This is a genomic window from Microbacterium sp. SLBN-111 (genome assembly GCF_049739645.1).
Classification (GTDB): Bacteria; Actinomycetota; Actinomycetes; order Actinomycetales; family Microbacteriaceae; genus Microbacterium.
Genome location: NZ_JBMGQH010000001.1, coordinates 3413934 through 3468354, shown reverse-complemented (window position 1 = coordinate 3468354; position 54421 = coordinate 3413934). Strand labels below are relative to the sequence as shown.

General features: G+C 71.2%; 55 protein-coding genes, 1 tRNA gene and 2 pseudogenes (2 of these 58 only partly in view). 31 read left to right on the top strand and 27 right to left on the bottom strand.

What is annotated here, in order from left to right; all coding sequences use genetic code 11:
* On the bottom strand, window positions 1-1169 hold the 5' portion of the coding sequence (gene glgC, locus RKD05_RS16200; protein ID WP_424711394.1) for a glucose-1-phosphate adenylyltransferase. 76 nt of this gene lie to the left of the window's left edge; 1169 of the gene's 1245 nt are visible here — the first part of the coding sequence; it begins with the start codon at window positions 1167-1169; its stop codon lies beyond the left edge, outside the window.
* Between the two features lie 76 nt (window positions 1170-1245).
* On the opposite strand from glgC, the gene glgA reads away from it, so the two are divergent.
* The 3 genes from glgA (at window position 1246) to RKD05_RS16185 (ending at window position 3672) form a co-directional block, all read left to right on the top strand.
* A complete protein-coding gene (glgA, locus tag RKD05_RS16195) occupies window positions 1246-2436 on the top strand; it encodes a glycogen synthase (protein ID WP_022879612.1) in 1191 nt (396 codons plus the stop codon).
* A gap of 77 nt (window positions 2437-2513) precedes the next feature.
* Complete coding sequence (locus tag RKD05_RS16190) at window positions 2514-3296, top strand: ABC transporter ATP-binding protein (RefSeq protein WP_424711392.1); 783 nt, start codon at window positions 2514-2516, stop codon at window positions 3294-3296.
* Window positions 3297-3420: 124 nt separating this feature from the next.
* Window positions 3421-3672, top strand: a complete 252-nt coding sequence (locus tag RKD05_RS16185; RefSeq protein WP_063257913.1) for a type B 50S ribosomal protein L31 — start codon at window positions 3421-3423, stop codon at window positions 3670-3672.
* 51 nt (window positions 3673-3723) lie between these two features.
* Here RKD05_RS16185 and RKD05_RS16180 read toward each other — a convergent pair whose 3' ends face one another.
* The 4 genes from RKD05_RS16180 to RKD05_RS16165 form a co-directional block, all read right to left on the bottom strand.
* Window positions 3724-4542, bottom strand: a complete 819-nt coding sequence (locus RKD05_RS16180) for a carbon-nitrogen hydrolase family protein (RefSeq protein ID WP_424711390.1) — start codon at window positions 4540-4542, stop codon at window positions 3724-3726.
* Window positions 4543-4675: 133 nt separating this feature from the next.
* Complete coding sequence (locus RKD05_RS16175; RefSeq protein WP_424711388.1) at window positions 4676-6136, bottom strand: DUF222 domain-containing protein; 1461 nt, start codon at window positions 6134-6136, stop codon at window positions 4676-4678.
* A gap of 131 nt (window positions 6137-6267) precedes the next feature.
* Window positions 6268-6660 (bottom strand): VOC family protein, encoded by a 393-nt coding sequence (locus RKD05_RS16170; RefSeq protein ID WP_424711387.1) that lies wholly within the window; start codon window positions 6658-6660, stop codon window positions 6268-6270.
* 18 nt (window positions 6661-6678) lie between these two features.
* Window positions 6679-7413, bottom strand: a complete 735-nt coding sequence (locus tag RKD05_RS16165) for an exonuclease domain-containing protein (RefSeq protein ID WP_424711385.1) — start codon at window positions 7411-7413, stop codon at window positions 6679-6681.
* Between the two features lie 88 nt (window positions 7414-7501).
* Between RKD05_RS16165 and RKD05_RS16160 the strand changes: the two genes are divergently transcribed.
* Window positions 7502-8386, top strand: coding sequence for an alpha/beta fold hydrolase (locus RKD05_RS16160; RefSeq protein ID WP_424711384.1), 885 nt, complete (start codon window positions 7502-7504; stop codon window positions 8384-8386).
* Between the two features lie 56 nt (window positions 8387-8442).
* Here the strand turns inward: RKD05_RS16160 and RKD05_RS16155 are convergent, their stop codons facing one another.
* Complete coding sequence (locus tag RKD05_RS16155; RefSeq protein ID WP_424711382.1) at window positions 8443-9003, bottom strand: CGNR zinc finger domain-containing protein; 561 nt, start codon at window positions 9001-9003, stop codon at window positions 8443-8445.
* Between the two features lie 72 nt (window positions 9004-9075).
* Between RKD05_RS16155 and RKD05_RS16150 the strand changes: the two genes are divergently transcribed.
* A complete protein-coding gene (locus tag RKD05_RS16150; protein WP_424711380.1) occupies window positions 9076-10068 on the top strand; it encodes an EamA family transporter in 993 nt (330 codons plus the stop codon).
* 12 nt (window positions 10069-10080) lie between these two features.
* Here the strand turns inward: RKD05_RS16150 and RKD05_RS16145 are convergent, their stop codons facing one another.
* The 3 genes from RKD05_RS16145 to RKD05_RS16135 all read right to left on the bottom strand — a co-directional run bounded on the left by RKD05_RS16145 (window position 10081) and on the right by RKD05_RS16135 (window position 12205).
* Window positions 10081-10554, bottom strand: a complete 474-nt coding sequence (locus tag RKD05_RS16145; protein WP_424711378.1) for an Lrp/AsnC family transcriptional regulator — start codon at window positions 10552-10554, stop codon at window positions 10081-10083.
* Window positions 10555-10664: 110 nt separating this feature from the next.
* Window positions 10665-11252, bottom strand: coding sequence for a histidine phosphatase family protein (locus tag RKD05_RS16140; protein WP_424711377.1), 588 nt, complete (start codon window positions 11250-11252; stop codon window positions 10665-10667).
* 140 nt (window positions 11253-11392) lie between these two features.
* Window positions 11393-12205, bottom strand: a complete 813-nt coding sequence (locus tag RKD05_RS16135; RefSeq protein ID WP_424711376.1) for an alpha/beta fold hydrolase — start codon at window positions 12203-12205, stop codon at window positions 11393-11395.
* Between the two features lie 218 nt (window positions 12206-12423).
* Here RKD05_RS16135 and RKD05_RS16130 point away from each other — a divergent pair, with 218 nt between their 5' ends.
* Genes RKD05_RS16130 through RKD05_RS16120 form a run of 3 tightly spaced genes read left to right on the top strand, consistent with a single transcriptional unit; the run spans window position 12424 to window position 15127 of the window.
* The gene (locus tag RKD05_RS16130; protein WP_424711374.1) at window positions 12424-13524 is read left to right on the top strand and encodes a cupin domain-containing protein; all 1101 of its coding nucleotides are present in this window, start codon (window positions 12424-12426) and stop codon (window positions 13522-13524) included.
* The gene (locus tag RKD05_RS16125) at window positions 13521-14345 is read left to right on the top strand and encodes a fumarylacetoacetate hydrolase family protein (protein WP_424711373.1); all 825 of its coding nucleotides are present in this window, start codon (window positions 13521-13523) and stop codon (window positions 14343-14345) included. The genes RKD05_RS16130 and RKD05_RS16125 overlap by 4 nt, the downstream gene beginning before the upstream one ends.
* The gene (locus RKD05_RS16120; protein ID WP_424711371.1) at window positions 14342-15127 is read left to right on the top strand and encodes a maleylpyruvate isomerase family mycothiol-dependent enzyme; all 786 of its coding nucleotides are present in this window, start codon (window positions 14342-14344) and stop codon (window positions 15125-15127) included. Before RKD05_RS16125 ends, RKD05_RS16120 begins: the two co-directional genes overlap by 4 nt.
* Window positions 15128-15148: 21 nt before the next feature.
* On the opposite strand, the gene RKD05_RS16115 is transcribed toward RKD05_RS16120, so the two are convergent.
* The 3 genes from RKD05_RS16115 to RKD05_RS16105 are packed head-to-tail and all read right to left on the bottom strand — an operon-like array spanning window position 15149 to window position 18941.
* The gene (locus RKD05_RS16115; protein ID WP_424711369.1) at window positions 15149-15760 is read right to left on the bottom strand and encodes a flavin reductase family protein; all 612 of its coding nucleotides are present in this window, start codon (window positions 15758-15760) and stop codon (window positions 15149-15151) included.
* A 20-nt stretch (window positions 15761-15780) separates the two neighbouring features.
* Window positions 15781-17439 carry a (2,3-dihydroxybenzoyl)adenylate synthase gene (locus RKD05_RS16110; RefSeq protein ID WP_424711367.1) on the bottom strand — a complete coding sequence of 553 codons (1659 nt, stop codon included), beginning with the start codon at window positions 17437-17439 and terminating at the stop codon, window positions 15781-15783.
* The gene (locus tag RKD05_RS16105; protein WP_424711366.1) at window positions 17436-18941 is read right to left on the bottom strand and encodes an FAD-dependent monooxygenase; all 1506 of its coding nucleotides are present in this window, start codon (window positions 18939-18941) and stop codon (window positions 17436-17438) included. The genes RKD05_RS16110 and RKD05_RS16105 overlap by 4 nt, the downstream gene beginning before the upstream one ends.
* Before the next feature lie 108 nt (window positions 18942-19049).
* Between RKD05_RS16105 and RKD05_RS16100 the strand changes: the two genes are divergently transcribed.
* Window positions 19050-19889: a PaaX family transcriptional regulator C-terminal domain-containing protein gene (locus RKD05_RS16100; RefSeq protein WP_424711364.1), complete on the top strand. Its 840-nt coding sequence runs from the start codon at window positions 19050-19052 to the stop codon at window positions 19887-19889.
* Window positions 19890-19914: 25 nt separating this feature from the next.
* Here RKD05_RS16100 and RKD05_RS16095 read toward each other — a convergent pair whose 3' ends face one another.
* Window positions 19915-20763 carry a Sir2 family NAD-dependent protein deacetylase gene (locus RKD05_RS16095; protein ID WP_424711362.1) on the bottom strand — a complete coding sequence of 283 codons (849 nt, stop codon included), beginning with the start codon at window positions 20761-20763 and terminating at the stop codon, window positions 19915-19917.
* Window positions 20764-20850: 87 nt separating this feature from the next.
* Here RKD05_RS16095 and RKD05_RS16090 point away from each other — a divergent pair.
* A pseudogene (locus tag RKD05_RS16090) lies at window positions 20851-21656 on the top strand (TrmH family RNA methyltransferase).
* Window positions 21657-21658: 2 nt separating this feature from the next.
* Here RKD05_RS16090 and RKD05_RS16085 read toward each other — a convergent pair.
* Window positions 21659-22516: an SGNH/GDSL hydrolase family protein gene (locus tag RKD05_RS16085; RefSeq protein ID WP_424711360.1), complete on the bottom strand. Its 858-nt coding sequence runs from the start codon at window positions 22514-22516 to the stop codon at window positions 21659-21661.
* 244 nt (window positions 22517-22760) lie between these two features.
* On the opposite strand from RKD05_RS16085, the gene RKD05_RS16080 reads away from it, so the two are divergent.
* Both RKD05_RS16080 and RKD05_RS16075 read left to right on the top strand, forming a co-directional pair.
* Window positions 22761-24671: a DEAD/DEAH box helicase gene (locus RKD05_RS16080; protein ID WP_424711359.1), complete on the top strand. Its 1911-nt coding sequence runs from the start codon at window positions 22761-22763 to the stop codon at window positions 24669-24671.
* A 174-nt stretch (window positions 24672-24845) separates the two neighbouring features.
* Window positions 24846-25925: a VIT1/CCC1 transporter family protein gene (locus tag RKD05_RS16075; protein WP_424711358.1), complete on the top strand. Its 1080-nt coding sequence runs from the start codon at window positions 24846-24848 to the stop codon at window positions 25923-25925.
* A gap of 16 nt (window positions 25926-25941) precedes the next feature.
* Here RKD05_RS16075 and RKD05_RS16070 read toward each other — a convergent pair whose 3' ends face one another.
* Together RKD05_RS16070 and RKD05_RS16065 are read right to left on the bottom strand one after the other, a co-directional pair.
* A complete protein-coding gene (locus tag RKD05_RS16070) occupies window positions 25942-26985 on the bottom strand; it encodes an isopenicillin N synthase family dioxygenase (RefSeq protein ID WP_424711356.1) in 1044 nt (347 codons plus the stop codon).
* A gap of 291 nt (window positions 26986-27276) precedes the next feature.
* Window positions 27277-27361 (bottom strand) — tRNA-Leu (locus tag RKD05_RS16065).
* Window positions 27362-27533: 172 nt separating this feature from the next.
* Between RKD05_RS16065 and RKD05_RS16060 the strand changes: the two genes are divergently transcribed.
* Both RKD05_RS16060 and RKD05_RS16055 read left to right on the top strand, forming a co-directional pair.
* Entirely contained in the window at window positions 27534-28835 is a 1302-nt protein-coding gene (locus tag RKD05_RS16060; RefSeq protein WP_424711355.1) for a M20/M25/M40 family metallo-hydrolase, read from the top strand.
* An 8-nt stretch (window positions 28836-28843) separates the two neighbouring features.
* Window positions 28844-29692: an undecaprenyl-diphosphate phosphatase gene (locus RKD05_RS16055; RefSeq protein ID WP_424711353.1), complete on the top strand. Its 849-nt coding sequence runs from the start codon at window positions 28844-28846 to the stop codon at window positions 29690-29692.
* 54 nt (window positions 29693-29746) lie between these two features.
* On the opposite strand, the gene RKD05_RS16050 is transcribed toward RKD05_RS16055, so the two are convergent.
* A complete protein-coding gene (locus tag RKD05_RS16050) occupies window positions 29747-30613 on the bottom strand; it encodes a PAC2 family protein (protein WP_424711351.1) in 867 nt (288 codons plus the stop codon).
* A gap of 107 nt (window positions 30614-30720) precedes the next feature.
* Here RKD05_RS16050 and RKD05_RS16045 point away from each other — a divergent pair, with 107 nt between their 5' ends.
* The 9 genes and pseudogenes from RKD05_RS16045 to lnt all read left to right on the top strand — a co-directional run bounded on the left by RKD05_RS16045 (window position 30721) and on the right by lnt (window position 40632).
* Complete coding sequence (locus RKD05_RS16045; protein ID WP_424711349.1) at window positions 30721-31413, top strand: HAD family hydrolase; 693 nt, start codon at window positions 30721-30723, stop codon at window positions 31411-31413.
* Complete coding sequence (locus tag RKD05_RS16040; protein WP_424711348.1) at window positions 31410-32435, top strand: tRNA (adenine-N1)-methyltransferase; 1026 nt, start codon at window positions 31410-31412, stop codon at window positions 32433-32435. The genes RKD05_RS16045 and RKD05_RS16040 overlap by 4 nt, the downstream gene beginning before the upstream one ends.
* A gap of 9 nt (window positions 32436-32444) precedes the next feature.
* Complete coding sequence (locus tag RKD05_RS16035) at window positions 32445-33401, top strand: hypothetical protein (protein ID WP_424711346.1); 957 nt, start codon at window positions 32445-32447, stop codon at window positions 33399-33401.
* A 36-nt stretch (window positions 33402-33437) separates the two neighbouring features.
* Window positions 33438-34430 (top strand): helix-turn-helix transcriptional regulator, encoded by a 993-nt coding sequence (locus tag RKD05_RS16030; protein ID WP_424711345.1) that lies wholly within the window; start codon window positions 33438-33440, stop codon window positions 34428-34430.
* On the top strand, window positions 34427-35410 hold the full coding sequence (locus tag RKD05_RS16025; RefSeq protein ID WP_424711343.1) for a helix-turn-helix transcriptional regulator: 984 nt from the start codon (window positions 34427-34429) through the stop codon (window positions 35408-35410). Before RKD05_RS16030 ends, RKD05_RS16025 begins: the two co-directional genes overlap by 4 nt.
* A 78-nt stretch (window positions 35411-35488) precedes the next feature.
* Window positions 35489-35737 (top strand): Sec-independent protein translocase subunit TatA, encoded by a 249-nt coding sequence (gene tatA, locus RKD05_RS16020; RefSeq protein ID WP_424711342.1) that lies wholly within the window; start codon window positions 35489-35491, stop codon window positions 35735-35737.
* Window positions 35738-35800: 63 nt separating this feature from the next.
* The gene (gene tatC, locus RKD05_RS16015) at window positions 35801-36559 is read left to right on the top strand and encodes a twin-arginine translocase subunit TatC (protein ID WP_424711341.1); all 759 of its coding nucleotides are present in this window, start codon (window positions 35801-35803) and stop codon (window positions 36557-36559) included.
* Window positions 36556-39031: pseudogene (locus RKD05_RS16010) on the top strand (DEAD/DEAH box helicase). The gene tatC and the pseudogene RKD05_RS16010 overlap by 4 nt, the downstream one beginning before the upstream one ends.
* Before the next feature lie 38 nt (window positions 39032-39069).
* Entirely contained in the window at window positions 39070-40632 is a 1563-nt protein-coding gene (lnt, locus tag RKD05_RS16005) for an apolipoprotein N-acyltransferase (RefSeq protein WP_424711339.1), read from the top strand.
* A 14-nt stretch (window positions 40633-40646) separates the two neighbouring features.
* Here lnt and RKD05_RS16000 read toward each other — a convergent pair whose 3' ends face one another.
* The 4 genes from RKD05_RS16000 to RKD05_RS15985 all read right to left on the bottom strand — a co-directional run bounded on the left by RKD05_RS16000 (window position 40647) and on the right by RKD05_RS15985 (window position 43327).
* On the bottom strand, window positions 40647-41015 hold the full coding sequence (locus RKD05_RS16000) for an RNA polymerase-binding protein RbpA (protein ID WP_022877536.1): 369 nt from the start codon (window positions 41013-41015) through the stop codon (window positions 40647-40649).
* Between the two features lie 109 nt (window positions 41016-41124).
* The gene (locus tag RKD05_RS15995) at window positions 41125-41907 is read right to left on the bottom strand and encodes a glycerophosphodiester phosphodiesterase family protein (RefSeq protein WP_424711338.1); all 783 of its coding nucleotides are present in this window, start codon (window positions 41905-41907) and stop codon (window positions 41125-41127) included.
* Complete coding sequence (locus RKD05_RS15990; RefSeq protein ID WP_424711337.1) at window positions 41904-42860, bottom strand: SPFH domain-containing protein; 957 nt, start codon at window positions 42858-42860, stop codon at window positions 41904-41906. The genes RKD05_RS15995 and RKD05_RS15990 overlap by 4 nt, the downstream gene beginning before the upstream one ends.
* Window positions 42857-43327 (bottom strand): NfeD family protein, encoded by a 471-nt coding sequence (locus RKD05_RS15985; protein WP_424711336.1) that lies wholly within the window; start codon window positions 43325-43327, stop codon window positions 42857-42859. Before RKD05_RS15985 ends, RKD05_RS15990 begins: the two co-directional genes overlap by 4 nt.
* Window positions 43328-43504: 177 nt before the next feature.
* Between RKD05_RS15985 and RKD05_RS15980 the strand changes: the two genes are divergently transcribed.
* On the top strand, window positions 43505-44269 hold the full coding sequence (locus tag RKD05_RS15980) for an SDR family oxidoreductase (protein WP_424711335.1): 765 nt from the start codon (window positions 43505-43507) through the stop codon (window positions 44267-44269).
* Window positions 44270-44271: 2 nt separating this feature from the next.
* Window positions 44272-46242, top strand: a complete 1971-nt coding sequence (locus tag RKD05_RS15975; protein WP_424711333.1) for a S9 family peptidase — start codon at window positions 44272-44274, stop codon at window positions 46240-46242.
* A 55-nt stretch (window positions 46243-46297) separates the two neighbouring features.
* Here the strand turns inward: RKD05_RS15975 and RKD05_RS15970 are convergent, their stop codons facing one another.
* Both RKD05_RS15970 and RKD05_RS15965 read right to left on the bottom strand, forming a co-directional pair.
* Window positions 46298-46849, bottom strand: a complete 552-nt coding sequence (locus RKD05_RS15970) for an HdeD family acid-resistance protein (protein ID WP_424711331.1) — start codon at window positions 46847-46849, stop codon at window positions 46298-46300.
* A 77-nt stretch (window positions 46850-46926) separates the two neighbouring features.
* Entirely contained in the window at window positions 46927-47844 is a 918-nt protein-coding gene (locus RKD05_RS15965; protein ID WP_424711329.1) for an AEC family transporter, read from the bottom strand.
* 188 nt (window positions 47845-48032) lie between these two features.
* Here RKD05_RS15965 and RKD05_RS15960 point away from each other — a divergent pair, with 188 nt between their 5' ends.
* On the top strand, window positions 48033-48572 hold the full coding sequence (locus tag RKD05_RS15960) for a DUF1003 domain-containing protein (protein WP_424711328.1): 540 nt from the start codon (window positions 48033-48035) through the stop codon (window positions 48570-48572).
* Here the strand turns inward: RKD05_RS15960 and RKD05_RS15955 are convergent.
* Window positions 48483-49037 carry a pyridoxamine 5'-phosphate oxidase family protein gene (locus tag RKD05_RS15955; RefSeq protein ID WP_424711327.1) on the bottom strand — a complete coding sequence of 185 codons (555 nt, stop codon included), beginning with the start codon at window positions 49035-49037 and terminating at the stop codon, window positions 48483-48485. The two genes, RKD05_RS15960 and RKD05_RS15955, sit on opposite strands and share 90 nt — an antisense overlap.
* Entirely contained in the window at window positions 49034-49876 is an 843-nt protein-coding gene (locus tag RKD05_RS15950) for a universal stress protein (RefSeq protein WP_424711326.1), read from the bottom strand. The genes RKD05_RS15955 and RKD05_RS15950 overlap by 4 nt, the downstream gene beginning before the upstream one ends.
* 418 nt (window positions 49877-50294) lie before the next feature.
* Here RKD05_RS15950 and RKD05_RS15945 point away from each other — a divergent pair, with 418 nt between their 5' ends.
* Window positions 50295-50615 carry a hypothetical protein gene (locus tag RKD05_RS15945; protein ID WP_424711324.1) on the top strand — a complete coding sequence of 107 codons (321 nt, stop codon included), beginning with the start codon at window positions 50295-50297 and terminating at the stop codon, window positions 50613-50615.
* Between the two features lie 30 nt (window positions 50616-50645).
* The gene (locus RKD05_RS15940) at window positions 50646-50957 is read left to right on the top strand and encodes a hypothetical protein (protein WP_424711323.1); all 312 of its coding nucleotides are present in this window, start codon (window positions 50646-50648) and stop codon (window positions 50955-50957) included.
* Window positions 50958-50976: 19 nt separating this feature from the next.
* Here the strand turns inward: RKD05_RS15940 and RKD05_RS15935 are convergent, their stop codons facing one another.
* Both RKD05_RS15935 and RKD05_RS15930 read right to left on the bottom strand, forming a co-directional pair.
* Window positions 50977-51783 carry an SDR family NAD(P)-dependent oxidoreductase gene (locus tag RKD05_RS15935; protein ID WP_424711322.1) on the bottom strand — a complete coding sequence of 269 codons (807 nt, stop codon included), beginning with the start codon at window positions 51781-51783 and terminating at the stop codon, window positions 50977-50979.
* A gap of 33 nt (window positions 51784-51816) precedes the next feature.
* A complete protein-coding gene (locus RKD05_RS15930; RefSeq protein WP_424711320.1) occupies window positions 51817-52218 on the bottom strand; it encodes an arsenate reductase ArsC in 402 nt (133 codons plus the stop codon).
* 87 nt (window positions 52219-52305) lie between these two features.
* On the opposite strand from RKD05_RS15930, the gene RKD05_RS15925 reads away from it, so the two are divergent.
* The 3 genes from RKD05_RS15925 to RKD05_RS15915 all read left to right on the top strand — a co-directional run.
* A complete protein-coding gene (locus tag RKD05_RS15925) occupies window positions 52306-52863 on the top strand; it encodes a dihydrofolate reductase family protein (RefSeq protein WP_424711318.1) in 558 nt (185 codons plus the stop codon).
* 73 nt (window positions 52864-52936) lie between these two features.
* On the top strand, window positions 52937-53599 hold the full coding sequence (locus RKD05_RS15920; protein WP_424711316.1) for a TetR/AcrR family transcriptional regulator: 663 nt from the start codon (window positions 52937-52939) through the stop codon (window positions 53597-53599).
* A protein-coding gene (locus RKD05_RS15915) for a zinc-binding dehydrogenase (protein WP_424711315.1) crosses the window boundary here: on the top strand, window positions 53596-54421 show its 5' portion. The gene runs 263 nt beyond the window's last position; the window shows 826 of its 1089 coding nt (coding positions 1-826); it begins with the start codon at window positions 53596-53598; its stop codon lies off the right edge, out of view. The genes RKD05_RS15920 and RKD05_RS15915 overlap by 4 nt, the downstream gene beginning before the upstream one ends.

Here is a 54421-nt window from a genome sequence, read left to right as displayed (position 1 = left end):
CGTTCCCGGTCGACGCCGATCGTCGCACCCGGCGCGAGCGTGACGTTCTTGTCGAGGATCGCGCGGTGGATGCGGGCCCCCGCACCGACCTGCACGCCGTCGAACAGCACCGAGTCGGTGATCGTCGAGCCGCCGCCGGCGAGCGCCCACGGTCCCACGACGCTGCGCTCGAGGTGGGTGCCGGACAGCACCGATCCGAGCGAGACGATCGAGTCGATCGCGTTGCCGATGCGGCCCACCGAGTCGCGGACGAATTTCGCGGGGGGAGCGTTGAACGTCTGCGAGAAGATCGGCCAGCTGTCGTTGTAGAGGTTGAAGACCGGCAGCGTCGAGATGAGGTCCATGTGGGCGTCGTAGAACGACTCGATCGTGCCCACGTCCCGCCAGTACGACCGGTCGCGCGGGGTCGATCCGGGCACGTCGTTGCGCTGGAAGTCGTACACCGCCGCCTCGCCGCGGTTGACGAAGTACGGCACGATGTCGCCGCCCATGTCGTGCGCGGACGTCGGCAGTTCGCCGTCGTGCGTGACGGCCTCGACGAGAGCGTCGGCGTCGAAGATGTAGTTGCCCATCGAGGCGAGCACCTCGTGCGGCGCGTCGGACAGGCCGGTCGGGTTCTGCGGCTTCTCGAGGAATTCGCGGATCTTCGTGGGGTCGCTGGGGTCGGTGTCGATGACGCCGAACTGGTTTGCCAGCGAGATCGGCTGACGGATGCCGGCGATCGTGGCCCGCGCGTCCGAGGCGATGTGCGCGTCGAGCATCTGCGCAAAGTCCATGCGGTACACGTGGTCAGCGCCGATGACGACGACGATGTCGGGCTTCTCGTCGCGGATGAGGTTCATCGACTGCAGGATCGCGTCGGCCGAGCCGGAGAACCAGCGCTTGCCGAGCCGCTGCTGGGCCGGAACGGATGCCACGTACGAACCGAGCATCGGCGACATCCGCCACGTCTGCGAGATGTGGCGGTCGAGGCTGTGCGACTTGTACTGGGTCAGCACGACGAGCTGACGCAGGCCCGAATTGATGAGGTTCGAGATGGCGAAGTCGATGAGGCGGTACTGCCCCCCGAAGGGGACGGCCGGTTTCGCGCGGTCGGCCGTGAGGGGCATGAGTCGTTTGCCCTCGCCGCCGGCGAGGATGATTCCGAAGACCTTCGGCGCTGCAGGCATGGCACCACCATAGGGCGCGAGCGCGATCCCGGGAACCGGCGCGCGGCGGGGGTTGCGCTGCGCTACGGTTCGTCTCATGCGCGTCGATGTCGTCACCAAGGAGTACCCGCCGGAGATCTACGGGGGAGCGGGTGTCCACGCGACCGAGCTGGTCCGCGCGCTGCGCGCCGAGGGCACCGAAGTGCAGGTGCGGGCGTTCGGCGCACCGCGCGACGAGGCCGACACGACGTCGTACGCGGTGCCGTCGGAACTGGCCTCCGCGAACGGGGCGATCCAGACGCTCGGCACCGATCTCGAGATCGTGTCCGACATCGCGGGCGCCGACGTCGTGCACTCGCACACCTGGTACGCGAACTTCGCCGGGCACCTCGCCTCGCTGCTGCACGGCATCCCCCACATCGTCACCGCGCACAGCCTCGAGCCGCTGCGTCCGTGGAAGGCCGAGCAGCTCGGCGGCGGATACGCCGTGTCCAGCTACATCGAGAAGACCGCGTACGAGGGTGCAGCCGCCGTCGTCGCGGTGAGCGCCGGCATGCGCGCCGACATCCTCCGCAGCTACCCGTCGCTCGACCCCGACAAGGTGCGGGTGATCTACAACGGCATCGACACCGAGGCGTGGCATCCGGTCGATGATCCCGACGTGCTCGCGCGCTTCGGCATCGATCCGGCCCGCCCGTCGGTCGTGTTCGTGGGGCGCATCACGCGCCAGAAGGGCCTGCCGTACCTGCTGCGCGCGGCCGAGCAGCTGCCGCCCGAGGTGCAGCTCGTGCTGTGCGCGGGCGCGCCGGACACCCCGCAGATCCTCGCCGAGGTCGAGGGCCTCGTCCGCGGGCTCCAGGCCACGCGCGACGGCGTCGTCTGGATCGACGAGCTGCTGCCGCGCCACGAGCTCTGCGCGATCCTCACCTCCGCGACGACGTTCGTGTGCCCGTCGGTGTACGAGCCGCTCGGCATCGTGAACCTCGAGGCCATGGCGTGCGGCGCGGCCGTCGTCGGCACCGCGACCGGTGGCATCCCCGAGGTCGTCGTCGACGGCGTCACCGGGCGTCTCGTGCCCATCGAGCAGGTGCAGGACGGCACCGGAACGCCCGTCGACCCCGAGCGTTTCGTCGACGATCTCGCCCGGGTGCTCACCGAAGTGGTGACGGATGCCACCCGCGCGGCCGAGTACGGAGAAGCCGGGCGTCGACGCGCGATCGAGGACTTCAGCTGGACCGCGATCGCGCAGACCACGGCGGCGCTGTACGCGGAGGTCGCGGGGCGGTAGACGCGCTGTCTCGAACCCTCTCCCCAGGTCGGGGTGGCGCGCCGGTGACGGTGGGCTCAGGCCGTTAGGCTGGACGCATGCCGCAGGTTCTGGAGTTCTCCGACGTCGTCGTCCGCCGGAACGCCCGGGACATCGTGTCCCACCTCGACTGGACCGTCTCCGACGATGAACGCTGGGTGGTGCTCGGCCCGAACGGCGCGGGCAAGACCACGGTGCTCCAGCTCGCCGACACGCTCCTGCACCCCACGTCGGGTGCGGTGACGATCCTCGGCGAGCGTCTGGGCCGCACCGACGTGTTCGAGCTGCGTCCGCGGATCGGCTTCGCGTCGTCGGCGATGGCGCGGCGCGTGCCGCCCGAGGAGACGGTGCTCGACGTCGTGCTGACCGCCGCCTACTCGGTGACCGGCCGCTGGCGCGAGCAGTACGACGACATCGACGAGCGCCGCGCGCTGCGCGTCCTCGCCGAGTGGCGCCTCGACCACCTGGCCGACCGCACGTTCGGCACGCTGTCGGACGGCGAGCAGAAGCGCGTGCAGATCGCGCGGGCCGTCATGACCGACCCCGAGTTGCTGCTCCTCGACGAGCCGACAGCGAGCCTCGACCTCGGCGCCCGCGAGGAACTCCTCGCGCTGCTCTCCGGCTACGCGCAGGCCCCCACCACTCCGGCGATGATCATGGTCACGCACCACGTCGAGGAGATCCCCGTCGGGTTCACCCACGTACTGCTGCTGCGCGACGGCGAGGTCGTGGCATCCGGGCCCCTGTCCGAGGCGCTCACGGCCGAGAACCTGTCCGAGACATTCGGGGTGCAGATCACGCTGACCCAGGATGCCGGCCGCTACGCGGCGCGCGCGTCCTGAGGGCTCCGCGACTCGCGTCGTACGCGGGCCTCGGGCCTGGTAGACTCGTCCTTTGGTGCCTCCGGCGCCGCAGACTTTGACCGTCCTGGCAGAATCCAGGGCACCACTTCTCAAAGGACCTCCCATGAAGACTGACATCCACCCGGACTACCGCGCCGTCGTGTTCCGCGACCTCGGCTCGGGCGAGACGTTCCTCACCCGTTCGACGGTGACGAGCGACAAGACGATCGAGCTCGACGGTGTCGAGTACCCCGTCATCGACGTGGAAATCTCGTCGGCCTCGCACCCCTTCTACACGGGTAAGCAGCGCATCATGGACTCGGCCGGTCGCGTCGAGAAGTTCAACCAGCGCTTCAAGAACTTCGGCGCGCGCTGAGCCGCGGAGTTCTTCGCCGGAAGCCCTCGTCCTTCGGGACGGGGGCTTCCGTCATTTCCTCGCGGCAGCGTCGTGCGCGTGGTGGTCGAGCGTTCGCTGCGGTCCGAGGTCGTCGCGGCGGTCGGCCCACATGCGCTGGCTCTCGCGGGTGCGGGCGATCTCGTCGCGGTCGAGGTCGGCGACGGCGAGCCCCTCGATGCCGTCGACCGCGGCGATGCGCCGACCCGCGGGGTCGAAGACCGCCGAGCCGCCGATGAAGTCGTACGGGGCACCGACGAGTCCGCTGAACACGACGTACATGCCGTTGTCGAGCGCGCGGGCGGCGGAGTGGAGGTCGCGGCGGTCGGCCCCGCCCGGGAAATACGCGCCGCTGTTGACGTACACGTCCGCTCCCGCGGCGGCAGCCGCGGCGGCGTGCTCGGGGAAGTTCGCGTCGTAGCAGACGGAGAGAGCGAGGCGCAGGTCGTTCACGACGAACGAGAACCCGCCGTCCCCGGCGGCGAAGACGGCGCGTTCGCTGTCGTACAGGTGCTGCTTGTCGTAGGCGACGAGCGGGGCGTCGTGCGGCCTCAGGATGACGTCGGTGAGCGTGCGGCGGTCGTGGCGGGCGAGCGCCGTGTTGAGGATCGCGACGACTCCGGCGCGGTCGACCGCCCGCTGGATCGGGGCGAGCCAGTTCGTGTCGTCGACGGAGGGCAGCGGGCCGGCGAAGGCGGACTCGTCGTATCCGGTGGTGAACGCTTCGGGGAACACGATGACGTCGACGTGCTGCTCGGCGGCGAGGTCGATCCAGCGCATCGCTTTGGACAGGTTGGCCTCGAGGGCGCCGGGTGTCGCCTCGGCTTGGACGGTGGCGATACGGACGGTCACTCGGGGATTCTTGCAGGTGCGGGAGTGGCGCGCTTCGTTCCGGTGCGGGCGAGGTGACCCGCGGATCGACGTCGATATCCGCGCCGCGGCGCTTCGTTCTTGGACGCGCGCGGCGACCCGCCGTCGATCTCCGCTAGAACGGCGGCGGATCGGCGTCGACCTGCGCCCCGAGGGGGGTTGTCCACGCGAGGTCGCCGGTGTCGGGGTCGCGGCTGGCGGCCCAGCGCGTCTCATGGCGCAGGCGGTGGTGGTGGCGGCACTCCGGGTCGAGGTTGTCGTCGTCGGTGGCGCCACCCTCGCTCCAGGCGTGGAGATGGTCGAGGTCGCAGTCCCGCGCCGGACGTCCGCAGCCGGGGAACGCGCACGTGGAGGACGTGACACCGAGCCAGCGGCGCAGAGCCGTCGGCACGCGGTACGTCGTGCGGTCGAGCGCGAGCGGCGTGCCCGTGACGGGGTGCGTGAGCACGCGGATCCACGACGTCGCCTCGCCCGCGAGCCGGCGGGCCGTGTCGAGGTCGATGGGGCCGTAGCCGTCGAGGGTCGCCGGGGCGTTGTCGGCGCCGAGTAGGGTGAGGGCGGGGATCGTGACGATCACGCTGGGACGGGCCGGGGCGGGGGTGGGGCGCGGGGCGCGCTCGGTCCCGGCATCCATCCTCGATGCTGAGGAATCTGCCGCGGCATCCCCTGCCATTCCCACGCCGGTGAGCAGATCCGCAAAGGCATCTGCGCGGAGCTGTGCGAGCGTACGCTCCTCGCCCTCGGCGGTGGCGAGATGGCGGGCGGTGCTGTCGAGCTGGGTCATCGCGGCGGCGGCGCGATCGGCGGGGAGGAACGCGGTGAGCGTCGCCATGCCGTCGAGTTCGGCGGCCATCCACACGCCGCGGTCGGCGCGAGCGCGCTGGTGGCGCGTCTCGACGGACTCGGCGTGAACGCGCTCGCGGAGGCCCCGGACCGACGTCGCGAAGCGGGCGGGGGAGAGGCGAAGCGCCCGGTCGCGAGCGCCGGTGTCGAAGGCCTCCCACGACGCGCGGTCGACGGGGAGGGTAGCGGCGAGCCGCGCGGTCTCGATCGCGTGACGTTCCGACACGAGTCCGTCGGTGAACGCGGCCCAGACGCCCGGGCAGCGTTCGCTCAGCACGGCGGCGTGCGCGCCGCGAGTGCGTACCGTCTGCTCCGCGAGACGCAGACGAACCGCGATCTCGGCGACGGCGGCGCGCTCGGCCATGTCGAGGCGATCGCGTCGCACGGCGGCGACCGTGCGCCCGCGCGGATCGTGCCACAGTCCGTCGAGCGTCGGATCGGGGCCGACCCACGGGTCGGGGTCGTCGGCCGCGTCCTGCAGCACGCGGAAGATCAGGTCGTACTCGGCTGCCGTCGCCCGGTGCCGAGCGGCCGCGCGGTCTTCGAGACGCTCGAGCAGGAGAGCGGGAGCGTCGGGGGACGAGGAGTCCCCGGCTTCAGCGGCGTCTTCGTCGAGCAGCCCCAGGGCGACGGCCCACGCGGAATCCGCGGCGGCCTGCACGTCGGCGTCGTCCGGCCACGGCGCCGCGTCGGTCGGATGCGACCGATCGAGCGGGAGTGCCGGGGAGTCCATACTCGAACACTAACGAGGGGGTCCGACATCGCCACGGGTGCGATGCGGCGAACGACCACGGCAATCGCGTGCATCGTTCCTCATCGCGGACGTCGCGGAATGGCACCTCGCACTGGTCTGAGGGCGCTCGCCTATTCCTCGATAGCGACCACTTCCGCTTTGAAGCCTGCGGAGTTCTCCAGCCAACCGGCGTAGTGCTGTGGTCCTCCCGCGTGGGGATAGCGGTCGTGATATAGCGGTCGCCACCCGCGAGCGGCGGCGGTGGCCATGATCGCATCCACCCGCGGGCGCCCGTCCACCGCGAAAGCCAGGTGGTTCACCCCTGGAGTGCGACGATCGTGCGTGGACCCGGAGAGGGTGGGCGGTGAAGTCAGTGTGAGGTCGGCCCCTCCCGCAGACCATGTCTCACCCTCGCTCCATGTGCTCTGGCGTTCGAAGCCGAGCTCGGTGAGTAGCCATCCCCATTCAGCGAGTGCTTGCTCGAGGTCGGCGACCCAGATCTCGACATGATGGAATCCAGCCATTGCGACGGTCGGCCCTTCTCAGCGGATCGGCCACGTCCCGTCGAGCGGGGGTGCCTCGGCATCCAGCCGTCCGATCCTCACGAAATACTCCGTCAGGCTCGCCGCCTGCGCGCGCGCCCACGCGATCTGCCGCGTGTGCAGCTCGTCGACGGTCGGCGGGAGCCACGCCGCGTACCGCTCGGCAAGCGCCAGCGCGAGGCGGCCGGCGGCCACGGCGTCGGCGCACGCTTCGTGGGCCGTATCGAGCGGCACGGCGTAGTGCGCGGCGACGTGCGTGAGCGTGCGCTTGCCACGGCGATACCGGTCGTAGGTCTTGTCGACCACGAGCGGATCGATCACCGGCGACGGAGCATCGATCGGCGGGATGCCATGGCGCAGCGCCTCGTACTTGAGCATCGAGAAGTCGAACGGCGCGTTGTACGCCACGACCGGGATGCCGGCGTCGAACAGCGCGCGCAGGGCCTCGACGACCTCGGAGACCACCGTCGCCGCCGGTGCGCCCTCGGCGCGGGCGCGCTCGGTCGTGACCCCGTGGATCGCGGCGGCGCCGGCGGGAATCGCGACACCGGGGTCGGCGAGCCAGTCGCGCGCGTCGATCACGTGGCCGTCGGCGTCGAGCACTCCCACGTGCGCGGTGACGATGCGGTCGTGCACGACATCCACGCCGGTCGTCTCGAGATCGAACACGCCGACGACACGTGCCCACTCGGGGGTCTGGAACAGCGGGAGCGGCTCGGCCTGCCACGTGGTCATGCGCTCAGGCTAGGACAGGGCACCGACACGGCCGCCGAGGCGCACCGCAGCACGGCGGCCGCGGAACGAGCCCGCCTAGAATCGACGGATGCCGAACCCCTACGCCCCGCTCCTGGCCGAGATCCCGGTCGAGCGGCGCACGGCCGAGATCCTCGGCGGCACGACGGCGTACTGGGTCTACGGCGACGAGACCGCCGACACGACGATCGTCGCGGTGCACGGGTTCCGCGGCGAGCATCACGGACTCGAGCCGGTCGTGGCGCACCTGCCCGGCATCCGGGTCGTGTCGCCCGACCTGCCGGGATTCGGCGAGACCGCCCCGCTGCCCGGGCGCACGCACGATCTCGACACGTACGCGGCCTGGCTGCGCGCGTTCGTCGAGTCCGAGGCTCCGGGGGCGATCGTGCTGGGGCACTCGTTCGGCTCGATCGTCGCGTCCGCCGCGGTCGCCGGGGGCCTCGCGACACCGCGGCTGATCCTCGTCAACCCGATCGGCGCGCCCGCGCTCGAGGGGCCCCGCGGCGTGCTCACGCGCCTGGCGGTCTTCTACTACCTCGCGGGTGCGCGCCTACCGCGCCCGCTCGGTGACGCGCTGCTGCGCAACGGCGTCATCGTCCGGGTGATGAGCGTCGCGATGGCCAAGACGCGCGAACCCGAACTCCGCCGTTTCGTGCACGAGCAGCACGACACGTACTTCTCGCGATTCGCCGACCGCGACGTCCTGCACGACGCGTTCGTCACGAGCGTCTCGCACGATGTGCGCGCGTTCGCCCCGTGCATCGCGCAGCCGACCCTCCTCATCGCCGCGGAGAAGGACGACATCACCCCCATCGAGGCGGAACGTCACCTCGCCACGCTGTTCCCGGATGCCGAGCTGGTCGAGATCCCCGCGGTCGGCCACCTCATCCACTACGAGACGCCGGCCGCCGCAGCATCCGCGATCCGAGAGTTTCTGAAGGACACCAAGCCCTAAGCCGGCGCGTCCGCCTTCCGCCGTCGGTACGCGTTGACGTTCATCCGGTCACGGTGTCACGCGGGTTGGTCGGCCTTCCGCCGTCGGTACGCGTTGACGTTCATCCGATTGCCGCAGTTGCCGGAGTCGCAGTACCGCTTCGAGCCGTTCTTCGAGAAGTCGACGTAGACGCCGCGGCAGTCGTCAGCCTGGCACACGCGGATTCGGGCGTACTCGTCGGAGCGGATGACGTCGACGAACGCCATCGCCGCCTCGACGAGGATGCGCTGCGCGAGCGCGTCGGACGGGTCGGATGCGTGGATGTGCCAGTCGAACCCGTCGTGCTTCACGAGCTGTGGCAGCGCCTTCCCGTCGCGGAGCATCGCGTTCACGAGCGGCACGGACGCGTCGCGATCGACGGTCCAGAGCTCGTGGATGCGGTTCCGGATGCCACGCACCGCGGCGAGTTCGCGATCGTCGTGCGTGCGCGAACCGGTGTAGGCGTGCCGCGTCGCGAAGTCCTCGAGCTGGTCGACGGACACCATTGTGTCCTCGCCGGTCGTGTCGGTGTGGGGGAGCGTGTTGACCAGCTCGACCGTGGCGCGGAGGACGAGCTCGGTGTCACGGATAAAAGCCATGTTGACTCCTGACAGGCTAAGGCTCTACTGTCACGAGTGTAAACGTATTTGACTCCTGACAGCGGGCTCTGCATGACCACTTCCTCCGCCACCCTCCCACGCCCCACCCACCGCGGCTCGGGCGCCGTCACCGGCCTCGCCATCGCGGTGGCCTCGGCCCTGGCGTTCTCGTCGAGCGGCCCGTTCGTCAAACCCCTGCTCGAGGGCGGGTGGTCGCTCGGCGCCGTCCTGCTGGTGCGCATGGGACTGGCATCCCTGGTGCTGTCTCCCGCGCTCGTCCGGGCGATCCGCCGCCAGCCGGGGTTCCTGCGGCGCCACGGTCTCCTCATCGCCGCGTTCGGTCTCACCGCGGTCGCCGGATGCCAACTGTTCTACTTCGCCGCGATGCAGCGCATGCCGGTCGCCGTCGCCCTGCTGATCCAGTACATCGCGCCGGTGCTGCTCGTCGCGGCCGTGTGGGTGCGGACGCGGCGCGCGCCGTCGAAGCTCGTGCTCATCGGATCTGTCGTGGCCATGACGGGTCTCGTGCTCGTCGTCGACATCAGCGGCGCGCGGTTCGATCTCCTCGGCACGCTGTTCGCCCTGTGCGCCGCGGCGTGCACCGCCGTGTACTTCGTCATCGCCGCGCGTTCGAGCGACGAGCTGCCGCCCCTCGCGCTCGCCGCCGGCGGCCTCGTGACCGGCACCGTCGTCATCGGCATCCTCGTCGCCGTGGGGGTGCTGCCGTTCGCCGCCCCCGCGATCACCGTCTCGATGCTGGGGCTGCAGGTGCCCGGCATCCTGCCCCTGCTGTGGGTCGGCGGCGTCGCGACGACGCTCGGCTACGCGCTCGGAGTGATCGCGGTGCCCCTCATCGGGTCGCGGGTCGCGTCGTTCGTGGGGCTGAGCGAGGTGCTGTTCGCCCTCGGCTTCGCCTGGCTGCTGCTCGGCGAGACGCCCGCGCCCGTGCAGTTCGTCGGCGGAGCGGTGCTTCTGGCCGGAGTCGTGCTGGTGCGCCTGGATGCCGGAGACCCGGTCGAGCAGCAGACCGAGACCGCGACCATCCCCGTGATCCCGTCGCCGTGAGTCGGCGCTGGATCAGAGCTGCTCGCGCGCCAGGTCCATGAGCGGGCTCACGCGGTAGCCGATGACCTCACCCATCACCAGGGACGTCTCGGTGCGCTCGACGCCCTCGATCGCGAGGATCCGCGCGTCCGTGTCGAACAGGTGCTGCGTGTCGCGGCACGCGACGCGCACGAGCAGGTCGATCTGGCCGCTCAGTCCGTGCGCCTGCAGCACCTCGGGCACCGTCGCCAGAGCCTCGCGGATCGCGGGGAGCTCGGCCTGCCGCACGGTCACGTGCAGGAACGCCTCGATCGGAAAACCCAGCGCTTCTGCCGACAGCGTCCGTTCGTAGGAGAGGAAGACGCCGCCCCTCTCCAGGCGGCTCATGCGCGCCTGCACGGTGTTGCGCGAGAGGCCGAGCTTCTCGGCGAGCGCGACGACCGTCGCCCGCGGATCGTGGGACAGGGCGCGGAGGAGGTCGAGATCGACCGCGTCGAGCTTGGTCATGGAGCGAGACATTAGCAGGATGCCGACCCGAAAGGGTGCGCACAATGCTGAGCCGAGGATGCCGGAGATGAGCGCCCTGCGCGCCGGGCGAGGTTTCGGTCGAAGCGCGGTCAGCTGGCGACGCCGGCGTAGGCCAGCATCTCCCACTCCTCGCCGTCGAGCCGGAACACGGTCGCGGAGCAGTTCGGCAGACGCTCGCCCACCCGGGGGAACTCGCCCGCGGTGGCGTGCATGATGACCTCGCGGATGAGCGCGCCGTGCGCGACCGCGATGACGTCGACCCCCTCGGGCGTCTCGGCCACGACCTCGGCGATCGCGGCGAGCGCGCGCTCGCGGACGACCGGCCACTCCTCGGCACCGGGCACCTGCGCAGCGTGCCACGGGCCGTACGTGGCGGAGAACGTGGGGGCGTCCATGCCCTCGGCGTCGCCGTAGGAGCGCTCGCGGAGGCCCGGGAGGCGTCGCGTGACGACCGTGCCGAGCGCCTCGGCGATCACGTCGGCGGTCTCGGCCGCGCGGGAGAGGTCGCTCGAGACCACGACGACGTCGCGACCGGCGAGGTCGGTGGCGAGCGTCGCGGCGACCTCGCGGGCCTGGGCCCGGCCGGTGTCGTTGAGGGGGATGTCGGTCGAGCCCTGGACGCGGCCGCGGGCGTTCCAGTCGGTTTCGCCGTGGCGCACGAGGGTGAGGATCGTCACCGTTCGAGGCTACCGGCGGCTCGGAGGCGTGGGCCGACCCCGGCGCGGACGGGCGCACGCCGGGGGTCGGGGCGGGTGGGAATGAGCCGACCCCCGGCGCGAACGGGCGCACGCCGGGGGTCGGGGCGGGGCGGGTCGGCTCAGCTCTGCGCGGGTGCGGGCTGGAGCGCGTCGACGACCACGCGCGCGAAGCCGGCGGGGTCCGACAGGTGCGCGAAGTGGTCGGCGCCGTCGATGTCGGTGATCCCGGCGCCGGGGATGATGCCGGCGAGGTCGTGCGCCGACTGGTACAGGAACGACGTCGTCGCGGTGCCCGCGATGAGGTGGGTGGGGTCGTGGATCTCGGCGTAACCGGAGAGGTCGTCGCCGAGCGCGTCGATCTCGCCCAGCTCGCGCACCCAGGTCGGCGTGAGCGGCACGCTGGCGCCCCACAGGGGCGTCTCGCGGATGAACGGGATGGCCTCGGCGGGCACGCGCACGAAGTTGACGAGCGCGTACTCCAGCGCACCGTCGAGGTCGCCGGCATCCACGAGCTCCCGGTATCCGGCCAGGCGCTCGCCCGCGACGGGACCCTGCACGGCCAGGGGAGGCTCGTAGGCGATCAGGGTGCCGCCGGAGAGGCCGTGTCGACGTGCGTAGGCGAGCGTCGCGAGGGCGCCGTACGAGTGGCCGAGGAGGTGCGCGCCGGGGCCGGCGACGGCCATCATCGCGGCGATGTCGGCGACCTCGGTGTCGAGCGAGTATTCCGCGGTGTCGCCGCTGCCGCCGCGCCCGCGACGGTCGTAGACGTAGAGGGTGACGTGCTCGGCGAGTGCCTCGCTCGCGGGGAGCCACTGCTCCTTCGTGGCGATGCTGCCGTGGGTCACGACGAGGGCGGGGCCGCTCCCACGGCGGAAGTAGGCGATGGGGGTGCCGTCGGCCGAGGTGGTGTGCGCATGTTCGATGTCGGACATCTTCTGCCTCCTTGCAGAATCGCGTCGGGGTGCCCGCCGGGGGTTTCGGGGGGCCGGGGCGTCGCACGCTCCGTGCGGCACATCGTGTAACAAATTTGCGTCTGGCGCAAGAGGAATGTTTCACAAAGATCGTGGCATCCGGTCATGTGTAACGAATTGTTGTTGCAAGACGGGCGAAAGTAACGCAATCTGGGGGAAGCCACGATCGAGGAGGACCGATGAGCACGCAGACCACGCCGGTCGAGAACGCGATGCAGCCCGAGGACAGCCCGGAGCTCCGTGCCCTGTACCGGGGATTCGAGGAGCAGCATCTCATCCCGCTCTGGACGCAACTCGACGACCTGATGCCGCAGACCCCGCAGCCCAAAGCGGTGCCGTGGGTGTGGCGCTGGAACGCCCTGCAGCCGCTCGCGGAGCGCGCCGGCGACCTGATCCCGGTGGGGCGCGGAGGAGAACGCCGCGCCATCGGTCTCGCCAACCCCGGCCTGGGCGGGCGCGCGTACATCTCGCCGACCCTGTGGGCCGCGATCCAGCAGCTCGGGCCGCGCGAGACCGCCCCCGAGCACCGGCACTCCCAGAACGCCTTCCGCTTCGTCACGTCCGGCGAGGGCGTCTGGACGGTGGTCAACGGCGACCCCGTGCGCATGAGCCGCGGCGACTTCCTGCTCACGCCCGGCTGGAACTTCCACGGCCACCACAACGAGACCGACCAGTCCATGACCTGGATCGACGGACTCGACATCCCCTTCGCGTACCAGATGGACACCGGGTTCTTCGAGTTCGGTGCCGAACGCGTCACCGACGAGGCGACACCGAACTTCTCGCGCTCCGAGCGCCTCTGGGCCCACCCCGGCCTCCTTCCCCTCGCCGGGCTGCGCCGGACCGTCTCGAGCCCCATCGGCGCGTACCGGTGGGAGCACACCGACGCCGCGCTCACCGACCAGCTGCTCCTGGAGGCGGAAGGGATGCCGGCCACCGTCGGCCCCGGCCACGCCGCCGTACGCTTCGCCAACCCGACGACCGGCGGCGACGTCATGCCGACCATCCGCGCCCAGTTCCACCGCATCCGCGAGGGCGCGAGTACGCCCGTTCGGCAGGAGGTCGGATCGAACGTCTACCAGGTGTTCGAGGGATCGGGACGCGTGCTGCTGGGCGACACCGAGCACGCGGTCGAGCACGGCGACATCTTCGTGGTGCCGAGCTGGTGCCGCTTCCGCGTGCAGGCCGAGACGCGCCTGGATCTGTTCCATTTCAGCGACACCCCGATCTTCGAGGGCCTGGGGCTGTACCGCGAGCTCGAAGAGGAGACCGACCGATGAAGCTGTGCACCATCCGCTGGCGGGAGTCCACGGCCGCCGCGCGGGTCGAGGGAGACCACGTCGTCGTGCTCGAGGAGCACGCCGACGTCGGCGCCCTGCTCCGAGCGGGCGGTGTCGAGGCGGCCTCCGGGGTCGAGGGACCCACGATCTCCCTCGACGAGGTGCGGTTCGCCCCGGTCGTGCTCGCCCCGAGCAAGATCGTGTGCGTCGGGCTGAACTACCGCGCCCACATCCTCGAGATGAAGCGCGACCTGCCCGAATACCCCGTGCTGTTCGCGAAGTTCCCCGACACCCTCGCCGCGGCGGGCGAAGACCTCCCGCTTCCCCCGGAGAGCCCCGAGATCGACTGGGAGGGCGAGCTCGCGATCGTCATCGGCACCGCCGTGCGCCGCGCGGACGACGCCCAGGCGGCCGCCGCCATCGCCGGGTACACGATCGCCAACGACGTCTCGATGCGCGACTGGCAGTTCCGCACTCGCGAATGGCTGCAGGGCAAGGTCTGGGAGCGGTCGACGCCGCTCGGGCCCGTGCTCGCGACCCCCGAGGAGATCCCCTCCGACGCGCGGATGCGGACCGTCGTGGACGGAGTCCTCAAGCAGGACGGCGACATCCACGACCTCGTCCACGGGCCGGTCGACCTCGTCCGGTACATCTCGACCATGACGACGCTCCGACCGGGCGACGTCATCCTCACCGGCACCCCGGGCGGGGTGGGACACGCGCGCGAACCGCAGGAGTACCTGGCATCCGGGAGCGTGGTCGAGGTCACGATCGACGGCATCGGAACCCTCGTCAACCGCTTCGTCGCGGAGGAGCCGTGAGCGCCGAGACGCTGAGCCCCGAGGAGCGGGCCCTGCGCGAGCGCCAGGGCGCCGGCGCGCGCTACGACGCCCCTGCCGCACCCCACGCGCACCTCGACCTCGCGCGCCGGGGGACGGCATACTTCGCGCGGCGGCTCGGCGAACTCGACGACGACGACATGGACGCGCCGAGCCTCCTGCCCGGGTGGTCGCGACGCCACCTGCTCGCGCACGTGGGTTACAACGCCCGCGCGGTCGCCCGGCTCGTCGAGTGGGCCCGCACGGGTGTCGAGACCCCGATGTACGCCTCCGACACCCAGCGGTGGGACGAGATCGTCCTCGGGTCGACCCTGCCCGCACGGGCGCTGCGACACCTGGTCGAGCACGCCGCGGTCCACCTCAACGTCGAATGGCGCGACCTGACCGACGCGCAGTGGGATGCCACGGTCGTCACCGCGCAGGGGCGCACGGTGCCCGCGCGGGAGACGGCGTGGATGCGGGCCAAAGAGGTGTGGGTGCACGCCGTCGACCTCGACAACGGCGGCTCCTTCCTCGACTTCCCGACCGAGATGGTCGACGAGATCATCGCCGACGTCTTCCGCGCCTGGACGCGCCGTGGCGAGCCCGGCGCGGTGGTGCTGCGTGCGACCGACCGCGACTTCGGGACAGCCGAGTACGGCGAGGGCGGGCCGACGGTCGAGGGCGCCACGCCCGACCTCGCGCGCTGGCTCACGGGCCGCGGCGCTCGCCGCCTGCGGGTCGTGGGCGGCGGCGACCTGCCCGCGATCGCGCGCTGGTTCTGACGGGGGCGCCGTCGCCGGAGCTCATCCGCCGGGGACGGGCGGCAGTTCCACGACGCGTCCGAGAGGGGTGTAACGCGGGCCGGCGAGGCGTCCGATCGGGCGCAGCAGCTCGGTGTCGATGCTCGCCGCGCCCGTCGATCCGACGCGCACGATGTCGTCGCGGATCGACCACGCCACCACGGTGCCCACCACGAACTCGCCCCCCGTGGGGCTGAACGCGGTCGTCGAGTGGTAGCGGCACTCCATCCGCACGGGCGCGTCGGCGAGCCCCGGGATGCCGATCACCCGCGAGTTCTCGAGCGCGAGGCCCAGGTGCTCGGCTTCGCCGACGTCGGGTGGCATCCCCTCCGAACTGGCGTGGAGGGACGCGAGCATCGACTCGTCGGCGATGTTCACGACGTACTCGCCGTACTCCTCGATGTTGCGGATGGTGTCCTTGCGGCCGTTCGCGCGGCGGTTCACGGTGAACCCGAGCATCGCGGGATGCTGGCTCACCCACGTGAACGAGCTGAAGGGCGCCAGGTTCACCGGGTCCCGCCCGCTCGTGACCCACGCGATCGGGCGGGGGACGACCGACCCGACGAGCAGACGGTACGTGTCGGCGGGGGAGAGGCCGGCGGCGTCGATGAACATGGGTCTCCTCGGTCCGGGCGTCAGCCCCGGGCGTGTTCGCTCGCGAGCAGCTCGCGCAGCGCCTTCTTGTCGATCTTGCCCACCTTGGTCAGCGGCAGTTCGGCGACGGTCTCGAGACGCTCGGGACGCTTGAAGGCTGCGACCCCCGAGGCGTCGAAGTGCGCGCGGACGGCGGCGAGGTCGAGCTCGTGCCCGTCGTGCAGCACGGCGAACAGGCACACGGTCTCGCCGAGGGTCACGTGCGGCATCGCGACCGCGGCCGCGAGCCGCACCGACGGGAGCCGATAGACCAGGTTCTCGACCTCCTCGGCGGAGATGTTCTCGCCGCCGCGGTTGATCATGTCTTTGCTGCGCCCCTCGACCACGAGGTTCCCGTCGGGACGCAGCCGCACGATGTCCCCGGTGATGTAGAAGCCGTCGGGGGTGAACGAGCGGGCGTTCGCCTCGGGCGCGTCGTAGTAGCCGCGCGGCGTGTACGGCCCGCGGGTGAGCAGAACGCCGGGGGTGCCGTCCGGCACGGCGGCCCCCGTGGCCTCGTCGACTACCCTGAGCTCGTCGTAGGGCGACACCGGGCGTCCCTGCGTCGCGACGATCGCCTCCACGGGGTCGTCGAGCCGCGTGACGTTGATGAGGCCCTCCGCCATGCCGAACACCTGCTGCAGGGTCCCGGGCAGCTCCTCGACCGCACGGCGGGCCAGCTCGTCGGCCAGCCGCGCGCCGCCCACCTGCAGCACGCGCAGGGTGCGGAGCGCGTCGGTGCCGACCGCGGCGCCGTGGTCGAGCCACGACGCCACGACGGCCGGCACCGCGGCCGTGTGCGTGACGCCGTAGCGCTGGATGGCCGCGAACGCGCGCTCCGGACGCGGGGAGCCGAGCGGCACCACCGTGCCCCCGGCGAACAGGGTGCCCAGGACGCCGGGACACGCAAGGGGGAAGTTGTGGCCTATCGGCAGCGTGGCGAGGTACACCGTGTCGGCGTCGACGTCCGCGGTCACCGAGGTCAGCAGCACGTTGCAGACGTAGTCGTCGTGCGTGCGGGCGATGAGCTTCGGCAGTCCCGTGGTGCCCCCGGAGAGCAGGAACACGGCGACGGAGGAGGCATCCACGGGCGGGAGCGCGACGCCGCGGGTCGCGGCGTCCGACGGGGCGCACAGCGGGGCGAGGCGCTCGACGTCGTCGGGGAGCGCGCGGTCGTCGTCGGCCTGGATGAGCACGTGGCGGAGCGTCCGACTCCCCGCGCGCAGCGCGCACGACAGGCTTCGGTGGTCGAAGTCGCGCAGTGCGTCGGGGCTCACGAGCGCCACGGCCTCGGACGCCTCGACCAGGTGCCGCAGCTCGTGCTCGCGGTGGGCGGGCAGCGCCATGACCGGCACGATCCCCGCACGGAGGCACCCGAGCGTCAGCACGACGAACGTCCAGTGGTTCGGCAGCTGCACGACGATCCGGTCGTCGGGGGCGATCCCGAGGGCGAGGAGCCGCGCGGCGCACGCATCGACGCGGTCGGCCAGCTCCGCGTAGGTGAGGGTCGTGTCGCCGTCGGCCACGGCGACACGGTCGGCGTGGGTCCAGGCGGACTCGACGAACACGTCGCCGATCGCGCGCCCCAGCCACAGTCCGTCCGCGCGGTAGCGCTCCGCGACCTCGGTCGGCCACGGGGTGAGTCCGTCCGCGGTGTTCATCGGAGCACCGCGTCGGCACGGCCGGACAGCACGAGCGTCATCGCGCGATCCTCGTCGCAGTCGGGCTCGTCGATGATCGCCGCCACGCCGTGGCGCAGGCGGGCCGCCTCGGCGGTGAGCTGGCGTTCGAGCGGTGTGCCGCCGGTGACCAGCACGGTCGTGGCATCCGTGTGGCTCGCGAGCGCGTCGCGGACCGCGGAATCGGGATGGATGCCACTCCCCACCGCGACCGTGACGGCCGGCGGGAGGTGGTCGCGGTCGAGCACGCGGCGGTCGAGGAGCACGCTGGCTCCCGGCCCCCGCACCGGGGACTCCAGCGGCGGCGCTCCGTGCCGTCGCTGCCACTGTTCGAGCGCCCGCCGCACCGCCTCGGGGTCGCGGCGCGCGATCTTGGCGGCCGGCAGCGCCCGCGAGAAGAAGTGGAAGCCGAATTGCCACGGTTCGAACGCGTGGAAGTAGGTGCCGAAGTTCTCCCACCACGACAGGCTCGGGCCGGCCGCGCCCTGGATGCGGGCCACCTGCGGCTGGCGCACGGCCTCGTACTCCCTGAAGGCGGCCTCGGTGTCGTCGGGGTGCGCGGCGAGCGCCTCGGCGAGCGCGATCGCGTCCTCGAGGGCCATCTTCGTGCCGCTGCCCACGGAGAAGTGCGCGGTGTGCACGGCGTCGCCGAGCAGCGCGACGTTGCCGTGGTGCCACTGGCGGGCGCGGATGGTCCGGAAGTTGCCCCAGCGCGAGTTGTTGCCGATGAGCCGCGCGCCCCCGATGAGCGGGGCGAACAGTTCCTCCAGGCGCCGCTGGCTGTGCTCGTCGCTGGGCCCGGGGGGAGTGGCGGCGTCGAAGCCGTCGAGTCCCGCGGCCCGCCACGTGTCCTCGTCGGTCTCGACGATGAAGGTCGAGAGCCCGCCGCCGATCGGGTACGCGTGCGCGGCGAACACGCCGCTCACCTCACCGGGGAGTGTGTCGTCGTGCGTGTGGAGGAAGGTGAGGCCGTCGAACACGGTGTCCGTCGCGAACCAGATGAACTTGGCCGTGGCGATGTCGTAGGTGACGCCCAGCGTGTCGTCTCCGATGGCCGCCCGGGTCTGGGAGTTCGCGCCGTCGGCGGCGACGATCACGTCGTAGTCGGCCAGGTCGTCGAGGCCACGGGCGTCCGAGAAGTGCAGGTGCGCACCGGCATCCGTCGCCCGGGTCTGGAGGGCCGCGAGCAGGTCCTTGCGCAGCACCGCGCCCATGCCGTTGCCGCGGAACGACAGGCTCTCTCCCTTGAGGCGCACCTCGATAGCGTCCCACCGCACGCCGGAGGCGTCGAGCGTCTCGCGCAGGGCCGAGTCGGCGGCATCCACTCCGTTCTGGGTCGCGTCCGAGAACACCACGCCGAATCCGAAGGCTTCATCCGGGCGGTTGCGTTCGAACAGGTCGACGTGGGCGCCGGGGATGTTCCGTGCGGCCAGTGCGGCGAACAGCAGCCCGCCGGGGCCGCCGCCGAGGACAGCGATGCGCATATCAGCCTCCTTGCTGAAGTCGTCGTCCCAGGGGGACGTCACGAGTATGCAACATAATCACGTGCAGCGCCATCACTTCGTTACACATAGGTCCGGTAACGTTCTCGCATGCGCCCGCGCTCCCTCGTCTTCACCCTCTTCGGGGACTACTTCCGCTACTGCGGCGACGGAGGAGCGCCCCTGCGCGGCCTGAGCGACGTCCTGCAACTGTTCGGCGTCGAACCGGCGACCACCCGGGTCGTCATGTCGCGCCTGCGCGCCGAGGGCTGGTTCGAGACGCGGCGCGACGGTCGCCTCACCACCTACGTGCTGTCGCCGCGGGCGTGGACCCTCCTCGACGAAGGACGCGACCGGATCTTCCGGCACATCGCGCGCGAGTGGGACGGGCAGTGGACGCTCATCGCGACGCGGGCCGGCGACCGCACCGCGCGCGACGAGGTCCGCAAGCGCCTCACGTGGCTCGGCTTCGGCCAGTTGCAGCCGGCGATCTGGATCGCCCCCGGCGACCGGATGGCATCCGCTCGCGAGGTCATGGAGGAGAGCGACATCGAGTCCGACGTCTTCCTCAGCCGGACCGGAGACATCGACGGCGATCGATCGCTCGCCGGGCGGGGGTGGGACCTCGAGGGTCTCGACCGGCTCTACCGCGATTTCGCCGCCGCGCACGACATCGCCGAGCCGCCGAGCTCCGACGAGGAGGCGCTCGTGCGGCGGGTGCACCTGACCGACGACTACCGTCGGTTCCCGTTCACCGACCCCGACCTGCCGGCGGTGCTGCTCCCCGCGTCGTGGAGCGGACCGCGCGCCCACGCGGTGTTCGTGCAGCGGCACGGCGAGCTGCACGACGCCGCGACCGCGGCGGTCGAGCGCCTCACGGGGCTCCGCGTCGAGGGGGCGCACCGCGTGTTCCTGGCGGACGGCGCGGTGGGGTACACGCGCGGGGCGTGAGCCGTCGGGCGCTACCGCAGCGCGGTTACCGCAGCGCCGGGAGCCGCTCGGCGAAGGTGCTCAGCACGTCGCTCGTGCCCGCGTCGATCTTGACCGCGGCGCGCTGATCGGCGCGCGTCGCCCCGCGGTTGACGATCACGACCGGCAGTCGTCGGCGACGCGCGCGCTCGACGAGGCGGATGCCGGAATTCACGACGAGCGACGAACCGGCCACGACGAGGGCCTCGCTCGCGTGCACCAGCTGCTCGGCCTCGCGGAACTTCTCGACCGGGATGTACTCGCCGAAGAACACGACGTCCGGCTTGAGCGTGCCGCCGCACACCGTGCACACCGGCACGATGAACCCCTCCGCGGAGGCGGGCGTCACGTCGCCGTCCGGGCCGAGCTCGACGTTCTCGGGGACCGTGATCCACGGATTGTCGGCCTCGACGCGCGCGGCGAGGTCGCGGCGGTCGAACACCTGCCCGCAGTGCAGGCAGCCGACGCGACGCATCGTGCCGTGGAGTTCGACGACGCGGTGGCTCCCCGCGCGGACGTGCAGACCGTCGACGTTCTGCGTGATGACGCCGTTCGTGATCGCGGCGTTCTCGAGCGCCGCGAGAGCCCGGTGCCCGTCGTTCGGCTCGGCGGCGGCGAACGCCTTCCAGCCGAGGTGGCTGCCGACCCAGTACCGCCGACGCGCGTCCGCGTTCGAGAGGAACTGATCCGCCGTCATCGGGGTCCGCGTCGGCGCGCCCTTCCCGCGGTAGTCGGGGATCCCCGAATCGGTGGACACCCCCGCCCCCGTGAGCACCGCCACGCGGCGTCCGGCGAGCACCTCGACGGCTCGATCGATGGATGCCAGGGTCTCGGCATCCCTCGTCGTGTCCGTCATGCGCACCTCCGTCGCTTCGAGTCTAGGACCGTGGGTGGATGCCATCGCCCGAGGCGTCGTGGCGCCCGGTGCTGGCAGAGTGGGACGATGCCCGTCCTCCCGATCGACTCCGCCGACGACCCGCGCCTCGCCGACTACCGCGACCTCACCGACGTGTCGCTCCGCCGCGTGAGCGAGCCCGCCGGCGGCCTGTACATCGCCGAATCGTCGAAGGTGCTCGACCGCGCGCTCCGCGCCGGGCACCGCCCCCGCTCCGTGCTCGTGCAGGAGAAGTTCCTCGACGATGCGCTCGCGCTCGTCGGACCGGATGCCGAGGTGTACGTCGTCCCGGCGGAGGTCGCCGAGCAGGTCACCGGATACACCGTGCACCGAGGGCTGCTGGCATCCATGCACCGTCCCGTTTTGGACTCCGTCGCCGACGTCGTCGCGGGTGCCCGGCTCGTGGTCGTGCTCGAGGACATCGTCGACCACACCAACGTCGGTGCGGCGTTCCGTTCCGCCGCCGCGCTCGGCGCCGATGCGGTGCTCGTCACCCCGCGCTGCGCCGACCCGCTCTACGGCGCAGCGTGCGCGTCAGCATGGGCACGGTGTTCCAGGTGCCGTGGACGCGGCTGCCGGAGTGGCCCGAAGCCAAGCCGCTGCTGCGGGACGCGGGGCTGCACCTCGCCGCCCTCGCGCTCGCCGACGACGCCGTGGCTCTCGACGATTTCGCCGCGGCCGGACACGAGCGCGTCGCGCTCCTGATGGGCGCCGAGGGCGACGGGTTGAGCCGCGGGGCGCTCGCCGCGGCCGACACGGTCGTGACGATCCCCATGGCCGGGGGAGTGGACTCGCTCAACGTCGCCGCGGCGAGCGCGGTCGCGCTGTGGGAGCTGGGGCGCGCCTTGCGCTGAGCTCAGACCTCCGTGTGGCGCGAGGCCGTGGCATCCTGTCCGGGGGCGAGGGTGATCACGGGCAGCGGCTCGGGGCGCTTCGGGAGGATGTGGTCTCCCGACGACTGGTGGCGCAGACGCCGCAGCACCCACGGCACGAGATACGCCCGCGCCCAGACCAGGTCTTTCTCGCGCGCCGCGCGCCACGTCGTCGGCGGCAGCGCCTCGGGCTGCATCGGCTGCAGGTCGTTGGGGACGTTGAGCGCGCGCAGCACCATCCGCGCGACCTCGTGGTGGCCGAGGGTGTTGTAGTGCAGGCGGTCGTCGTCGAAGAAGCGCATGTCCTGGACTTCTTTCAGGCCCCACTGGTTCGCGACGATGCAGTCGTAGCGGTCGGCGATCGAGCGGATGTTCTCGTTGTAGATCGCGACCTTGCCCCGGATGCCGCGGAACACGGGCGTGAACTCGGTGTCGATGCCCGTGAACACGACGACCGTCGCGCCGTCGCTGCGGAGGCGCACGACGGCATCCTCGAACTGCTGCGAGACGGCGTCGGGATCGGTGCCGGGGCGGATGACGTCGTTCCCGCCGGCGGAGAACGTGATGAGGTCGGGCTTCAGCGCGAGCGCCGGTTCGATCTGGTCGGCGACGATCTGGCCGATGAGCTTCCCGCGGACCGCGAGGTTGGCGTATGCGAAGTCGTCGACCTGGGATGCCAGGACCTCGGCGACACGGTCGGCCCAGCCGCGGTGACCACCGTCGGGCAGCGGGTCGCCGATCCCCTCGGTGAAGGAATCGCCGAGGGCGACGAAGCGGCGCCAGGGGTGCGGGCCGGGGTTGTCGGACGGAGACGGGGCGGGCGAGTGCGGATCGAGTGTCATCGAAACCTCCGCCCCCAGGCTATCCCCGCCCTCCGACACGGCAAGGGCCCTGGCATCCCCCCTCTCCCTCCTGCCGCCCCCATCTCATAAACGCTCCGGCTCGCCAGAAACGCCGCGCCGGAGCGTTTCCGCCGACCCGAAGCGTTTATCCGCAGGTGGGGTCGCGGAACCATCCCTAGGCGCACGCGGCACCCCCCAGAACCGCCTATCGTGGATGTTCGCGCTCGCGAGGGAAGGAGGTTCGATGCTGGAAGAAGAAGCCCGCACTTCGGCCCTCCCCGACACCTCCGATGGCACCGCGCCCGAACTCTCCTTCGGCGACTCCGGCGACGAGCACCACTTCGGAAGCTTCGCCGCCGAGCACCTCTCGCCGTCGTTCCCGCAGCGCGCCCCGTGGGGAACCGCGCAGCGTCTGCGCGCGTGGCAGGCCGAGGCGCTCGACCAGTACTTCGGCTCCGACGGCCCCGACGGCGTGGGCCGCGGCCCCCGCGACTTCCTCGCCGCGGCCACCCCGGGCGCCGGTAAGACGACGTTCGCCCTCCGCCTCGCGTCCGAGCTCATGCGCCGCCGGGTCGTCGACCGCATCGTGGTCGTGGCCCCCACCGAGCACCTGAAGACCCAGTGGGCAGAGGCGGGGGCGCGGGTCGGCATCCGTCTCGATCCGTACTTCTCGAACCGGCACGCGACGCCCTCGCGGCAGTACCACGGCGTCGCGGTCACCTACGCGCAGGTGGCCGTGAAGGCTGAGGTGCATCAACGCCTGACGATGGATGCCAGGACCCTGGTGATCCTCGACGAGGTGCACCACGGCGGCGACGCGCTCAGCTGGGGCGACGCGCTCCGCGAAGCGTACGGCCGTGCCACCCGCCGCCTGCTGCTCTCGGGGACGCCCTTCCGCAGCGACACCGCGCCCATCCCCTTCGTGGAGTACCACCCGAACGAAAAGGGCATCCGCCTCTCGCGCACGGACTACGCCTACGGCTACCGCCGCGCGCTCGACGACGGGGTCGTCCGCCCTGTGTTCTTCCTCGTCTACGCCGGGCAGATGCGCTGGCGCACCAAGGCCGGGGAGGAGATGGAGGCCCAGCTCGGGCAGGACAACACCAAGGACATCACGTCGCAGGCCTGGCGCACCGCGCTCGACCCCAACGGCGACTGGATTCCCGCGGTCCTCCGCTCCGCCGACCGGCGCCTCACCGAGGTGCGCGAGACGGTCCCGGATGCCGGCGGCCTCGTCATCGCGACCGACCAGACCGCCGCGCGCGCCTACGCCACGATCCTGGAGGACATCAGCGGCGAGAAGGTCACCGTCGTGCTCTCCGACGAAGCCGAGGCGTCCGGCCGCATCGAGACGTTCTCGAAGGGCACGAGCCGCTGGATGGTCGCCGTCCGCATGGTGTCCGAGGGCGTCGACGTCCCGCGCCTCGCCGTCGGGGTCTACGCCACGAGCGCCTCGACGCCGCTGTTCTTCGCCCAGGCCATCGGCCGCTTCGTCCGTGCCCGGCGCCGCGGTGAGACCGCGAGCGTCTTCCTCCCCAACGTGCCCCAGCTCCTCGCGCTCGCCGGCGAGATGGAGGCGCAGCGCGACCACGCCCTCGACCGCGACAGCGACGCGGACGACCAGTGGAACGCCGAAGAAGACATGATGGATGCCGCCGAGCGCGAGGACAAAGCCTCCGACGCGCTCGAGCAGGAGTTCGAGTACCAGGCCCTCGGCTCCCTCGCGCACTTCGACCGCGTCCTGTTCGACGGACAGGAGTTCGGCCAGCTCGCCGTCCCCGGAACGATCGAGGAGGAGGAGTTCCTCGGCATCCCCGGGCTCCTCGAACCCGAGCAGGTGCACGAGGTGCTCATGACCCGGGCGTCGCGCCAGTCGCGCCACCGGTCCTCGCGGGAGGCGAAGGAGAAGGCGAGCGGCCAGGAGCCGCCCAGCGTCGACGAGGGCGGCCTGCCGCAGCCCCTCCACCGCACGCTCAGGGAACAGCGGCAGCTCCTCAACAGTCTCGTCGGGCTGTACGCCCGCCAGACCGGCGAGGCGCACGGCCTCGTGCACGCCGAGCTCCGTCGCATCTGCGGCGGCCCCGCCGTCTCGCACGCCACGGTCGCGCAGCTGCAGGCGCGCATCGAAGTGCTGCGCAAGCGCGTCCGGTCCTGAACACCGTCCCGCGGCGGATCGCCGGGCGGTTTCGCGACCCCGAAATGCTGGCACCGGGACCGTGGCATCCGCGTGTTTCCGGGCTTCGGAGGCCCGAAATGCTGTCAGTATCGGCCGACGCGCCCGGGGGAGGGGAACGCCCCGCCTAACGTGGGGGAGACCCGAAGGAGAACCGTGACGACCTCCGCCACACCCACCGCCCGCGACCGCCGCCGTTGGGCGCGCTACCTCGTCGACGAACGCGCCGAAGCGCGCGTGTACCGCGACCTCGCGAGCCGCCGCTCCGGCGAAGAACGCGAGATCCTCCTCGCGCTCGCCGAGGCCGAGGGACGCCACGAGCAGCACTGGCTCGCCCTCCTCGGCGACACGCCCCAGCGCCTTCCGCGTCCCGACCTCGGCACCACGCTGCTCGCCTGGATGGCCCGCCGCTTCGGCTCGATCTTCGTGCTCGCCCTCGCGCAGAACGCCGAAGCGCGCTCACCGTACGCCGACGAGCCGTACGCGACCGCGCAGATGGCCGCCGACGAGCAGGTGCACCACGAGGTCGTGCGCGGGCTCGCCGCCCGCGGACGCCGGCGCCTCTCCGGAACGTTCCGCGCCGCCGTGTTCGGCGCCAACGACGGGCTCGTGTCGAACCTCGCGCTCGTGATGGGCGTCGGCGCCACCGGCGTCGCCCCGAGCTTCGTGCTGTTCAGCGGCATCGCGGGACTCCTCGCCGGCGCGCTGTCGATGGGCGCGGGCGAATTCGTCTCGGTGCGCTCGCAGCGCGAACTGCTCGAGGCCACCGAGGAGAACGACTACGCCGACTCCGCGCTCCCTCACCTCGACCTGGATGCCAACGAGCTCGCGCTCGTCTACCGCACCCGGGGGATGGATGCCGAGGAGGCCCTGGCCAAAGCCCGCGACGTCGTCACGGCGGCCCAGGCCGGGGCGGCTCCCGCCGCCGCGGCACCGGGCGAGTCGTCGCACGAGGTCGTCGGCAGCGCGTGGGGGGCCGCGATCTCGAGCTTCCTGTTCTTCGCCTCCGGAGCGATCATCCCGGTCCTGCCGTGGATCTTCGGCCTGAGCGGCGTCGGAGCCGTGGCTCTCGCCCTCGGCCTCGTCGGCGTCGCCCTGCTCGCCACCGGTGCGATGGTGGGTCTGCTCTCCGGCGCTTCGCCGCTCAAGCGCGGTCTGCGTCAGCTCGCGATCGGCTTCGGCGCCGCCGCCGTGACGTACGTGCTGGGCCTGCTGTTCGGGGTGTCCGCGGCCTGAGGTTCGGTGTCCGAGCTCAGCCGCGGCTCGCGCTGACCCGCGCGGCCTCGCGCACCGCGGACACGTTCTTGCGTCCGGCGCGGGATCCGGCGAGCTTCGCGGCGATGTGCTCCGAGACGGTCACCGGCTCGTAGAGCGCGGGCCATTCGCGCGACGCGAAGTGGGGGAGCACCCCGACCACCGCGTCGGCGTTGCCGTCGTGGAAGAACGCCGCCGAGCGGCGCCGCTCGATCGTCCCGCCGATCACGGGCGGCTTCACCCGGTGCAGCGTCGACAGCCACTTGTCGTTCGTGAGCCGCGCGGCCACGTCGCCGACGTTCACCAGCAGCGCGCCCTCGGCCGGCATGACGTCGTTCCACGACCCGTCCAGTCCCAGCACCTGCAGGCCGGCGACGCGGTCGGCCCACAGCACCGTCACGAGGCCGTAGTCAGTGTGCTCGCCCATGCCGGTCAGCTCGGCGCCGAGTTCGATCGAGCCCGGGGGCAGCGCGTAGTTGTTCATCCGCAGCACGTCGATCGAGTGGTCCGTGAGCGTGTCGAAGTAGTCGTCGGGCACCCGCAGCGCCGCGGCGAAGATGCGGGTCAGCGTCCGCGCCACTCGCCGGGCCTCGTCGTAGTACGACTCGACGGCCCCGCGGAAGCCCGGTGTCGCCTCCGGCCACGTGTTCTCGGCGTAGTGCGCGGGCGTGGCGGTCGTCCCGGGATACGCGCGCCACGACGTGCCCACGTTGAACGCCTCGAAGAAGTCGTTCATCCGCGTCACCGGATCGATGCCGAGGCTGTAACTCAGCGACTCGCTCTTCGGAGGCGTGTAGCCGCGGTTCTCGGATGCCGGACGCACATACTGCTTCTTGGCATCCAGGCTCAGTCCGAAGAAGGCGTCGAGCGCCTCCTCGAGGTCGGTGATCGTCCGGTCGGGCACCCCGTGCCCCACGATCTGGAAGAAGCCGACGGTGCGGCACGCGTGATCGACGGCGGCGACGACGGCGGCCCGCGCCACTTCGGAACCCGGGCCGACCCATGCGGAGATGTCGATGGTGGGAACGTGGAACCGGTACATGTGGCATCCATCCTTCCGGGATGCCTCGACGCTAGAGCCGCGATGTCACATCGGCGTTTCGTCGGTGTCACGGGTATCGAAGGACGGAAAACGAAGAAGGCCCCGGACGAATCCGGGGCCTTCTTCATTCTGTGCGCGAGGGGGGACTTTCCCCACCGCCCCTCCACGCGCCGCTGCGCGGCACGCGGAGCCTCCGGCGGCGTGGGCCCAACCCCGCACGGGTTCGCCGCCCTCCCGCTCCCGTAGACAACGAAGAAGGCCCCGGATGAATCCGGGGCCTTCTTCATTCTGTGCGCGAGGGGGGACTTGAACCCCCACGCCCTATACGGGCACTAGCACCTCAAGCTAGCGCGTCTACCTATTCCGCCACCCGCGCATTGGGTGTCTGTCGCTTTCGCAACGAAGAACGACATTACCACGCCCGGAGCGCACCCCACGAACCGGGGCCGCACCCCGGGCGCGTCCCGCCGCCGTGTCGATGGGGCACCGACGTGCCGCAGCCGTGGCGTGGACGGGGGAGGGCGCACGCGCCGGGTACCGTAGTGCGCATGTCCGAGCACGACGCCGACCCGCCCGAGGTCGCCCGCGTGGCCGCCGACCTCATCCGCTTCGACACCACGAACTTCGGCGGAGGCCGGTCCCGCGGCGAGCGCGAGGCCGCCGAGTACGCCGGTGCGTACCTCGAGGCCCTCGGCCTCGACGTCGACTACTACGAGCCGATCGACCGCCGCACGAACCTCTCGACGCGCATCCCGGGTCGCAACCGCGACAAGCCCGCGCTCATCCTGCACGGCCACCTCGACGTCGTCCCGGCCGTCGCCGAGGACTGGAGCGTCGACCCGTTCGCGGGCGAGATCCGCGACGGCATCCTGTGGGGACGCGGCGCGGTCGACATGAAGGACATGGATGCCATGATCCTCACCGCCGTGGCCGACGTGCTGCGCGCGGGGGAGCAGCCCGAACGCGACATCATCGTGACGTTCTTCGCCGATGAGGAGAACGGCGGCGTCGAGGGCTCGGCCCTGGTCGTCCGCGACCGCCCCGAGTGGTTCGCCGGCGCGACCGAGGCGATCAGCGAGGTCGGCGGCTACTCGATCGCGGTCGACGACCGCCGCGCGTACCTGCTCCAGGTGGGCGAGAAGGCCCTGCTGTGGATCAAGCTCGTGGCCCGTGGCCGCGCGGGTCACGGCAGCGCCCTGCACCCCGACAACGCCGTGACCGCCGTCGCGGAGGCCGTTGCCGCGCTGGGGCGCACGCACTGGCCCGTGCGCCTGACCGACACCACGACGCAGCTCCTGGCCGGCCTCGCCGAGCTCACCGGTGACGACGCGGGCGACCCCGACCGTCTCGCGCAGCGCGCGGGTGCGGCGTCCGGGTTCCTCCGTTCCACCCTGCGGACGACGACGAACCCCACGGGGCTCACCGCCGGGTACAAGCACAACGTCATCCCCGACCGTGCCGAGGCCCTCATCGACGTGCGGGTGCTGCCCGGCACCGAGGAGGCGGCGCTCGCCGACATCCGCCGCATCGTCGGCCCCGGCATCGAGGTCGAGATCGTCCATCAGGACATCGGCCTGGAGGTCCCGTTCGCGGGCGACCTCGTGGATGCCATGGTGGGGCAGCTGTCCCGCCACGACCCGGGCGTGCCGGTGATCCCGTACCTCATGGGCGGCGGCACCGACAACAAGGCCCTGGCCTCCCTCGGAATCTCCGGTTACGGGTTCGCGCCGCTGCGACTCCCGTCCGATCTCGACTTCACCGGGATGTTCCACGGTGTGGATGAGCGCGTCCCCGTCGACGCGCTCGAGTTCGGTCGTCGAGTTCTCGCCGACCTCCTCCGGACGTACTGAAGGACCGCATGCATATCTTCGAGGTCATCATCCTCGGGCTCGTCCAGGGCCTGACCGAGTTCCTCCCCATCTCCTCCAGCGCCCACCTGCGGATCGTGGGCGAGTTCCTGCCGTCGCAGACCGACCCCGGCGCGACGTTCACCGCGATCACGCAGCTGGGCACCGAGCTAGCCGTTCTGCTGTACTTCCGCAAGAAGATCGGCAGGGTCATCTCGCGCTGGTTCGGTTCGCTGTTCGGTCGGGTTCCGCGCAACGATCCTGACGCCCGCATGGGGTGGCTGATCATCATCGGCACGATCCCCATCGGCATCCTGGGCTTCCTGCTGCAGAGCCTGATCCGCGACAACTTCCGGAGCCTCTGGATCACCGCGGTCGTGCTCATCGTGTTCGGCATCCTGCTCGGGCTCGCCGACCACTACGGCAAGCGTCGTCGTGACCTGAACGACCTCACCTACCCGCACGGTCTCGCCTACGGATTCGCCCAGGCCCTCGCCCTCGTGCCGGGTGTGTCCCGTTCGGGTGCGACCACGACCCTGGGCCGAGCCCTCGGGTACAAGCGCACCGCCGTCGCGGAGTACTCGTTCCTCCTCGCGGTCCCCGCGGTGTTCGTGAGCGGGCTCTACGAGCTGTACAAGAGCTTCGACGAGGGCACCGGACCGTACAACCTCGCCGAGACGGGGCTCGCGACCGTGATCGCGTTCGTCGTCGGCTTCCTCGTGATCGCCTTCCTCATGCAGTACCTCAAGAAGGGCAGCTTCCTGCCGTTCGTGATCTACCGCATCGTCCTCGGCGTCGTCGTGATCGTCCTTCTCCTCACCGGGGTCGTCCCGGCGGAATCCACGATCATCTCCGGCTGACCCCGCACGCAGCAGAACGGCGCCGCCCCCTCGGGGACGGCGCCGTTCTCGCGTTCAGCGGCGGGGCGGGTCGTCGCGGCCCGGCTTGGCGGGGCCGTCGCCGCCGCGGCGCAGATACCGCTCGAACTCCTGGGCGATGGCATCCCCCGACGCCTCGGGAGAATCCCACGTGTCGCGGGTCTGCTCGAGCTGGTGGATGTAGTCGCGCATCTCGTCGTCATCGGCAGCGGCCGCGTCGATCGACGCCTCCCACGCGAGCGCCTCGGCCGCGAGTTCGCCGCGCGGCACCGGGATGCCGGAGATCCCCTCGAGCCGGTCGAGGAGCGCGAGCGTGGCCTTGGGGGACGGCGTGTGGCCCGCGACGTAGTGCGGCACGCTCGCCCACAGGCTGGCCGTGGGGATGCCGGCGCGCTCGGCCGCGTCGCCGAGGGCGCTCAGGATGCCGACCGGCCCCTCGTACAGACTCCGCTCGAGCCCGAGGGACTGGCGCACACCGTCGTTGTCGCTGCCCGCGAACACCGAGATCGGGCGCGTGTGCGGGACGTCCGACATCATCGAGCCGAGCGCGACGAAACCGGTGATGTCCTCCCGCAGGGCGACGTCGATGAACTCCGCCGCGAAGGCCTGCCACGCGCGAGCCGGCTCGACCCCCACGAGGAGCCAGATCTCGGGGTCGTCGGTGCGATGGGTGGGGCGGAGCAGCGTGGCCTCGGGCCATGTGAGGGTGCGGTGGCCCTCGGCATCCACTCCCACCTGGGGGCGGGTGTACTGGTAGTCGAAGTACAGCTCCGGATCGACGGAATGCACCACCTCGTAGTCGCTGCCCGTCCGCAGCATCGCTGCCGCGGACGAGGCCGCCTCTCCGGCGTCGTTCCACCCGTCGAAAGCGGCGACGATGATCCGGCGACCCAGTGCGTCCACGCAACCTCCTCTGCCCCTGCGGGGCTGGATATCCAGGATAGGCGCATGCGCCCGGGGGAGCGCTCGGCCGGGGGATGGTCGGGGAGCGCGCTGGATACGATGGAACGATGACTTCCCCCGCCCCCGCCGCCGTCCTCTGGGACATGGACGGCACCCTCGTCGACACCGAACCGTTCTGGATGGCCGCGGAGACGCCGCTGGTCGAGCGGTTCGGCGGCACGTGGTCGCACGCGCAGGCGCTCGGGATGGTCGGGCTCGCGCTGGAGGACTCCGCGCGGCTGCTCCAGAACGCCGGCGTCCCGTGGGGCGTGGACGAGATCATCGCCCACCTCACCGACGAGGTGCTGCGCCAGCTCGCCGTGCAGGGCGTGCCGTTCCGCCCGGGCGCGCAGGAGCTGCTGGCCGACCTGCGCCGCTCCGGCGTGAAGACGGCGCTCGTGACGATGTCGATGCGGCGCATGGCGCTGTCCGTCGTCGATCTCATCGACTTCCCGGCGTTCGACGTCGTCGTCGCCGGTGACGACGTCACCCGGCCGAAGCCCTATCCCGACCCCTACCTCCAGGCCGCCGACGCCCTCGGCGTCGCCATCGGCGACACCGTCGCGATCGAGGACTCGCCGAACGGCCTGCGCTCGGCGCTCGCGAGCGGCGCGGTGACCCTGGGCGTCCCGCTCATGGTCTCGCTCGACGAGGTCGGTGCCCACGCGCTGTGGCCGACCCTCGCCGGTCGCGGCACCGCGGACCTCGCCGCCCTCCATTCCACCCACGCCCCCGCGACCACCCCACAGGAGACCCGATGAGCGAGACCCCGCACCTGAGCGGACCTTTCCGGGTCGGTGACCGCGTGCAGTTGACCGGACCCAAGGGTCGGATGCACACCATCACTCTCCGCGAGAACGGCGAGCTGCACACGCACAACGGCGTGCTCAAGCACGAGCTCCTCGTCGGCCAGCCGGACGGCAGCGTCGTCACCAACAGCTCCGGCCACGACTACCTCGCGCTGCGTCCGCTGCTGCGCGACTTCGTCATGTCGATGCCGCGCGGAGCGGCGATCGTCTACCCGAAGGACGCCGCGCAGATCCTGTCGCAGGCCGACATCTTCCCCGGGGCGACAGTGGTCGAAGCGGGCGTGGGCTCGGGCGCGCTGTCGCTGTGGCTCCTGCGCGCGATCGGCCCGAGCGGCCGCCTGGTGTCGTTCGAGCGCCGCGAGGAGTTCGCCGACGTCGCCCGCGCCAACGTCGAGACGTTCCTCGGCGCGACCCCCGCCACGTGGGAGGTCGTCGTGGGCGATCTGGTCGAGAACCTCCCGGATGCCGTCGCCCCGGCATCCGTCGATCGTGTCGTGCTCGACATGCTCGCGCCGTGGGAGTGCATCGACGCCGCGGCCGACGCGCTCACCCCGGGCGGCGTCGTGCTCTGCTACGTCGCCACCGCCACGCAGCTGAGCCGCGTCGCGGAATACATCCGCGCCACGGGGCTCTTCACCGACCCGGATGCCTCGGAGACCATGGTCCGCGGATGGCACGTCGAGGGCCTGGCCGTCCGCCCCGACCACCGCATGGTCGCGCACACCGGCTTCCTCCTCACCGCGCGCCGCCTGGCCCCCGGGGCCGTGCCGCCGGAGGTCAAGCGGCGGGCGTCGAAGTCCAGCTACGGCGACGAGGACGTCGAGCTGTGGACTCCCGGTGCCGTCGGCGACCGCGAGATCACCGACAAGAACCTGCGCAAGCGCGTGCGCGAGGCCCAGAAGGCTGCCGACGGCGTGCGCCGCCGCGACGGCGAGCCGGTGGCCGCGACGGAGGCACCCGACGGGACCGCCTAAACTGATCCGGTGCGCAGACTCCCCGCCCTCGTCGCCGTGATCGCTCTGGCCGGAACCGGCCTCGTCGGATGCGCGGCATCCGGCAGCGCCTCCGCTGCGGGATGCACGCCGCCGCCGTCCGACTCGCGCGCCGCGGAGGCCGTGACGGTCTCGGGCGAGGTCGGACAGAAGCCCGACGTGCAGGTGCGGTCGCCGTTCCTGCCCGACACGCGTTCGGTCGAGACGGTGGTCACGGGCGACGGTGAGCGCATCACTCAGCCCGACCAGCTCGTTCTCCTCGACCTGACGGTCTACAACGGCATCACGGGCGAGCGCATCGTGGGCTCGCGCTACGACGGCAACGTCGCGAACGCGCAGCCTCTGTCCGGCTGGGACCAGACGTTCCCCGACTTCTCCTCCGCGATGCTCTGCGCGACGCAGGGGTCGCGCCTGGTCGTGTCGATGCCGTACGACAGCGTGGGTCCGCAGGCGGCGCAGGGGCTCGACATCCCGCAGGGCGGCTCTGCCGTCGTCGTGGCCGACGTCGAGCGCGTGTACCTGCCCGCCGCGAACGGTGCCGACCAGTTCACGGCCGGCTTCGGTCTTCCCACGGTCGTGCGCGCGCCGGGCGGCCAGCCCGGTGTGACGATCCCCGACGGCAACGCGCCGACCTCCGTGTCGGTGCAGACGCTCAAGAAGGGCGACGGCCCCGCGCTGACCGCCGACGCGACCGCGCGCCTCGCCGTGCTCGGCGTCTCGTGGAACGACCGTCGGCAGTTCGTGACGACGTGGGGCAAGAACCCCATCGCGGCGCCGCCGTCGAAGCTGCCCGGGACGCTCGCCTCCGCGCTCGAGGGCCAGACGGTCGGCTCGCAGGTGCTGGTCGTCATCCCCGCCGACCAGACGGCGGACGACCAGAAGCTCTTCAACGCGCCCACCGACACGGCCCTCGTGTACGTCTTCGACATCCTCGGCGTCGACGGCTGAGTCCGGCTGAGCCCGGCCCGCGCCTAGGATGGGCGGGTGTCCGCCGCCTCGTCCCGACCCGCTCCCGAGGAGCGTCTGGTCAACCTCGTCGTCGCCCTCATGGCGACGGAACAGGGGCTGACGAAGGACACGATCCTCTCGTCCGTGGCCGGTTACCGCGAGCAATACGAGGCGGGGGCCTCCAAGGACGCCCTTGAGAAGATGTTCGAGCGCGACAAGGAGAACCTGCGCGGACTCGGCGTCCCGATCGAGACGATCGGCGACCGCGCCGACCCCGATGATCTGCGCGAGGCCCGGTACCGCGTGCCGACCGCGGAGTACGCGCTCCCGGAGGACATCTCGTTCAGCCCCGCCGAAGTCGCACTGCTGAACATCGCGGGGAGCGTGTGGGGCAGCGAGTCCCTGTCGGCCGATGCCCGCAGCGGTCTGCGCAAGATCCGTGGTCTCGGCATCGCCGTCGATGAGCCGATCATCGGCTACGCGCCCCGCATCCGGGCTCGGGATGCCGCCTTCCCGGCGCTGCAGCGGGCGATCGAGGAGTGCCGGGTCGTCACGTTCAGCTACCTCCGTCCCGGCGACGCGCGGGCGCGGGAGCGTCGCATCCGTCCGCTCGCGCTGCTGGAGTACGAGGCGCGGTGGCACGTCTTCGGTTTCGATCTGACGATGGATGCCGAGCGCACCTTCCTCCTCTCGCGCATCGTCGGGGACGTCACCGTGACGCGCGAACGCTTCGACGAGAAGCTGCGGGTCGGCGCGGGGGAACGGGCCCTCGCGGGACTCGAGGGGGTCGCACGTCGTCAGCGGGCGCTCCTCGAGGTGCACCCGGGCACCGAGGCGGCGCTGCGACTGTCGCGGCGCGCCGAGCCGGCGGCGCAGGGCATCGTGGTGCCGTACGTCGATCTGCACGTGTTCGCGGACGAGCTCGCCTCCTACGGGCCCGAGGTGCGCGTCGTCGCCCCCGACGACCTGCGCGAGCAGGTCATCCGTCGCCTGCGCGCGACTCTCGCCCTGCACGGAGGTGCCGCGTGAGCTCCGACCGCGCCCTGCCCGCCCTCGACCGGGCGGCCCTCCTGCTCCAGCTCGTGCCGTACATCATCGGCAAGGGCGAGGTCTCGATCGCCGAGGCCGCGGCCGATTTCGACGTGACCGCCGATCAGATGCGGGCGATGGTCGAGAGACTCACCGTCATCGGCCTGCCCGGAGAGGGCGGGTACTGGCAACTTCCGAACGAACTGTTCGACATCGACTGGGATCTGCTCGACCGCGACGAGATCATCTCGATCACGAACACGGTCGGCCTCGAACGGTCGCCGCGTCTCACCGCCCGCGAAGCCGCCGCGCTCCTGGCCGGTCTGCAGCTCACGCGGTCCCTGCCGGGCGTGGGCGACAGCGCCCTCGTGACGGGGTTGCTCGCGAAGCTCGCGCGGGGGGCGTCGTCGACCCCGCCGGCGGTCATCGTGGCCCCCGGTCCCGTGGACGGCGTCCGTGACGTCGTGGACCGCGCGCTCCGCCGCGGGGTGGCGGTTTCGTTCACGTATCGCGCGCCCGGTGCCGCGCCGACGACCCGCACCGTGGATCCGATCAAGGTCCACATCGCCGGGGGCCAGTGGTACTTACAGGGCTGGTGCCACACGCGGCAGGCGGTGCGCACGTTCCACCTCGACCGCGTCAGCGACCCCGAGCTCACCGGCATCCCCGCGGTCCACGGCGCCGACCCGGTACCCGAGCTGTTCGCCCCCGCCGACGACGAGGTCGTCGCGCGGTTCCGGTTCCCCCGCGCGGTGGCCCCGCTGCTGTCGGACTACCTCGAACGCGCCACGATCGAGGGCGAGGGGGACGTGGCCGTCGCCTCGCTCCGCCTCGCCGACGAGCAGAGCCTGAAGCGTCTCGCGGCGCGGCGCGGCGGCGAGGTCGAGCTGCTCGAGCCCACCGGCGCGCGGCGCGCCGCGGCGGCCTGGGCGGCCGCGGGTCTCGCGCAGTACGGGGAGGATCTCTCGCCCAAGGGGTGAACACGTCGAGTTCGTGAGCCCCGGCGGAGGGGCACGGGCTACACTGAAGGCACCCCCGCCCGATACTGAGGAGTCCTCATGCTAGGCAATCTGAACGGATGGCACCTGCTGATCGTTCTCGCGGTCATCCTGTTGCTCTTCGGTGCCGCGAAGCTCCCCGCCCTCGCGAAGAGCATGGGCCAGTCGGCGCGCGTCTTCCGCAGCGAGATGAAGGAGATGAAGCGCGACGACGAGGCCGCCACTCCGGAAGCTCCACGCGCGACCGAGTCGGGAACCGCGTCGTCCGTGACGCCCGAGAAGCGCCCTTCCAGCGACACCTCCGCATAGCGCGTGGCCACGGCAGGACCGCCGCGGATCGAAGTGCCGGAGGGGCCGCGGCGCGATAAGCGCATGTCCATCGGCGCTCACCTGGTCGAACTCCGTAAGCGCCTGATGATCGCGGCGGCGGCTCTCGTCGTCGGCATGATCATCGCGTTCATCATCACCGACCCCGTGATCGCATGGATCACGGAGCCGATCCGTGTTCTCACGGAGCGACGTGGCACGAACTTCGCCGCGCTCAACTTCACGAACGTGACGTCCGGCTTCGACCTGCGGATGCGCATCGCCTTCTCCATCGGCATCTTCCTCTCGTCCCCGATCTGGCTGTGGCAGATCTGGGCGTTCGTGATGCCGGGCCTCACGCGCAAAGAGATCCGCTACACGGTCGGGTTCCTGGCATCCGCGATCCCGCTGTTCTTCGCCGGCTGCTGGGTGGGGCTGTTGGTCGTCCCGCACGTGATCGAGATCATGTCGACGTTCATTCCGCAGGGTGGCGTCAACTACTACGCGGCGACCGAGTACTACGACTTCGTGTTCAAACTCATGCTCGTGATCGGCGTCGCGTTCGTCCTGCCCGTGTTCCTGGTGGCGCTGAACGTCATCGGCATCGTGAGCGGGCGCGCGATCCTGAAGGGCTGGCGCATCGCGATCCTCATCGCGACGGTCTTCTCGGCCCTGGCCACGCCCGCGGCCGACGTCGTGACGATGTTCCTGCTCGCCGGCATCCTCATCGTCTTGTTCTTCGCCGCGGCCGGCGTATCCCTGCTGTTCGATCGACGCAAGGCCCGTCGCGCTGCCGCGGCGGGGCTGCCAGGATCGATCGTGTGAGTGGACTGAGCCCCGCCGACCGATTCGCCCGGGCCTCCGCCCGCGCCCAGCATCCGATCACCGCCGATTTCGCGGAGTCCCAGCGGTTCGACCTCGATCCGTTCCAGATCGCGGGATGCCAGGCCCTCGAGGACGGTCGGAGCGTGCTGGTCGCGGCGCCCACCGGTGCCGGCAAGACGATTGTGGGCGAGTTCGCGATCCACCTCGCGATGCTCGAGCCCGGCGACAAGGCGTTCTACACGACCCCGATCAAGGCGCTCTCGAACCAGAAGTTCCACGAGCTGCAGGAGGTCTACGGCGACGACGAGGTGGGCTTGCTCACCGGCGACACGAACATCAAACGCCTCCGCGCGCATCGTGGTCATGACGACCGAGGTGCTGCGCAACATGCTCTACGCCGATTCCCCGGCGCTGCGCGGCCTGCGGTTCGTCGTGATGGACGAGGTGCACTACCTCGCCGACCGCTTCCGCGGTGCGGTGTGGGAAGAGGTCATCATCCACCTGCCGCGATCGGTCAAGCTCGTCTCGCTCTCGGCCACCGTCTCGAATGCAGAAGAGTTCGGCGACTGGCTCGACACCGTGCGCGGCGACACCGAGGTCATCGTGTCCGAGACGCGGCCCGTGCCGCTGGAGCAGCACGTGCTCGTGCGCGGCGACCTCCTGCCGCTGTTCGACGACCGCGCGGGCGTCGCGACGGCCCAGGTGAACCAGGAGCTGCTGCGGATCCGCGGCGGCCACGCCTCGACGTTCGAGAACAACCGGCGCGCACAGGAGTACCGCTCCGCGCGGCACGCGGGCGGCCGGCGCCAGCCGCGGAACGGTCAGCGCCCCGTGCGGGCCGCGCACGCGCCCCGGATGGAGCGGATCGAGCGCCCGCAGGTCGTCGATCTGCTGCGGCGCAACCACCTGCTCCCGGCGATCTTCTTCATCTTCAGCCGTGCCGGCTGTGACGCCGCCGTGCAGCAGCTGCGGCGCGCCGACGTGCGCCTCACGTCGCCCGAGGAGCGGGCCGAGATCCGGCGCGTGGTCGACGAGCTGACGTTCACGCTCAAGGACGAAGACCTCGCCGTGCTGCGGTTCTGGGAGTGGCGCGAGAACCTCGAGCGCGGCATCGCGGCGCACCACGCCGGCCTCCTGCCGGCCTTCAAGGAGGTCGTCGAGGAGCTGTTCCGGCGCAAGCTCGTGAAGGTCGTGTTCGCGACCGAGACCCTCGCGCTCGGGATCAACATGCCCGCACGCACCGTCGTGCTGGAGAAGCTCGAGAAGTTCAACGGCGAAGCGCGGGTCGCGATCACGTCGGGCGAGTACACGCAGCTCACCGGTCGCGCGGGGCGCCGCGGCATCGACGTCGAGGGGCACGCGGTCGTGCAGTGGACCGAGGGTCTCGACCCGCAGTCGGTCGCCGCGCTCGCGTCGCGCCGCACGTACCCGCTGAACTCGAGCTTCCGGCCGACCTACAACATGGCCGTCAACCTCATCGATCGGTTCGGGCGCGCCCGCGCGCGCGAGATCCTCGAGTCGTCGTTCGCGCAGTTCCAGGCCGACCGCTCGGTCGTGGGCCTCGCGCGGCAGGTCAAGGAGGCCGAGGAGTCGCTCGCGGGCTACGAGACCGCGATGACGTGCGATCGCGGCGATTTCCGCGAGTACTCCACGATCCGCCGTGAGCTGTCCGACCTCGAGAAGATCAACCGTCGTGACGCGACGGCGCCCCGACGCCTGCGCGACGAGCGGCAGCAGCAGATCCAGTCACTGCGGCGCCGGATGCAGCGGCATCCGTGCCACTCGTGCCCCGATCGCGAGGCCCACGCCCGCTGGGCGGAGCGGTACTGGAAGCTCAAGCGCACGACCGACAAGACGCGGCAGCAGATCGACCAGCGCACGGGGACCGTGGCGCGCGTGTTCGACCGCGTCGTCGACGTCCTCGCGGCGCTGGAGTACGTCGAGATCGACGACGACGGCACGACGACGCTCACCCCGGCCGGGCGCACGATGCGCCGCATCTACGGCGAGCGCGACCTGCTCGTCGCGGAGTCGCTCCGCCAGGGCCTGTGGAGCGCGCTCGACGCGCCATCGCTCGCGGCCCTCGCGTGCTGCCTCGTGTACGAACCGCGCCGCGACGAGGCGGGCCCGGGGGAGCGGGGCCTTCCACGCGGACCCTTCCGGGGAGCCCTGGATGCCACGCAGACGCTGTGGCAGGAGTTGGACGACCTCGAGCGAGACCACCGCCTGCCGGGGTCGGAGACGCCGGCCTCGGGACTCGCCCCGGCGATGCACGGGTGGGCGCGCGGGCTGCCGCTGGACACCGTGCTGACCCTCGCCGACATGGCGGCGGGCGACTTCGTCCGGTGGGCGAAGCAGACGATCGACCTGCTCGATCAGATCTCGCTCGTGGCCGAGCCCAAGCTCGCGAAGACGGCGCGGACCGCGCTCGATTCCGTGCGCCGCGGCATCGTCGCGTACACCTCGGCGTGATCAGGGTCGGCGCAGGTCCCGCCGCTTAGGCTGGTCGGGTGCCTCTCGCCGATCCGCCGCGACCGATCGTCCGTCTGGCGTTCGCCGCACCGCTGTCGACCGCCGCAGGGCTGCTGCTCGTCACCGCGTTCCCGGCGCCGGCGCTGTGGCCCATGGCATTCCCCGCGGTGGCCATGGCGCTCGTCGCCCTCGCGGGTCGGCGCGTGTGGTCGGCGGTGCTCGTCGGGTTCCTCTTCGGCGCTGCCTTCTTCTCGGTGAACCTGCTCTTCACGGCTCGCTATCTCGGGCCGATCCCGTGGATCGCCCTGTCGGTCCTGGAGTCGCTGCTCACGGCCGCGTTCGCCGTGCCGATCGCGCTGGCGTATCGGTGGATGCCGCGGATCGCGCCGGGTCGCGTCGGTCGGCTCGTGCTGCTTCCCGCGCTCGTGGCGGGCCTGTGGACGCTGCGGGAGCAGATCGTCGGCTCGTGGCCGTACGGCGGCTTCCCGTGGGGCCGGATCGGCGTCTCGCAGGTCAACGGTCCGTTCGCCGAGGTGGCGTCGTGGGTGGGCATGTCGGGGCTGAGCTTCCTCGTCGTCGTCTTCTGCGCGATGGCGATCGAGTTCGCGCGGTCGGGGCGGTTCCGTCGACCCGTCGGGGCCGTTCCCGCCCTGGTCGTCCTGGTCGCGCTGCTCGCGCTGCCGCAGTTCCCGACGACGGACGCGGGGTCGCTGCGCGTCGGCGCGGTGCAGGGCAACGGGCCGGCGGGGTACTTCGACCAGCGGGCGCGCAACGCGGTGCTGAACGCGCAGCTCGCGGCATCCGCTCCGCTCCTCGGTCAGAAGATGGACGTGCTGCTGTGGCCGGAGGGCGGCGTCGACTCCGACCCCACCCGCAGCCAGAGCACCGCCGCGGTGCTCGATGAGCTGTCACGGCGCCTGGACGCGCCGCTGCTCATCTCGGCGGTCACGGAGCGCGGACCGAACCTCTACAACTCGTCGCTGCTGTGGACCGCGGACGGGGCGCCGGAGCAGATGTACGACAAGCGCCACCCGGTGCCCTTCGGCGAGTACGTGCCCGACCGGGCGTTCTGGGAACCGTTCGCCCCCGACCTCATCGGTCTCATCGGCCGCGAGTACACCCCGGGAACCGCCGACCCGGTGGTCGACATCGACGGCGTCGTGGCGGGGCTCGCGATCTGCTTCGACGTGATCTACGACGACGTCGTGTGGGACGGAGCCTCGGAGGGCGCCGAGGTGTACCTCTTCCAGACGAACAACGCCGACTTCCGCGGGACGGACGAGAACCTCCAGCAGCTCGCGTTCGCCCGGATGCGCGCGATCGAGACCGCGCGGTCGGTCGTGAACCTGTCGACGGTCGGCACCAGCCAGGTCATCGCCCCGGACGGCGCGACGCGTGACGAACTGCCGGTCGACGCCGCCGGATACATGCTCGACGACGTGCCGCTGCGGACGGGCCTGACCCCCGCGGTCGTGATCGGCCCGGCGCTGAAGATCGTGCTGGGGTGGGGGAGCCTCGCGGGACTCGCCGCCGCCGGAGCCGTGCTGGCGTTCCGCGGGCGCACGAAAAAGACGCCGGCCCCCGAAGGAACCGGCGCCTGAATCCGTGATCCGCGTTACGCGCTGATCTTCTGATCCCCGCCGCGGCGTGCCCGGAGGAACGCCAGGCGCTCCTCGAGGAGCTCCTCGAGCTCGGGGATCGTGCGACGCTCCAGGAGCATGTCCCAGTGCGTGCGCGGTGCCTTGTCGTCGCTGTGGTCGACGGTGGCGGTGCCCTCGCCGATGCGCAGCAGCGCCTCAGCGCCGCAGGTGCGGCATTCCCATGCCGGCGGAACCTCGGCGTCCGCGGCGAAGGTCAGCACCGTCTCGCGTCCGCAGGTGGCGCAGACGTAGGTGTGCTGGGCCCGGTCGTGGAAAACGACCCCGTCTTCGCTCTGAAGGCTCTGTGCGCCGAGTCGGATGCCTCGAAGACTGCGATCTGCCATTGTGTGGTCCTCTCGTCGGTCCCCATGTATAACGGCCCGACCTGTGCGCTTTATTCGAACAGAGGGCACCCTGGCGAGATTCACAGAGGATGCTCAGGTCGTCGGGCGTTCACCGCCCGTTCACGACGGCGAGCGCGAGGTCGGCGCGGTCGGTGACGATCCCGTCGACGCCGATGTCGAGAAGGCGCCGCATGTCGGCGGGGTCGTTCACGGTCCACACGTGCACCTCGACTCCGGCCGCGTGGGCGGCGCGCACGAGACCCGGCGTGACCACGCGCACCGGGCCCTGGCGCTCGGGGATCTGCACGGCATCCAGTCCCGTGAGGAGACGGCGGACGGTCCCGCGCAGGCCCACCGCCTGCGCGGCGACGAGGCGCGCGACCGTCCTCGAACCGGGAGAGGTCGCGGGAGACAGGGCGGCACCCGCGGCCCGCGCCGCGGCGAGCGCGAGGAGGCGGCGCTCGTCGGAGAAGCTCGTCACGAGCACGCGGGCGGCGTGCGGCGCGACGAGGCGTCCGGCCGGCTCGGCGGCGTCCTCGGCCTTCACGTCGAGGTTGAAGCGCACGTCGGGGAACGCGTCGAGCGCTTGCGCGAGCGTGAGCAGACCGCCCCGCTCGGCCATGAGCTCCTCGAGCTCGGGGAGGCGGACGTCGGCGATCCTGCGGGGGTCGCCGGTCACGCGCGACAGGTCGTCGTCGTGGAACAGGATCACGACGCCGTCGGCCGTGAGGTGGCAGTCGGACTCGACGTAGGCGACGCCCGCGGCGTGCGCGGCCGCCACGGCGGCGAACGAGTTCTCGGCGACGCCGAGCGCGGCATCCGCCTCGGTCACGAGACCCCGGTGCGCGAGGACGCGCGGGGGTTCGGGGGAGAGGTACGGATGCCGGGTCATGAGCCGGCGGGAGCGGCACCGCCGCGCTCGTCGGGGGAGGCAGCGTCCGGAAGGCCGGCCGCGCGCGAACCGAAAGCACCGGAGATGCCCTTCAGCGCCTCGGTCAGCTCGCTCGGGATGATCCACAGCTTGCTCGAGGCGCTGTCGCTGATCTTCGGGAGCGTCTGCAGGTACTGGTACGCCAGCAGCTTGTCGTCGGGGCGCCCCTCGTGGATCGCGGAGAACACCGAGTGGATCGCCTGGGCCTCGCCCTCGGCGCGCAGCACCGCGGCCTGCTTGTCGCCTTCGGCCTCGAGGATCGCGGCCTGCCGACGCCCCTCCGCCTCGAGGATCTGCGACTGCTTCGAGCCCTCGGCGGTGAGGATCGCGGCGCGGCGGTCGCACTCCGCGCGCATCTGCTTCTCCATGGAGTCCTGGATAGACACCGGCGGGTCGATGGCCTTGAGCTCGACGCGGCCCACCCGGATGCCCCATTTGCCTGTCGCCTCGTCGAGCACCACGCGCAGCTGCCCGTTGATGTTGTCGCGGCTGGTCAGCGCTTCCTCGAGGTTCAGACCGCCGACCACGTTGCGGAGGGTCGTGGTCGTCAGCTGCTCGACCGCGCCGAGGTAGTTGGCGATCTCGTACGTCGCCGCGCGGGCGTCGGTGACCTGGAAGTACACGACCGTGTCGATCGAGACGACGAGGTTGTCCTCGGTGATCACCGGCTGCGGCGGGAACGACACCACCTGCTCGCGCAGGTCGATGAGCGGCCGCACCCGGTCGATGAAGGGCACCACGATGTTCAGGCCGGGGAGGAGCGTCTTGTGGTACCGGCCCAGCCGTTCGACGACGCCGGCGCGGGCCTGCGGGACGATGCGGACCGCGCGGAAGATCGCCACGATCACGAAGATCGCGACGGCGATCGCCAGCACCCAGCCGATGACGGACGGGATGAGATTCTCGACGTTCATGGTGTGACTCCCTGCTCTCGAGCGCGGACGACGGCGGTGGCGCCGTCGATGCGGGCGACCTCGACGGGCGTGCCCGGGTCCAGGCGCGTGTCGGTGTCGCTGCGTGCGGTCCAGACATCGCCGTTGGCGAGCTTGACCTGCCCCGCGACCCGCGAGACGGTCGCCAGCACGAGGCCGTCGAGGCCGATGAGCGCCTCGACGTTGGACGGACGGGTGTCGGCGGTGCGCTGCAGGCGCCGCAGCATCCGCGGACGGAGGAACACCACCAGCGCGATCGCGGCCGCCGCGGCGAGGATGACCTGCACCCACGGCGGCGCGCCGCCGAGATCGGCGACGAGGCCGACGATGCCGCCGAGGGCCAGCATCAGGAACGTCAGCTCGACCGTGATCATCTCGATGACGAGGAAGAGCAGGATCACCACGAGCCACAGGATCCAGGCCCACGTGTCGATGGTCGAAAGGTCCATGTCGCACCGCCCTTTTCCCGAACGTAGCACGCGTGCGCGGCGCCGAGACCGGTTCCTGGGGGAGCGTTCAGGATGCCGTCACCGGTGGGTTCCGGCATCCCGGTCGGTAGGCTGGGTCTTTGTCGTGTGCGCCGGCGTCGGTCGCCGGCATCCGATTCCGAATCGTCAGGAGTTCCCGTGTCCCAGACCCTCCCGTCCGGCTCCCTGAGCGGCAAGACCGCCCTCGTCACCGGCTCGTCGCGCGGCATCGGCGCCGACACGGTCCGCTACTTCGCCGAGGCCGGCGCGAACGTCGTCATCAACTTCCGCAACAAGGCCCCGCGCGCCGAGAAGCTCGCCGCGCAGCTGCGCGAGCTGGGTGTCGAGGCGCTCGTCGTCGGCGCCGACCTCACCGACCCGGCGTCGGTGCTGGCGATGTTCGACGAGGTCGAGCGCACGTTCGGCGGCCTCGACGTGCTCGTCCTCAACGCCTCGGGCGGCATGGAGTCGGGCATGGCCGAGGACTACGCGCTGAAGCTCAACCGCGACGCGCAGGTCAACGTCCTCGAGTCGGCGCTGCCGATCCTGCGCGAGGGCTCGCGCGTCGTATTCGTCACGAGCCACCAGGCGCACTTCATCCGCACGACGCCGACGATGCCCGAGTACGAGCCCGTCGCGCTGTCCAAGCGCGCCGGTGAGGACGCCCTGCGCGAGCGCATCCCGGCGCTCGAGGAGCGCGGCATCGGCTTCACCGTCGTCTCCGGCGACATGATCGAGGGGACCATCACCGCGACGCTGCTCGAGCGCGCCAACCCCGGTGCCATCGCCGCGCGCCGCGAGGACGCCGGCAAGCTCTACAACGTCGCCGAGTTCGCCGCCGAGGTCGCCCGCGCGGCCCTCGACCCGGTGCCCGCCGACCACACGCGCCTCGTGGGAGACACGGACTCGTTCGGAGGGGAGTGAGCATGCGCGCCCACGACATCGAGACCTTTGTGTCGGTCGGGCGCCCCGCGCTCTCGTCCGACGGCGCCTTCGCCGTCTACGCCACGTCCCGCCCCGACATCGCGGCCGACCGTGCCGTGGGCCAGCTGTGGCGCGTCGACCTGCCCGACGGCACGCCTCGCCGCCTCACGCGCGGCGTCGCCGACCGCGCGCCGCGGCTGTCGCCCGACGACACCACGGTCGCGTTCCTGCGCGCCGACGCCCGCGGTCGCACGCAGGTGTTCGTCGTCCCCGCGGTCGGCGGCGAGCCGGTGCAGGTCACCGACCAGGCCAGCGGCGTGACCGACGTGTCGTGGTCGCCCGACGGCACGCGCCTGGCGTTCACCGCGCGCGTGGTCGAGCCCGGCCGCTACGGCACGGTGGAGGGACGGGATGCCACCGCCGAACCGCCGCGCCGGATCACCGGCATCCGCTGGCACGCGAACGGCCACGGCTACCTCGACCGTCCCGCGCACCTGTTCGTCGTCGACGCGCCGGCGGCCGACGCGGAGCCGTTCTACGAGCCCGCCCCCGACGTCGTGACCCCGGAGAAGCGAGTGGTCGCTTCGGCGCCGCGGCAGCTGACCGACGGCGCGACGAGCTGGTCGGGCGTGGCGTGGACGGCCGACGGCAGCGAACTGGTGAGCCTCCCCGACGTCATCGAGGACCGCGTCGCCGACCTGCGCTCGCGGGTCGTCGCGGTGGCGGTGGACGGGGGAGCGCAGCGCGAGGTGCTGGGGATCGCCGCGAACCTCTCGATCGACGAGGTGGCGGTGGCCCCGGACGGCGCGATCCTCCTGCGCGGCAACGACGTCGGCGACTCCGGTCTCGACTTCGTGGCGCCGGGCACGGCCGTGTGGCTGCTCGACGCCGATGGTCCGCGCGCGCTCACCCATCCCGAGACGATCGACCTCGGCGAGGTCGGCTCGCACCTGTCGTTCGCCGGCGACGACGTGCTCGTGCAGGACCGCACCCGCGGCCGCGTGCGGCTGCTCCGCGTCACGCGCGGGGGAGAGGTCGCCGAGGTCTTCGGCGGCGACGTCGAGGTCACCGGGCACGCCGCCGCGGGCGGCCGGATCGTCGCGGCGGTCGCGACGCCCGAGTCCGCGGGCAAGCTTCTGCTCCTCGACGGCGTCACGGGGCGCGCGCTCACCGACCTCGGCGCCCCGGCACGCGAGCGCGGCATCGTCGTCCCCGAGGAGCGCGAGATCACCGGCCGCGACGGCTACCCCGTTCACGGCTGGGTCGCGGTCCCCGAGGGCGAGGGGCCGTTCCCCGTGATCCTGCAGATCCACGGCGGCCCGTACGCCTCGTACGGTGTGCACCTCTTCGACGAGACGCAGGTGCTCGTGGATGCCGGCTACGCGGTCGTCTACAGCAACCCTCGCGGGAGCGCCGGCTACGGCCGCGCCCACGGGCGCTCGATCCGGCAGGCCATGGGCACGCTCGACTACTTCGACGTCATCGACTTCTTCGACGGTGTGGTCGGCTCCGACCCGCGGCTGGACGGCGAACGCGTCGGCATCCAGGGCGGGTCGTACGGCGGCTACATGACCGCGTGGATCATCGCGCACGATCACCGGTTCGCCGGGGCGATCGTCGAGCGCGGGTTCCTCGACCCCGTCGCGTTCCCGGGCACGAGCGACATCGGGTCGTTCTTCGGGCAGGAGTACGTCGGCACCGACCCCGCGCGGATCGCCGCGCAGAGCCCGATGGCGGTCGTCGACGACGTGCGCACGCCCACGCTCGTGCTGCACTCCGAACTCGACTACCGCTGCCCGATCGAGCAGGCGACGCGGTACTACGCGGCGCTCAAGCACAACGGCGTCGACGCCGAGATGCTCATCTTCCCCGGTGAGGATCACGAGCTCACCCGCGCGGGTCGCCCGCGGCACCGCGTCCAGCGGTTCGAGGCGGTCCTGGACTGGTGGGCACGACACCTGCCCGTGGCCTGAACGGAAGAGGGGGCCTGGATGCCGTGGCATCCAGGCCCCTCTCTCGTGAGTCGGGTCAGGCGGTCTTGCCGAACTGGATCGCCCGGACGATCTGGAACACGCCGAGGACCAGGAGCGAGGCGCCGAGCAGGAGGAACAGCGTAACCGCACCGAGCAGCGGCGAAAACAGCAGGACGACGCCGGCGAGGATGCTGATGATCGCGAAGAAGATCGTCCATCCGCGGCCCGAACCATGGTTCAGGGTCGTGAGCGACACGACGCCCTCGATGATCCACAGGATGCCGACGAGGGTGCCGACGAAGACGCCGAACCAGGCCGTCGTCGCCGGGAGGTTCACGAACGAGAAGATGCCCGCGAGGATGAACAGCAGCCCGAGGACGATGTAGCCGATCCGAGCCCATCCGGAGCGGAAGAAGATACCGATCCCGATGTTCACGATGCCGGCGATGATGACGTAGACGGCGATGATGGCGACGGCGACCGCGGCGGTGCGTCCGGGCCAGAGCAGGATCAACAGACCGACGATCAGCGAGATCGCGCCGCTGACGGCCAGAGCCGTGCGCACGGCCCGCACCGCGGGCGTACTGGACGAGGTGGTGGTGGACATGGCGAGCCTTCCTGAGTGAATGCTGAGAGCTTCGCTTTCACGATAGACCTCGCGCGATCCGTCGTGGGGGACCTAGGTCATCCCAGTAACAGGGCGACTCCGAACAGCACCGGGAGACACCCGAGGGTGGAGATGAAGACCACGTCGCGCGACAGGATCTCGCCCACCCCGTAGCGCTGCGCGAAGTTGAATACGTTCTGCGCCGTGGGGAGCGCGGCGAGCGTCACGACGATCAGCACCTGCTCCGGCGGCAGCGCGAACGCCAGCGCGACGCCCCACGCGACCGCGGGCATCACGAGGAGTTTCAGCACCGACGCGATGAGGACGTCGACGCGGCGTCCCGGCTCGGTCAGTACCCGCTGGCCGTACAGCGACATCCCGTACGACATCAACAGCACGGGCACGCACGCCGCTGAGAAGAACGTGAGCGGGTCCATGACGATCGGCGGGAGGTGGATGCCGAGCACCGCCACGAGCACGCCGAGCGCCGATCCGATGAGCATGGGGTTCTTGGCCGTCTGGGTGAGGATCCGCCGCGGGGAACGCGAGCCCGAGGTCGCGGCATCCAGGATGCCGAGGGCGATGGGCATGAGGACCAGGAGCTGGAACAGGATCACCGGAGCCGAGTAGGCCGCGTCGCCCAGCATGTAGAGCGAGATCGGGATGCCGATGTTGTTGCTGTTGACCTGTCCCGCCGACAGTGCGCCGATCACCGTCTCGGCCGTGCGACGGCGGAGCACGAAGCGCGAGATCAGGGCGTACCCGCCGATGATGATCGCCGCGGTGATCATCGACACCGGCAGGAGGGCCGAGAACAGCGTCGTGACGTCGGCGCGCGCCAGCACCACGAACAGCAGGAACGGCGACAGGACGAAGAACGTCAGGCGGCTCAGCACCGGGCGCGCGTGTTCGCCGAGCAGATCGATGCGGGCGATGACGTAGCCGACGACGACGGCGAGGCCGATGACGGCGAATCCGGTCAGGATGCCGCTCACGCCGGTACTCCCGGGCAGACCCGCGCGCCGCGGGGGCGACGTCGCGATTCCATTGAGGCGAGCCTACTCGTGCGGGGGCGTCGCTCGTTTCCGCCCGCGGGGACCAAAGTCCCGCGTGGGAGAGTCGGGCGAACGCATAGTGGCGGGGGGAGAAGGGCGCCATGATGCGTGAGGGATCAACGAAGGGGATGGCTCCGTTCATCGACGGCGCTGCCGATCGGGGGAGTTCAGCCGCCGCGAGTGGCCGGCCGCGTCGGCCGCACCGTCCGCTCACCAACTGGCACCGGACGCACGCGGAGTCGCTCACGCTCGGCGAACGTGCGGCGGACTGGCTCCGCAACCGCATGGGGTCGTGGGGATTCATCTTCGGGTTCACGGCCGTGATGGTGGGGTGGGCGCTGATCAATGCCGGTTCCACCGCGATCGACCCGTTCCCCTACATCTTCCTCAACCTGCTGCTCAGCATGCTGGCGGGGATGCAGGGTGCGATCCTCCTCATCGCCGCTCGTCGCCAGGACGAGATCTCCGCCGCCCTCGCGCAGCACGACTACGAGACGAACATCGCCGCGAAGTTCGAGATCGAGGAACTCCAGCGGATCGCGCGCGAGCAGCTCGCCATCCTCCGCCGGCTCGAGGAGTCAGGCGTGCGAGCGGGGCACGGCGGTGAAGCGCCGGCCGGTGACACGCAGCGGCGCGATCCGCAGGAAGACGTGCGTCGGGACCGGTAACGACGGGGTCAGGTCCGTGACTCGGCTCTGGTCGATCTCGGCCCGCTCCTCCATCCGCCACGCGACGCCTCGGAACACCACGCTCCAGCGCTGCGCACCCGCAACCCCGTCGATCTCGAACGCCACCTGGGGATTGTCGGTGATCGCCGTGGCCTTGGTGCCGGGGGAGGTGCGGCAGTAGATCTGCCGATTCGTGATCGTGAAATCGAGGGGCACCACGTCGGGGGCGCCGTCCGGCGCGATGAACCCGAGGCGCCCGGGGCCGTGGGCGGCCGTCGCGAGCTCCCAGCACTGCTCATCGGACAGGTGCTCGATCGGCATCGCCGGGTCACGGAGGCCGTCGTCGGCGATGGGTCCCGTGGATGCCGGGTGTCGATGAACGTTCATGAGTTCGACCTGTCTTTCGAGTGCGGCGACGGCCGTCGCGGTGAGCGCGTGGTGGAGAGGGTTATGGCGTGGGCTCACGCCGGCGCGACGCTCCGCGCGGGTTCGGCGTGGGCGGGCGCGTCGAGGGGAGTGAGGGACTCCGGCGGCACCACGCACAGGGGAGCGGCCATCGCTCCGACGAGGTACCACGCGACGGTGCCGAGGAGGCCTCCCGCGAGGGCGCCGTGGTGATGGCTGCCGATGACGACGAGGGATGCCTCCCGCGCCAGTGCCTCCAGGACGAGAGCCGGATCGTCGGCGAGGAGGACATGCTCGACGTGCAGCCCCGGGTAGGTTCGCGAGACCGCCCGGACCGCGCGGCCCACCACGGCCTGGTGCTCCGCTTCGTGGCGCGGGCCGAGGGGAGCCACCGTCCACGCGTGGACGATGAGCAGAGAGCGCTTCGTGCGGGCCGCTTCGGATGCCGCGAACCGCAGCGCGGCGTCCGCGGAGCCGTCGCCGTCGTAGCCCACGACGACCGGTCCGGGCCGGTCGTGCCATCCGGCCGGGACGATGCACGTCGGCACCGCCGACTGCACGCTGACGCGGATCGGCACCCACCCCTTCAGCATCGAGCGGACCGGCGCATACAGGTGCGACCCGATGACGACGAGATCCGCAAGACGATCGCTCTCGAGCAACGTCTCCGGCATCCATCCCCGCAGGACCCGCGTCTCGACCGTTGCGGATGTCGCCCGGCGGTGGAGCAGCTCGGAGCCGTGGTGCGCGACGCGCTGCACCTCGCGTTCGGACTCGAAGAATTCGGCGACGGTGGTCAGTGTCACGTGGGACGGAACGTGTCGGGCGCGTTCGGCGACCCACTCCAGTGCTGCGACCGACGCTTCGCTGCCCTCGAATCCCAACAGGACGTGTTCCACGGTGATCCTCCTCGACGGCGGAGCTGGTCGCTCGACCCTCACGGGGAACGTACGTGCCGGGAATCGGTGCGGCCGGGACCTTCGTCCTGTGCGGGTGAAGCTGGGTGCTGTCGCCTCGATCAGTGGAACGCCGATAATGCACATTATGTCAGTTTGAATCGGGAACCTGGTCTCCCGTCACGACGCTGCGCTCCCCGGCCGTAGACTTCGTCCGACGTCGGCGGAGGGGGCGGACATGCCGGTGGGTGCGCTCATCTTCGTCGGGGTGGGCCTTTCGGTCATGATCCCACTGGCTGTGATCGCCATCGTGTGGCCGACGCCCCTGGCTCGCTGGAACGGTGCTGCTCAGCGAACGCGTCTTTTCGGCGGGACGCGCCCCGCGCGGCCGCGAAGTGCGCTGGCGTCGTCCCCGTGGTTCATGCGGGCCTGGGGAATCGGAGTCCTCACGGTCGCCACACTCATCGCTGTCAGCGTCGCCTCGAGCGTCATTACTCACGGCATCGAGTCGACGCGCCCGGAACTCACCCCCGTTCTCGCGGGCGGTTTCATCGCGATCGGCGCCGCCCAGGCGATATCCGGCATCGTGTTCATCGTCCGATCGCGACACCTCCTCGAGACCCTTCGTCGGAAGTTCGCGGAAGACGGGGCCGATCTCCGACGCTGGATGATCGTCGTCTGGGGTTGCGTGGCGCTCGTGATGTCGGGCGGGGTCTTCACCGTCGTGCTGACGAGCGTGTGAATCGCCGCGGCGCGCCATTAGCCTGAGCGGATGAGTTCCCCCCGACTCCCCCGTGACCGCCGTCGCACCGCGTCGATCGTACTGTCGACGATCTCGCTCTCGGCTCTCAGCCTTCTCTTGTTGTCGGTGGGATGGATATCCCTCACGATGGCGGGTGCCTCGGCGATGATCGCGATCCTCCCGATGGGGCTGTTCTGGATCACCTCGTGGATCTGGGGCATCCTCGCGTTCGTCGCGCTCGGGCTCGGGCTGACCTCGACGAGACCGGCGCTCCCCTGCGTCCTCGCCGTGGTGGCGCTCCTCGAGATCGTCGTGGGACTCGCGACCCTCGGCACGCCGTAACGGCCCCGGTGCGACCGCGTCAGCGGATCCACTCGGACGTCACACCGATCACGCGCGAGCCGTCCAGGTCGCCGAGCGAGAGCCCCGCGAACCGGACCGCGGCCTCGGACGTCTGCCACCGGAACTTCGGGGTCTCGGTGGTCGCGGCCTCGATCACCGTCTTCGCGGCATCCTCCGCCGCCTGCGCCTGCGCGAACGACGCGGTCGTCCGCTGGATGTAGGCGTCGAGCTGCGCCTGGTACGGGCCACCGTCGTAACGATCCACGGATGCCGTGAACGACGACGCCACGGCCGCGGGTTCGACGATCGCGACGTCGATGCCGAACGGCGCGACCACGGGCGCGAGCGACTGCATGAGGCCTTCGACCGCGAACTTCGCGCCGCAGTAGGCGTCGGCGAACGGCTGGCCCACCGCTCCCCCGACGCTGGTCACCGTCACGATGCGGCCGTGTCCGCGCTCGCGCATCCCGGGCAGCACGAGGCGCGTGAGCCGCGCGACGGAGAGGTAGTTGGTGTCGAGCTGCGCCTGGAGATCGGCATCCGAGAGCTGTTCCAGGGTGCCGACGGCTCCGCGCCCGGCGTTGTTCACGAGCACGTCGACGACGCCCAGGTCGGCGACGAGCGCGGCCGCCGCGTCGGCGTCGGTGACCTCGAGCGCGCGGATGTCGAGGGTGACGCCCGCGGCGTCGGCGGCCGCGCGCAGCGCGTCGGCGCGGGACGTGTCGCGGACGGTCGCGACGACGGAGAGGCCGGCCTGGGCGAGGCCGATGGCGGTGTGCAGACCGATGCCGCTGGAGGTACCGGTCACGAGAGCGATGCGGGTCATGGCACCGACCCTACGCCCGGCCGCCGACAGCTCTCACTCCCCCGCGAGCTCGCCGATCAATGCCTCCACGCGCCGACGGATGTCGTCTCGGATTCCGCGGACGGTCGCGGCATCCTGGCCGGCGGGGTCTTCGAGCTGCCAGTCCTCGTACCTCTTGCCGGGGAAGATCGGGCACGCATCGCCGCAGCCCATCGTGATGACCACGTCCGATTCACGAACGGCATCCACCGTCAGGATCTTCGGGGTGTTCCCCGCGATGTCGATGCCCTCCTCGGCCATCACCTCGATCGCGACGGGATTGATGTGCTCCTTGGGCTCGGATCCCGCGGACAGCACGTCGATGCCGTCGCCCGCGAGGTGCTGCAGGTAGCCGGCCGCCATCTGCGACCGGCCGGCGTTGTGGACGCACACGAACAGGACGGTGGGACGCGACATGGGGGTCTTCCTCGGGACGCGGGCGACGGGCTACCCCCGACGATACGCGGCTCGCCCGATGTCGGAGGCCCCCGTTAGCGTGCGGGCATGACCCGCGTGATCTTCCACACCGCCACGACCCTCGACGGCTACCTCGCCACCGACGACGACTCGCTCGACTGGCTGTTCGCGGTGCCGGGCGCCGACGAGGCCGAAGCAGCCTTCGGCGACTTCCTCGCGGGAGTCGACGTCCTGGTGATGGGGTCGGCGACCTATGAGTGGATGCTGCGCCATGAGGCGCTCCTCGACGCTCCCGAGAAGTGGGCGGGGTACTACGGCACGCGACCGACGTTCGTGTTCTCGTCGCGGCCGCTCCCCCGCGTCCCGGGCGCCGACATCCGGGTGGTTTCCGGCGGTGTCGAGGCGCAGTGGACGTCGATCCAGGATGCCGCGGGCGCGGGCGACGTGTGGATCGTCGGCGGGGGCGATCTGGCCGGGCAGTTCATCGACGCGGGGCTGCTCGATGAGATCCGTCTGTCGATCGCCCCCGCGACCCTCGGCTCGGGAAAGCCGCTGCTCCCCCGCGTGCTGGGGGCCGACCGGCTGACTCTCCTCGACGCGAAGCGCGCGGGGCAGTTCGTGGAGTTGGTGTACGCGGTGTCCTGAGAGCGCTCAGCGACTCCAGCGTTCCATCGGGAATTTTCTAGACACCTGTCCAGGACGGGTCTAGTCTCGCGATATGGCACGCAGTGACGCAGCCGCCGATATCGCCGGTGTCCGGGACGGACTCCGGTCCTCCTCCGACCCGCGGGTGGAGGCTACCCGCGCGAAGCTCTTCGACGCCGTCCGCGAGCTCTCCGCCGCGGGCGAGGACATCAGCGTCAGTTCGGTCGCCAAGGCCGCCGGCGTGGGGCGCGCCACGTTCTACACGCACTTCTCGGGCATCGACGACCTGGCGCTGCACCTGCAGGAGACGACGTTCCACGCTCTCGCGCTCGCGGCGCGCGTCGAGATCGCACAGGGCGGTGATGCCCTCGCGCAGTCTCAGCGTGCCCTGATCGCGCACTACGGCGCCTACCGCCCGCTCTACGCGGCGACGTTCTCGGTCGCCGCTCCGCGAGGCGTGGAGTCGCGGGTCGCGGCGCTCATGCGGGAGGAGATCCTCGCGCACATCCGCCTGCTGATCGACCTCCCGGCCGAGGTCGATCCCGAGCTCGCGGCGACGTACATCGCGCACGCGGCCATGGGGCTGATCGCCTCCTGGGTCGTGGGCGATGTCGAGACCGAACCCGAGCGGCTCGCCGCCCACCTGACCAACCTGATGCCGGCCTGGATGAGCGGGCCGATTGCGCTTCCGTCGGAGATCGCGGCGGACGAGAGAGATGAGGAATACCCGAAATGAAAGCAACGGTCGTCCGTGCGGTGAACGCCGGATTCGTCAGCGCCGACCTCGAGATCGCCGCGCCCGTCGGGCGCGAGGTTCTCGTCGACGTCAAAGCCTCGGGCCTGTGCCACACCGACCTGACCATGTCGAAGTTCGACCTGGGCGTCCCGTTTCCCGCCGTGTTCGGCCACGAGGTGGCGGGTGTCGTCGCGGAGGTGGGGCCTGACGTGGTCGAGCTCGCGGTCGGCGATCACGTGGTCGGATGCCTCGTGCAGTACTGCGGCGCGTGCGTGAAGTGCCTCTCGGGCAAGGTCTTCCAGTGCCTCCACCCGGAATCCACGCTCCGCGCGCCCGACGAGCCCGCCCGCCTCACCGAGAACGGCACGCCGGTCACCCAGGCGTTCGGGCTCGGCGGGTTCGCGCAGCAGGCGTTGATCCACGAGAACCAACTCGTGAAGGTTCCCGACGAGGTCCCCTTCCCCCAGGCCGCTCTTCTCGGATGCGGCGTCGTCACCGGGGCGGGCGCGGTCCTGAACACGGCGAACGTGCAGGCGGGCGACTCGATCGTCGTCATCGGCGCGGGCGGCGTGGGCCTCAACGCGATCAACGGCGCGCTCGTCGCCGGCGCCGCCACGATCATCGCGGTCGACATCGCGGACGACAAGCTCACCAAGGCCCGTTCGTTCGGGGCCACCCACGTGGTCAACTCCGCCGAGGTGGACCCGGTCGAAGCGGTGCGCCAGATCACGGGCAACGGTGCCGACGCGGTGTTCGACTTCGTCGGGACCCGGGCGGTCGCGACGCAGGGGCTCGAGATGGTCGCCCCGGGCGGCGGGCTCT

Bases quoted from the DNA above. Each gene is read 5' to 3' on its own strand.
- glgA (WP_022879612.1), top strand. From the start codon at position 1,246: ATGCGCGTCGATGTCGTCACCAAGGAGTACCCGCCGGAGATCTACGGG.
- RKD05_RS16190 (WP_424711392.1), top strand. From the start codon at position 2,514: ATGCCGCAGGTTCTGGAGTTCTCCGACGTCGTCGTCCGCCGGAACGCC.
- RKD05_RS16185 (WP_063257913.1), top strand. From the start codon at position 3,421: ATGAAGACTGACATCCACCCGGACTACCGCGCCGTCGTGTTCCGCGAC.
- RKD05_RS16175 (WP_424711388.1), bottom strand. From the start codon at position 6,136: ATGGACTCCCCGGCACTCCCGCTCGATCGGTCGCATCCGACCGACGCG.
- RKD05_RS16170 (WP_424711387.1), bottom strand. From the start codon at position 6,660: ATGGCTGGATTCCATCATGTCGAGATCTGGGTCGCCGACCTCGAGCAA.
- RKD05_RS16165 (WP_424711385.1), bottom strand. From the start codon at position 7,413: ATGACCACGTGGCAGGCCGAGCCGCTCCCGCTGTTCCAGACCCCCGAG.
- RKD05_RS16160 (WP_424711384.1), top strand. From the start codon at position 7,502: ATGCCGAACCCCTACGCCCCGCTCCTGGCCGAGATCCCGGTCGAGCGG.
- RKD05_RS16155 (WP_424711382.1), bottom strand. From the start codon at position 9,003: ATGGCTTTTATCCGTGACACCGAGCTCGTCCTCCGCGCCACGGTCGAG.
- RKD05_RS16150 (WP_424711380.1), top strand. From the start codon at position 9,076: ATGACCACTTCCTCCGCCACCCTCCCACGCCCCACCCACCGCGGCTCG.
- RKD05_RS16145 (WP_424711378.1), bottom strand. From the start codon at position 10,554: ATGACCAAGCTCGACGCGGTCGATCTCGACCTCCTCCGCGCCCTGTCC.
- RKD05_RS16135 (WP_424711376.1), bottom strand. From the start codon at position 12,205: ATGTCCGACATCGAACATGCGCACACCACCTCGGCCGACGGCACCCCC.
- RKD05_RS16130 (WP_424711374.1), top strand. From the start codon at position 12,424: ATGAGCACGCAGACCACGCCGGTCGAGAACGCGATGCAGCCCGAGGAC.
- RKD05_RS16125 (WP_424711373.1), top strand. From the start codon at position 13,521: ATGAAGCTGTGCACCATCCGCTGGCGGGAGTCCACGGCCGCCGCGCGG.
- RKD05_RS16115 (WP_424711369.1), bottom strand. From the start codon at position 15,760: ATGTTCATCGACGCCGCCGGCCTCTCCCCCGCCGACACGTACCGTCTG.
- RKD05_RS16110 (WP_424711367.1), bottom strand. From the start codon at position 17,439: ATGAACACCGCGGACGGACTCACCCCGTGGCCGACCGAGGTCGCGGAG.
- RKD05_RS16105 (WP_424711366.1), bottom strand. From the start codon at position 18,941: ATGCGCATCGCTGTCCTCGGCGGCGGCCCCGGCGGGCTGCTGTTCGCC.
- RKD05_RS16100 (WP_424711364.1), top strand. From the start codon at position 19,050: ATGCGCCCGCGCTCCCTCGTCTTCACCCTCTTCGGGGACTACTTCCGC.
- RKD05_RS16095 (WP_424711362.1), bottom strand. From the start codon at position 20,763: ATGACGGACACGACGAGGGATGCCGAGACCCTGGCATCCATCGATCGA.
- RKD05_RS16085 (WP_424711360.1), bottom strand. From the start codon at position 22,516: ATGACACTCGATCCGCACTCGCCCGCCCCGTCTCCGTCCGACAACCCC.
- RKD05_RS16080 (WP_424711359.1), top strand. From the start codon at position 22,761: ATGCTGGAAGAAGAAGCCCGCACTTCGGCCCTCCCCGACACCTCCGAT.
- RKD05_RS16070 (WP_424711356.1), bottom strand. From the start codon at position 26,985: ATGTACCGGTTCCACGTTCCCACCATCGACATCTCCGCATGGGTCGGC.
- RKD05_RS16060 (WP_424711355.1), top strand. From the start codon at position 27,534: ATGTCCGAGCACGACGCCGACCCGCCCGAGGTCGCCCGCGTGGCCGCC.
- RKD05_RS16055 (WP_424711353.1), top strand. From the start codon at position 28,844: ATGCATATCTTCGAGGTCATCATCCTCGGGCTCGTCCAGGGCCTGACC.
- RKD05_RS16045 (WP_424711349.1), top strand. From the start codon at position 30,721: ATGACTTCCCCCGCCCCCGCCGCCGTCCTCTGGGACATGGACGGCACC.
- RKD05_RS16040 (WP_424711348.1), top strand. From the start codon at position 31,410: ATGAGCGAGACCCCGCACCTGAGCGGACCTTTCCGGGTCGGTGACCGC.
- tatA (WP_424711342.1), top strand. From the start codon at position 35,489: ATGCTAGGCAATCTGAACGGATGGCACCTGCTGATCGTTCTCGCGGTC.
- tatC (WP_424711341.1), top strand. From the start codon at position 35,801: ATGTCCATCGGCGCTCACCTGGTCGAACTCCGTAAGCGCCTGATGATC.
- RKD05_RS16000 (WP_022877536.1), bottom strand. From the start codon at position 41,015: ATGGCAGATCGCAGTCTTCGAGGCATCCGACTCGGCGCACAGAGCCTT.
- RKD05_RS15995 (WP_424711338.1), bottom strand. From the start codon at position 41,907: ATGACCCGGCATCCGTACCTCTCCCCCGAACCCCCGCGCGTCCTCGCG.
- RKD05_RS15990 (WP_424711337.1), bottom strand. From the start codon at position 42,860: ATGAACGTCGAGAATCTCATCCCGTCCGTCATCGGCTGGGTGCTGGCG.
- RKD05_RS15985 (WP_424711336.1), bottom strand. From the start codon at position 43,327: ATGGACCTTTCGACCATCGACACGTGGGCCTGGATCCTGTGGCTCGTG.
- RKD05_RS15975 (WP_424711333.1), top strand. From the start codon at position 44,272: ATGCGCGCCCACGACATCGAGACCTTTGTGTCGGTCGGGCGCCCCGCG.
- RKD05_RS15970 (WP_424711331.1), bottom strand. From the start codon at position 46,849: ATGTCCACCACCACCTCGTCCAGTACGCCCGCGGTGCGGGCCGTGCGC.
- RKD05_RS15960 (WP_424711328.1), top strand. From the start codon at position 48,033: ATGGCTCCGTTCATCGACGGCGCTGCCGATCGGGGGAGTTCAGCCGCC.
- RKD05_RS15945 (WP_424711324.1), top strand. From the start codon at position 50,295: ATGCGGGCCTGGGGAATCGGAGTCCTCACGGTCGCCACACTCATCGCT.
- RKD05_RS15940 (WP_424711323.1), top strand. From the start codon at position 50,646: ATGAGTTCCCCCCGACTCCCCCGTGACCGCCGTCGCACCGCGTCGATC.
- RKD05_RS15935 (WP_424711322.1), bottom strand. From the start codon at position 51,783: ATGACCCGCATCGCTCTCGTGACCGGTACCTCCAGCGGCATCGGTCTG.
- RKD05_RS15930 (WP_424711320.1), bottom strand. From the start codon at position 52,218: ATGTCGCGTCCCACCGTCCTGTTCGTGTGCGTCCACAACGCCGGCCGG.
- RKD05_RS15925 (WP_424711318.1), top strand. From the start codon at position 52,306: ATGACCCGCGTGATCTTCCACACCGCCACGACCCTCGACGGCTACCTC.
- RKD05_RS15920 (WP_424711316.1), top strand. From the start codon at position 52,937: ATGGCACGCAGTGACGCAGCCGCCGATATCGCCGGTGTCCGGGACGGA.